Genomic DNA, 54,086 nt, shown 5'->3' on the forward strand with positions numbered 1-54,086 from the left:
GGCATTGCTCCCGCCGGGGCGCACCGAAGGGCCATCCATGGCCCTGCGGTGCTTGCAGGCCATCCATGGCCTGCACCCGGCTACGCAATACCTCCGCTCAGCCTCCTGAAGGGACGAACCGTGTCGTCTGGACTGGCTATGTACGAAAGGCAAAGGCAAAGGCAAAAGCGAAATCGGAAAGCCGAGCCCACACGTCGCTCTGCTTTTGCTCCTGCCTCCTGAAGGGACGAATCACGGTGTCTGGCCTGCCGATGAATTAAGAGCAAAAAGCAATGTTTCACGCCGACTGCCGCTGCGCCTCATTCAAGGCACTGCCCTTGCGCACCTGCTGCTCATGCCCCTGACGCAACCGCAATGCCACCAAGGCCGCCACCACCAGCAACACGGCGATGAACTTCAGGCCGTTGGTGGCAGTACCGGTACTCTGTTCGATCATGCCCATCACCGACGGCCCGAAGAAACCACCCAGCAGCCCGCAGGAGTTGACAAACCCCAGCCCGCCAGCCAACGCGGCGCCTTTGAGTCGCGACGCCGGGTACAGGAAGATGATCGACTGCACCACGAAGAACATCAGCGCCGAGAGACAGAAGCCCAGCAGGCTGATCACCGGCCCTGCCTGCGAGGCAATGGCCAGGCCAAGGGCCATGGTCAACAAGCCCGTCACCAGGATCCGTCGCGCCCGCAGGGCATTACTGGCAAAGCGTGGCAGCAAGACGGCACCGGCCGCCGCGGCCAGCCACGGCAAGGAAGTCAGGAAGCCGATCTGCACCACGCTCAGGTCACCGTACTTGCCGATGATGCCCGGCAAGAAAAAAATCACCGTGTAGATCGTGATCTGGTGACAGAAGTAGACGAAGATCGCCAGCAGGATCTGCGGGGTCAGGCATTGCTTGAGCGAGTGCCCGCTGTGCCCTGCACCCTCCTCGGCTTCGCTGGCCAGTTGCCGCTCGATCTGCTGTGCTTCGGCTGCGCTCAGCCAGGGCGCCTTGCTCGGCCGGTCCGGCAGTTTCTTCCATACCACGTAGGCGAAGAACACCGCCGGCAGGCCTTCGAGCATGAACATCCACTGCCAACCATGCCAGCCCAGCATGCCATCCATCTGCATCAACGCCGCCCCCAGCGGACCACCGATGATGTTGGCAAAGCACACGCCGAGCAGGAAGTAACCGGTGGCGCGGGCCCGTTGCTCACGGCCGAACCAGTAGGTGAGGTAGAGCATCACCCCGGGGAACAGACCGGCCTCGGCGATACCCAGCAGCAGGCGCAGCACGTAGAACGAGGTCTCGCCCTGGACGAAGGCCATGGCGGCCGAGATCAGGCCCCAGGTCACCATGATCCGGGCGATCCAGAAGCGTGCGCCGACCTTGTGCATGATCAGGTTGCTGGGCACTTCCGACAGCGCATAGGTGAGGAAGAACAAGCCGGCGCCCAGTCCATAGGCAGCGGCTGAGATACCCAGGTCGACATCCAGTTGATGCTTGGCCAGGGCGATGTTGGTGCGGTCGAGGAAGCTCAGTACATAGGCGGCGATCAGCAACGGCATGAGTTTGACGAACAGCAACCGGTTGAGGGTCGCCGCATCGCGGGGCACAGTCGGTTCTTCGGGCATTGTTGTAATTGTCATGGCACGAATCTCTATGTGGCATCAGCGGTGGGAGTCCCCCGGACGCCGGGTCCGGGGCGGGCGCACAAGCTAGAAATCGACTTCGTAGCGACCCTTGAGGTCGAGCATTTCCCGCGCCTCGTCGGGCGTGGCGACGCGTCCGCCCAGGGCTTCGATCACGGTGCGGATGCGCTTGACCTGGTCGGCGTTGGACGCGGCCAGTTTGCCCGGACCGTCCCACAGCGAATCCTCAAGGCCGACGCGCACGTTACTGCCCATGGACAGGCCCATGGTGCCCAGCGGGATCTGGTTGCGCCCGGCACCGAGGATGGACCACTCGTAGGCATCGCCGAACAGCCGGTCGGCGGTGCGGCGCATGTGCGCCAGGTCTTCGGGGTGGCCACCGATGCCGCCGCGCAGGCCGAACACCGACTGGATGAACAGCGGTGACTTGAGCAGGCCGCGCTGGAGGAAATGCGCCGCGGTGTAGAGGTGGCCGATGTCGTAGCACTCGATTTCGAAGCGGGTGCGGTTCTCGGCACAGGCGTTGAGGATGTAGGCGATGTCGCGGAAGGTGTTGCGGAAGATGCGGTCGTCGCTCTCGGCCAGGTAAGGCCGCTCCCAGTCGTGCTTGAACTCGGTGAAACGGTCGAGCATTTCGTATAGGCCGAAGTTCATCGAGCCCATGTTCAGCGATGCCAGTTCCGGCTTGAGCTGGGCCACCGGTTGCAGGCGCTCTTCCACGCCCATGGTTGGCGCGCCGCCGGTGGTGATGTTGATCACCACGTCGCTCTGGGCCTTGATCTGCGGCAGGAACTGGCGGAACAGCTCGACATCCTGGCTGGGCCGGCCGTCATACGGGTCACGGGCGTGCAGGTGGACGATGGCGGCCCCCGCCTCTGCCGCGCCGATGGCCGCGTCGGCGATTTGCTGCGGGGTGACCGGCAGGTGCGGCGACATGGACGGCGTGTGAATGGCGCCGGTGACGGCACAGGTGATGATGACCGGGCGTTGCTTGGACATGCGTATTCTCCGTTGTTGTTCTTGGCGAGAAAGCAGTGCAGTGCGGTTCAGAGGTATTCGACGTTGCCATCCACGCTGATGGCCTGGCCGGTGATGTTGCGGGCGGCGGGTGAGCAGAGGAACAACGCGGTGGCAGCAACGTCTTCGGCGCTGACCATGCGCTTGAGCGAAATCTTCTTCAGGTACTCCTCGCGCATCTGCGCTTCAGGCACACCCACTTGCGCGGCGCGGGCGCGAATCACCCCGTCCATGCGCGGGCCTTCGACGATGCCGGGGAGCAAGGCGTTGACGCGGATATCGCTTTCGCCCAGTTCAGAGGCCAGGGATTTCATCAGGCCGACGATGGCCCACTTGGTCGCCGCGTAAGGCGTGCGCCAGGCATACCCCAGGCGCCCGGCCACCGAAGCGATGTGCAGCAGGTGGGCCTGTGGCGAGTCCTTGAGCAGCGGCACGGCATGGTGGGCGAAGCGGTACTGGGCGGTGAGGTTGATGTCGATGGTGCGCTGCCAGTCCTCGTCGCTGATGGCGTCGATGCCGGCGGTGGGCCCGGCGATGCCGGCGTTGTTGACCAGCACATCGAGACCGCCGAACTGTTCGCGCTGGACCTTGAACACCGCCTCGATCTGCGCCGCATCCGCCACATCGGCACGGGTGGCGACAGCATCCGGGTAGCGATCACGAAACGCCGCGATCGCCGCTTCGCTGACATCGCAGACATGCACCCGCGCGCCCGCTTCGAGATAGGCCGCCGCCAGGACTTCGCCAATGCCGGCAGCGCCGCCGGAGATCAGGACGCGCAAGCCCGGGTAAGGTGTCAGCCGATTGAGAACGCTCATGCTTTTTTCACTCCAGTGACAGACGACCGCGCACGGTCGTTGGTGACGAGCAGGCGCGCCAGGGAATCGGCGGCCTGCATGATGTCGTCGGTGACCGCCGCCCGGGCTGCGGCCGCGTCCCTGGCCGCCAGCGCCGCAACGATGCGGTCGTGGGCTTGCATGGAGCGTTGCAGGTGGCTCTTGTCCGGGGCCACCAGGGCAAAGCACGGGCCCATGTGCAGCCAGAAATTCTCGACGGCGGCTACGGTCAGCTCGGCCCGGGCCACGGCGTAGATGCGCCGGTGAAAGGCAAAGTTGCCCCACAGGTAGGCCGGTACGTCGACAGCGTCGACGGCGGCCTGCATCTGCTCGCACAGGTCGGTGATCTCGGCAAGGTCGGCGGCGCTGAGCAAGGCCACCGCTTTTTCCGCCAGCTGGCCTTCGAGGGCCACCCGCGCATCGCGGATCTCGCGCAGGCGCTCCGGGGTCATGACCCGCACCCGCAGACGGGAGGTTTCGGTGACTTCAAAGGCGTTTTCGGCGCTCAGACGATGCAGGGCTTCGCGCACCGGCATGGGGCTGGAGCCCAGGGCTTCGGCCAGGCCGCGGATGGTGAGTTTTTGTCCTGGCTGGAAGCGGCCGCTCATCAGCGCTTCGCGAATCTGCCGGTAGACCTGGTCTTGCAGGGTATCGCGGGATACCTGGCGCAGGGTCGGCAACAAGATCGGACGATCTGTCATGGGGAATGGCCTGTGTTGTCGTTCTTGTGGTTGAAAATATGTGATCACAAATCAAATATGTCAAATAATTTTCGTCCACACCACTACACTTCAACCTACCCCTCGGCCATCCAGGCAGCCGCGATCATGGCCCCGATGCGCTTCGCCGCCCTGACCCTCCTGTTGCTGAACGGCGGCCCGTCGGCGCTTGCCTACGAATCGGACTTCCATTTCGGCCTGACCTACTGGCTGGCCGTGCAGGCCGGCTACGACCATCGGCAAAGCCACGACATCGCCCGCGGCGACGAACTCACCGACACCGGCCTGCTCGACGCCAAGCACGCGATCATCTGGCAGCTGTGCATCCGGCGTAAGGAAAACGCCAGCAAGCTCACCCGCTACCTGCACTTTCGCGCGCAACAGCCGCCACCGGCGCTGCCTGATGCGCGTCCGGTCGCTCATGCTGCCCATTTTGCCGAGGGGCAGATCAAGAGCGTGGTCGCCGAAACCGGCCACGGCACCGAGGAACACCTGCTCAAGTTCGGCCAGGCATTGCATGGCCGGCAGGACGCCTTCTCCCACCAGGGCGTATCGCAGACGCACTGGCCCTGCCCCGACCAATGGGTCTGGACCCATGCCGTGGATCGCGGCGGCGCCCTGTCGCACCATGCCGACCGCACCTATGCCTATCCCGAGCAGTGCCTCGATGCGGCCAGGTCCAGCTATGACTGGTTGCTTCGCTACCGTGAGACGATGAACCTGCCCACCTCCCCGAAAACGTTTTCAGCGCTTGAACCGCAGGTACGAGATTTCTGCAGGCGCCAGACGCGAACCGGCAAGCACCAGTGGCTCACCGCGCAGACGGTTCCCCAGGCACGGGCGATTGCCGGCAACACCAGCCTGTCCGATGGCGAGCAGAGCTTCTTCGGTAGTGCGCCCATCGACTTGCGCCCCTCTGCACCTCAATCCGATAGCGTCGCAAGTGCGGTTCCGGTCTACGAACGCCAGGTAACCGGTTCCAGCTTCGACGGCGAGGCCGACGCGCTGTTGCAGTCGGTGCTGGGCGACCTGGCGATCGAGTCGTCCGAACCCGCCAGGCAATGGGCCAATGCGTTCATGCAGGCCTGGCTGGCGACGCCGGCGGAGCACTTGCCACAGGCCATGGCACCTTTCTTTGGAGGACGCGTCCTGGCCTTCGAGGATCAACCCATCGACCGACTGCTACGCCTGCGTATGAACGACCGTGGTCTGGCGGACTCGAAAGACGTCCCACCGGGGAAATTCCTTGGCACCGCCCAAGGGTTCGTCACGGCCGAAGCGACTGCCTGGCAGTCCCTGCTGGTACCGCCCAGGGGACAGAAAATCCCGGCCCTGGTGGGCAATCTCGAGGATGGCAGCATCGGCCTGATCGCCGTACTCAGGCGTGCGCCCAATGCCGTGTTGATGCTCAAGGCCACACCTGCCGGCCAGGGCTATGCGAGCGATGAGCTGGAGGTACAAGTGTTCCACTAAGCGGCTACGGGGACCGTGCCATGACTGCGGTGATGCAGGCAAAGGCAATGCTGCGGCACTCGTCATCACAGGGAAAGTACAGCTGCACCCGGCCGCAGTGCCAGTCAACACTGCGCACCACCCCCGCCTGGGTGTCCATCACCCCATGCTCGGCCGGGAAGCAGCCGTACAAAACCACGGCGTCACCCGGCTGGTACAAACGCAGACGCTCTTTATTGTTCTCGTCCATGGCAACAAGGCTCCGGCCTGGGTATCGGCATCTTCGCCAACACCCGGCCACAGCGCTACTGACAAAAATGCCAGGTCACAGCCCCAGCGTCGCCGACACCAGCCAGGTCCGCGGCGTGGACAGGGTCAGCCCCGGGGCGCTGTCCGAGGAGGTGGCGGCCGAGGCCCAATAGGTGGTGTCAAGCAGGTTTTCCACGCTGGCGCGCAGGGTCACGTCGTGGTCAGCCACCTTGAAGGCGTAGCGCGCGCCCAGGTCGTAGCGCTCCCAGTTGTCGATACGCTGTTCGTTGGCCTGGTCCAGGTACTGGGCGCCGGTGTGGATGGCGCGGGCCGTCAGGGTTACGCCCGGCAGGCGCTCGACATCCCACTCCACGCCCAGGTTGGCATTGACCACCGGCGCCCCGGTCCCCCGGTTGCCGTCGAACAGCCCGTCGGTGGTACGGGTCTGCTCGCTGTCGAGCAGCATCACCCCACCGAGCAGGCGCAGGCCGTGCCGGGGCTCGCCGAACAGGTTCAGCTCCAGGCCCTGGTTGCGCAATTCGCCATCGGGCTTGAAGTTGTTCTGGTCATCGAAGATGTAGGCCGGCTGCTCGATACGGAACAGGCTCAAGGTCGCGGCGAAATCGCCCAGGTCGTATTTGGCGCCGACTTCACCCTGCTTGCTGCGGTACGGCGCAAACACCTCGTTGGCATTGTTGGCCGTGGTCGGTGCGGTTTCGCCCTGGCTCAGGCCTTCCATGTAGTTGGCGTACAGCGACAGGCGCTCGCTGGCCTTGAACACCAGGCCCATGGCCGGCGAAGTGGCCCGCTCGTCATAGCGCTGGGCATCGCGCACACCGTTGCTCCAGGTATCGACCTCGACACGCTGCAGGCGCGCCCCGAGGGTCAGCAGCACACGCTCGTCGAACAGGCTCAGGGTGTCGGCCAGGGCGACGCTGGTGAACAGGTTCTCCGTGTGGGTGCTGGTATCGAAGCGGTTGGGCCGCAATGGGTACGGCAAGGTAACCGGGTCATAGAGATTGCTGTTGCCCGCCGGGAAGCGCTCGCCGGCGTTGTCGAACTCCATGTAGAAGCGGTTCAGGCTCAGGTTGAGGGTGTGCCCGACCGGCCCGGTGTTGAACCAGGCGCGGCTGCCGAGGGTGAAGGTCTTCACCTCTTCGTCCCGACGAAACGCTCGCGGCAGCACGCTGAAATTGCCCGCATCGTTATTGACCTGCACCGCATGGCGAAGGAAGTCGTACTCGCCTTTGCGTGCGCCGGCTGCGGCATAGACCATCAGCGAGTCACTGACATCGAACTCGCCACGCAGGGCACCGTAGGTGTCGGTGGTGTCGGCGTAGGTCCAGGGCTGGGCGAAGTTGTGCTTGATGTCTTCGGCTTCGGGCATTTTCACCCCGCTGCGCACTTCGACCCGCTCGATCGGGGCATCGGCATGGCGCTCGGAGCGACCCAGGTCCAGGGACAGGCGCACACGCTCTTCGCGCAGGTCCAGTCCGATACTGGTGGCCTCGCGCTCCACCTGCTGGTGATCCCACTCGGTATCGCCCGACTGGCGCACGCTGTTCAGGCGCACGCCGAATCGCTGGTCTTCGCCAAAACGCCGGCCCAGGTCCACATGCCCGCCGAACTGCCCGGCCGAGGCAAAGCTGCCGGTGAACTCGGTCACAGGCTCGACCCCGGCACGCTTGGGCTCGATGTTGATATTGCCGCCGACGCTGCCACGAGGAACGATGCCGCCCAGCAAGGCACCCGGTCCCTTGAGGATGTCCACCCGTTCGACCATCTCCATGTCGATGGAGTACGTCGGCAACACGCCGTACAGGCCGCCGAAGGAAACGTCACTGTTGAACAGGCTGAAGCCACGAATGGAGAACTGTTCGAACCGCCCGCCCATGGGGTTGGTGGTGCGCACCGAAGGGTCGTTGGCCACCACATCGCCGAGGGTCCGTGCCTGCTGGTTCTTCACCGTGGTGCTGGTGTACGACGTGAGGTTAAAGGGTGTGTCCATGAAGTCCTGGCTGCCCAGCAGGCCTTGGTCACCACGGCGGGCCACCTGGCCACCGGCGTAGATCTGCGGTTCGCCACTGCCATCGGTGCTGGCGTTGATCGAGGTCAGCGGCAACTGGTGCGCCGCGCCGTCCACCACCGGTACCAGGGTGTAGCTGCCCTCGCCCACCGGCTGCAGTTGCAGACCGGAGCCTTGCAGCAACCGGGCAAAGCCTGCTTCCACGGCAAAGTCACCGTTCAAGCCGTCGCTCTGGCGCCCGGCCAGCAACTGCGGGTCCACCGACAGGCTGACCCCGGCCTGCCCGGCGAACCGGTTGAGCGCAGCGCTCAGGCTACCGGCCGGCACCTGGTAGCTACGGGACTCGGCCCAACTGCCGGGGCTGACACACAGCCCCAGCAGCAGCCCGGCATTGATCAGGGACACACGCGCATACTTCACCACAGCCATGGAACACTCTCTTTTTCGTTCACCTGCTGTGGATGACACGCGAGCGCGAAAAAGGGGACAGGCTTCATGCAGATTCTTTTCGCGCGACCAGGGTGGTCCAGTAGCGGGTGCGCGACTGCACCGCGACCGGCAGGCTGGCGGTGAGCAAGGCAAGGATGCGGTCGGTGTCGTCGAGCTGGAAGGTGCCGGTCACCCGCAGCGCCTCCAGCGCCGGCTCCCAGCGCAGGACGCCCGGGCGATAGCGCGAGATCTCGCGCAAGAACTGCCCCAGTGGCTGGTCGTCGACACTGAGCATGCCATCGCGCCAGTCCGGCGCACGGGGATCGAAACGACCCATGGCGCCGCTGCCATCGGTGTACAGGGTCAACTGGTCGCCGTATTGCAACGCCAGCGCCATGCCCTGGGCCGGTCTCACCTGCACCATGCCCTGCAGTACGCCGATGCGGCAACGGTCGGCGTCGCGACGCAGGCACACCTGCGCCTGCCCGACCGTGACCTGGCCCAGGCCGAAGTCCACGGTCAGCGGTTGCGCGCGGCTGACGCTGAGGGCGATTTCACCTTCGACCAGCGTCAGGCGATGCTGCTCCAGATCCAGGTCCACTGCGGTTGCCGTGTTCAACTGCAACACGCTGCCATCGGCCAGGCGCACGCCGCGCCGCTCGCCCACCGCGGTGCGCAGGTCGGCGCGCCACACGGCCAGCGGCAACTGCTGGCTCAACAGCCAGCCGCCCGGAACCAGTAGCGCCAGGGCCAGGCCACGCTTGAGCAGGGTGCGTCGACTGGCGGCTGGCCGGTCCAGGCAGGCCATGGCCAGGGTCGGTGGCACGGTCTGCAAACGCTGGCGCAAGCCTTCGGCACGCTGCCAGATCTGTTCGTGACGGGGATCGGCCGCACGCCAGCGCTCAAGCCGTTGCAGGTCGTCGGCACTGGCACGGCCCGAGTCGAGCAACGCCAGCCAGCTCGCGGCAGTACGCGCCAGCTGGCGCGCCTCAGGATGACTGGCACGGATCATGGTTCGACCAACAGGCAGTGTTCGTAGGCCTGGGCCATGTAGCGTTTGACCGTGCGTTCGCTGACCTGCAGGCGCCCGGCGATGTCCGCATACCCCAGGCCTTCGAGTTGCGACCAGAGAAACGCCCGCCGCACCTGGGGCGCCAGGCCGTCGAGCAACTCGTCCAGTGCCTGCAAGGTTTCCAGCAACAGCCAACGCTGCTCCGGTGAGGGCGCCAGGGCTTCAGGCAGGGCGGCCAGGGCGTCGAGGTAGGCCCGTTCAAGGCTGCGCCGCTTGTGGAAGTTGACCAGCAGGCGCTTGCCCACGGTCAGCAGGTAGGCACGCGGTTCACGCAGTTCCTCCAGCACCTGGGGGCTGGCCAGTACCCGCAGGAAGGTGTCCTGGCTGAGGTCGGCGGCATCCCAGCGATTGCCCAGGCGCCGCTGCAACCAGCTTTCCAGCCAACTGCGGTGGTCACGGTACAGGCCATGCAAGGTCTGCTCGGAAAGGGCCACCGCTTCGCTCATGTCAATGCACCTGCACGGGAAAGGAATCAAATGAGATTGATTCTAATTAATACCCGTGTACAAACCAAGTGCCTTGCACAGCGGCGATCCCTCGTCGCTGCGCAGAGGATGGCTATCGTGTGGCCTGGAAGCGTGGGCACTGCCCTTCCAGCCGGTAACGCATCGTGACCAGTTGCCCGGACGAATCCTCATAGGTCATCAACATCGGCGCCGCTTCGCAGCCGCGGGCCATGGGGGTCTGTTCGACAAGCCGGGCGACATCGACCGATGTGCCATAGCGGTAGTCCTGAACAGCAGGGACAGTCTTGCCGGTTCTTGCCGCATAGGCCTGCACTGCCTGCTCATGGGCAACCAGACGCGCATCCTTCACTTCCGGTGCCGAGGCCAGCGCGCTCTGGCCGGCCAGCAGCAACAGTGCTGCCACAACCAAACCTTGCTTGCGCTTCATTTCCGCGTACCTCACAGGTGATGGAACGAACTGCTGGGTCAAACAGCTTCGAGCTTACGCCTGCATCGGAAATGGAGCTACAAGGCAATATCCAGCACCTGACGCAGTTGTGCGCCACGGCTGTCGGACGCAGCGCTGACCAGCGCATAGTTGTAGTCCCCATGCGACCAGTAGCGCGCCTGCAACGGCCCCTCGGTGCGCTCGCCGCTGGGCATGCGTGCATAACGTTCACCCGGTGAGCGCAGGAACAGGCTGACCCGCTGGCCCCGGGCATCTTCAAACACCAGCAAGGCAGCCGGGCCCTGCTCGTTGCTCAGCAACCGCGCGCCCAGCGGGGTAAAACCGTAGGCCGACAGGTCCGGCAGCGTGCCGACATGCTTAAAATGCTCACCCAGCCAGGCCTGTAAGCGCGCCGGGTCGCGCGCGCTGAGGTCCAGGGCGCCGGCATCGGCGAACAGTTTGTGCGCCTGCACGGCATCGGCCATGGGCGGGTTGGCAGCCAGCAGGCGCGCTTCGCGCATTTGCCAGCCACCCAGCCCGCCGAGCCCCAAGGTCAGCAACAGCACGGCGGCGTTGGCCCAGCGCCGCTGCTGGCGTCGACGCAGCTCCCGGCGCACAGCGTCAGGGTCCAGCCGGGGGTTGGGCGTCTGCCCGGCAAAACCGGACAAGGCTGCACGCAGGTTCCGGGCATCGCGGCGCCAACCATCGACCCGCGCCGCCTGCTCGGGGTTGGCGGCCAGGTACAGCTCCACCGCCCGGCGGCGCGCAGGCTCCAGGCGCTCGTCAACATAGGCGTGAAGCTCTTCTTCGCTCGGGATCAACTGACTCATTTCAACCTCCGCAACGCCGCAGGCGCTGCATTGCCTTCGGCCAGCTCGCGTAGCGCCGTGCGCGCCCGCGACAAACGTGACATCACCGTGCCAATGGGTACTTTCAGGGCCTGGGCGGCCTCCTTGTAGCTCAAGCCTTCGACGCTGACCAGCAACAGCAAGGCGCGCTGTTCCACCGGCAAACGGGCAAAGGCCGCCAGGCCCGACTGGGCCAGGACAATGTCCTCGGTGGCGTTGCCGGCCTCCTCGCCCCGTCCGAACCAGGCCAGCCAGCGCGCATGGCGCCGCTCCCGGCGCTTGCCGTCGATAAACTGCCGGTAGAGGATCGAAAACAGCCAGGCGCGCAGGCTGTCCTGGCCGCGCTGCTGATCGCGCCGGCTCAAGGCGCGCTCGACCGTGGCCTGGACCAGGTCGTCGGCGCTGCTGGCCTCGCGGGTCAACCACAGGGCGAAGCGGCGCAGGCGCTCGAGCATCTCGCGTAATTGGTCGTCGTCTAGTTCGTTCATTGCCAGGGTCTTGGCCTGTAGGCGATCAGTGTACGAGGCAGACGCCCGAACGTTGAAAATATTCCACGCTGTGGGAATAAATCTGCGCGCCCTACGTCGTACCGGCTCATTCACTGACCCGGATCGCCGCCATGAGTTCTCCGTTGCACGGCCGCCCCCGCCTCCTGCGCCTGGCTGCCATCGGCCTGGGCCTGGGCGCCCTGGCCGCAGGCTTTGCCTATGCCGCCGGCTGGATAGGCGCTGAACGCCTGACGCCCAAGCGCCTCATCGACACCTTCGAAGCCCAGGCCGGACACTTTCCCGGCTACCGTAAGAATCACGCCAAGGGTCTGTGTGTCAGTGGCTATTTCCAGGGCAACGCGCAAGCCGCCCCATTGTCCCGCGCGCGGGTATTCAGCCAGCCGCGGGTGCCGGTGATCGGCCGCTTCGCCATCGGTGGCAGCAACCCCTACAGCGCCGACACCAGTGTGCCGACCCGCAGCCTGGCGCTGCAATTGAGCAGCGATGATGGCCAGGTCTGGCGCACCGGCATGAACACCCCGCCGGTACTGGCGGTAAGCACCCCTGACGCTTTCTACCAGCAGGTGCTGGCCATGACCCCGGACCCGGCCACCGGCAAGCCGGACCCGGCCCGGGTCCAGGCGTTCTTCGCCGCGCACCCGGAGAGTGCCGCCTTTCGCCAATGGGCCAAGGACTACAAGGCACCGAACAGCTTCGCCAACGCCAGCTACAACAGCATCAACGCCTTCGCCCTGGTCGATGCCCAGGGCAACCGCCACTACGTTCGCTGGAGCCTGCTGCCACAAACGCCGTTTGCCGCCCTGCAAGGCCAAGTGGATGACCGCGATTTTCTCCAGCACGACCTGCACCAGCGCCTGAGCCAGGGACCGTTGCGCTGGACCCTGCGCCTGACCCTGGCCGCAGCGGGGGACCCTGTCGATGACCCGGCGCAGCAATGGCCAGCCGAACGACACAGCATCGACGCCGGCACCCTGGTGATCGAACAGGTCGATGGCCCCGAACAAGGCGCCTGCCGCGACCTCAATTTCGACCCGCTGATCCTGCCCACCGGTATCGAGCCGTCGGCCGATCCGATCCTGGCTGCCCGTTCGGCGGCCTATTCCGAGTCATTCAACCGCCGCAGTCGCGAAGCCACCGCATCGGGAGCACACCCATGAGATCCGTACCTGTTGCCTTCCATCCCCTGGCGCGCCTGCTGCACTGGCTGATGGCGTTGCTGATCCTGGCCATGCTGTTCGTCGGTGTGAGCATGGTCGCCGACCTGTCGCCGCGCCACACCTTGCTGGTCAGCCTGCACAAGGTCATCGGCCTGGCCCTGTTGCTGTTGGTGCTGGTGCGCATCCTGCTGCGCCTGACCCTGCCCCATCCGCCGCTGCCCAGTGACCTGCCAGCCGTGCAGCGCCTGGCGGCCGGCGCCTCGCACTGGCTCCTGTATGCCCTGATGCTGGCCATGCCCCTGATCGGCTGGGGCATGCTCTCGGCAGGCGGCTACCCCCTGCCGCTGCAACTGCCCGCCCTCCTGCCCCACGACCTGCACCTCTATGCCCTGCTGCGCAAGGCCCATGGCGTGCTGGCCTACGTGCTGTTCGCCACCGTACTGATTCACCTTGGCGCGGCGCTGGTGCATGGCCTGGTACGGCGCGACGGGGTGCTGCGCAGCATGTGGCCCGGCCCGCTTGGAAACGATCAGGCAAACAGCAGCCATTGACCCTCGCCATCAACGCAGCGTCCTGTCGCCCGCTGTTTTCCGGCACAATGCCAGGCTCGCCTCAACTGCCTCGGATAGCCCATGAACAGCGCACAGGATCCTGCGAAACTTTCCGCAAACGTCGAAGCCGGCTTCGACCTGCGCCCGCTGGTGGTCGCCAATATGGCCTGCACCATGGCGATGATGGCCTTCGTTTCCCTGATCGGTCCGATCGCCCGCACCCTGGGCCTGGCCACCTGGCAGGCCGGGGCGGCGGTGACGGTGGCCGGAGTGATCTGGATGCTCCTGGCCCGCCCGTGGGGCCAGGCCAGTGACCGTCTTGGTCGACGTCGGGTGCTGTTGATCGGCACCGCCGGTTTTACCCTGGCCTACTGGGTCCTGTGCCTGTTCATCGATGTGGCCCTGCACCTGCTGCCCAGTGCGACCCTGGCTTTCGCTGGCCTGATGCTCGGACGCGGCCTGATCGGCGCGTTCTACGCGGCGTTGCCGGTGGGCGGCGCGGCACTGATTGCCGACAATGTCGCGCCAGAGCACCGCGCCCGAACCCTTGCCTCCCTGGGCGCGGCCAACGCGGTCGGCCTGGTGCTGGGCCCGGCCTTGGCCGCCTTGCTGGCGCGCTACAGCCTGAGCCTGCCGTTCTATGCTATGGCCGTGTTGCCGGCGCTGGCCTTTGTGGTGCTGCTGCTCAAGCTCAAGCGCCAGGAACTGCACCTCAAACAGCCGCCACGTCCGGTGCGACTGAGCGATCCGCGCCTGCGACGGCCCCTGCTGGTGGCGTTCGTGGCCATGCTCAGTGTTTCGGTGGCGCAGATCACTGTCGGCTTCTTCGCCTTGGACCGTCTGGGCATGGGCCCTGCGCAAGCGGCACAAACCGCTGGCATGGCCCTGACCCTGGTGGGTGTGGCGCTGATCCTGTCGCAGATGCTGGTGCGCAAACTGCAGTGGCCGCCATTGCGCATGATCCGCGTCGGCGCCAGCGTTTCGGCACTGGGCTTTGTCGCCTGTGCCTTTGCCGACAGCGCCGCACTGCTGGGAACCTGCTTTTTTATCGCCGCCGCCGGCATGGGCTGGGTATTCCCGGCTTTCTCGGCACTGGCGGCCAATGCCATGGACGCCAGCGAACAAGGCGCCACGGCGGGCTCCATCTGCGCGGCCCAGGGGCTGGGCGTGGTCATCGGACCGCTGGCCGGCACCCTGATCTACGCCGCCGATCCACGCTTGCCGTACCTGATCGTCGGCGCCTTGCTACTGCTGGTGGGGCTGTGGCCTCAGCCATCGCCTCCATCCGTACAGACGGGCCGCTAAAGGCTGAAATAATGTGCTTTAATGCTCCGCCCAAAATTATTGACACATAAGGCGGCTATGGACACGGGGACACGACTCAAACTGGTGCGTGAACGCAACAAACTCTCCCAGCGGGAGCTGGCCCGCCGTAGCGGCCTGACCAACTCGACGATCTCGCAGATCGAGCAGAACCGTGTCAGCCCTTCGGTCAGTTCCCTGAAAAAGCTGCTCGAAGGCATTCCCATGTCCCTGGCCGAGTTCTTCAGCTTCGACGAACCGCCGCGCGAGGAGCGTTTCGTATTCCGCTCCACCGAGCAACCTGACCTGGGCAACAGCGGCCTGCGCTTGCTGCTGGTCGGCGCCAGTGTTGAAGGCCGGCAGATGCGCATGCTGCGTGAACTCTACGCACCGGGTGCCGACTCGGGCGACGAGCCGATCGTGCACACCGAGGGTGAAGAGTGTGGGCTGGTGACCCGGGGCACCATCGAACTGCGGGTCGATGGCCAGGTGAGCATCCTCAACTCCGGGGATGGCTACTACTTCCCCACCACCCTGCCCCACAGTTTCAAGAACATTGGCCAGGACGAGGCAGAAATCATCAGCGCCAACACCCCGGCCAACTTCTGATCCTGTTCATTGCGGCTACGCAGCCCTTCGTAGCCGCTGCCGCCAGGCTGCGATCGGCCGTGAAACGGCCGCAAAACCTGACGACGTTGTTCTCGCTGTAAGCACGCGGTGTCTCGATGGCGACTGCTGCGCAGCCTCGTGCCTCGACAGCGGCAACACCACCCTCTGTAGCCGCTGCCGCCAGGCTGCGATCGGCCGTGAAACGGCCGCAAAACCTGACGACGTTGTTCTCGCTGTACGCACGCGGTGTCCCGATGGCGACTGCTGCGCAGCCGATCGCAGCCTCGTGCCTCGACAGCGGCTACACCGCCCTCTGTAGCCGCTGCCGCCAGGCTGCGATCGGCCGTGAAACGGCCGCAAAGCCTGTCGACGCCGCTCCCATGACGCCTACATCCAGCCCAGCCAGCGCCACCAGGTGGCGGCGAACACCAGCATCAGCACGTAGCCGATCAACGTCACCAGTACCCCGACCCGGGCAAACTGCCGCGCAGTGAAGGTCTCCGTCCCCAGGCACACCATGTTCTGCGGCGCATTGATCGGCAGGATGAAGCCATAGCTGACCACAAAGCCCAGCGCCATGGTCATGCCCAGCCGGCTGAAGTCCCCCGGCAAGGTCTGCAGCACCGCGATCAGGATCGGCAGCAACGCCGAAGTCAGCGCCGTGGCGCTGGCAAAGCCCAGGTGAATCAGGATCAAAAACGCCGCCAGGATCGCGAACACCCCCAGGGTCCCCAACTGGTCCAGCCCGGTGTGGGCCACCACCTGCGCCCCCAGCCACTGCCCGGCCTGGGTGGTGAGCAAAGTGGTGCCCAGGCTGATGCCGACACCGAAGACAATCACCGTGCCCCAGGGAATCCGCGCCTGCACGTCCTTCCAGGTCATCACGCCCAGGCGTGGCAACAGCAGGATCACCAGGCCTGCATAGGTGGTCGAGGTGGTGTCGAAGTGATGCAGCTTGCCCTCGGTCGCCCAGGCCAGCAGTAACAGCAGCGAAACCGCAAGCAGACGCTTCTGCGCCCCGCTCATGGGGCCAAGCTCGGCCAGGGTGCGGCTGACCGCTGCCTTGCCACCCGGGATGCTGTCGCTCTCCGGCGGCAGCAACTTGAGCACGATATAAATCAACACCAGCGACATGATCACCGCCCAGGGCGCACCGGCGATCAACCAGTCGATCCAGGACACCCGAGCGCCGAGCATCTTGTCCATGAAACCCACGGTCAGCAGGTTCTGCGCCGCCGCGGTCTGGATGCCGATGTTCCAGATACTGGTGCCCTGGGCGACGATGATCATGATCCCGGCGGCGATGTTGGAACGCTTGTCGACGCCAAACGCGGCAATCACCCCCATCATGATCGGCACCACACAGGCGCTGCGCGCCGTGGCACTGGGCACCACCAGGCTGAGCAGGATGGTCACCGCCACCGCCCCCACCAGGATGCGCCGGGTGCTGACGCCAACGCTGGACAAGGTCACCAGGGCGATGCGCCGGTCAAGGCCGGTATGGGTCATCGCCGCGGCAATGAACAAGGCACCGACCACCAGGGCCAGGGCACTGTTGGAGAACCCGGTCAGCGCCAGGCTGATGGCGGCCGACGAGCCATAGGTGACGGAAGGATCAGCCACGGTCGGCGCCGTGCCGAGCAAAAACGCCATGAGCGAAGTGATCATGATCGCACTGGCTTCGTACGACACCGCCTCGCTGATCCACACCACCACGGCAAAGGCCAGGATCGCCAGGACCCGCTGCCCCGCCACCGGCAGGTCGGCCGGCAACGGCAGCAACAGCACGCCGATCAGGGCGGCGATCCCCAGCAACAGGCCAACCGGAATCTTGATACCCGTGGATTGCGCACCCGGTGCGCTGGCCGACGAACTCATGGAAATCTCCCCGCAATGCATGAGTGACCATGATCGGTCACTTGCCACAGTGGCGAACTGATACGCATCAACACCGATAAAAGCCAGGATTGTCGGACAGAATGTAGTGCTAGAAAAAAATCACTACAAAACCTGTTGACGCCGTTCGTCGCCCCTTGCATGATGAGGCCGTCTCCCCGATCGGGGACACTGGCAAGGGTGTTCCAGGCAGCTCCAAGGATCCATGAGCTGTATGCGGATGGGTACTGCCCAAAAGGCAGCGTGTAAAAGCCCCCAGTTGTGACGCTGCTGTAGCAGCTTTCTTTCAACGCTACATGATGTGCGCCGAGTCTGAACTCAACTATTGATACTCCAGGGGGCTTTATGATGAATCTGAACAATCAACCGACTGTCGAAGAACTGGCCCGGCTGTTCGCCGCACGCAAGGACACCCTCGACAGCCACATTCTCTGGGTTTGCCAGGCCGGTGAAGTCCGCCTCGACAAACTGGGCACACTGACCGATGAAGCGCAGTTCGAGCAACACACCCCGAACATGCGCGCACGGTTGAAGATGTACCGCCGTGGCCAGGGCTACGTCGGCAAGAAGGCCGCTGCTGACACCCACTACGTCGGCCGCGTGCTGCAAACCCTGCAGAGCGAGTGGGCTGCACTGCAGGACAAGCCGGGGGTTGCGGTCATCGATCGCCTCTGCTGATAACCCATCGTGTAAACAAAAAGGCGAGCCCATGGGCTCGCCTTTTTGCTGTCCGGCTTCTACCGACCTGTAGGAGCGGGCTTGTCCCGCGATTGCGATTTGTCTGTTACACCGCATCGCGGGGCAAGCCCGCTCCTACAGATGACATTGCATTCTGAGAGTTGCGTAGGGCATTTCCGTTTCGATTTTTCCGGGTAGAAAGCTGTTTTTCGCATGCTAGGTTCCGGGCTTCACTTGCTCAGGGAATCAGTGCATGGCCTTCCGTATGAACATGAATGGCCGCGGCGCCGGGCTACATGGCGACCAGACCACCACCGGCGCTACCTGCCTCAGCAGTCAGAGCGCGCACACCCAGAACGGGGTCGGCCACTTGCGGTTGGGCGACGCCACCACGCCTTGTCCGCAGTGCGGTCAGGCCGGGAAAATTGTCGAAGGCTTCGCGGCCTGGCGCGTTGACGGGGTACCGATTGCCGTTGACGGTGCGCAGGTCAGTTGCGGTTGTCCTCCTGGTCGCAACCGGTTGATAGCGCCCGTGGGCGGTGGGGCTAGCGCTGCGCGAACCGCCAGCAGCGTTTCCGAACCGGCCCCTCAGGCGTTCAAATCACCTGCGTCGGCGCCTGCGTCCGGCGTCTCTTCCACGACTCGGCCCATGCCGGTCATGTCCGCCGCAGCGGGCACGCTGGAGCCTGGCTTCTATGTGGTGCCGCGCAGCATGTCCGGCCAGCAGGTACTGGTCCAACTCGGCGGCGAAACCCGTTACCTGGCGGCCCGGCTGCTCCGGCTTAACCCGACCTTTGCCCAGGGCTACAAGGCCGGCGAGCTGTTCGTCATTGGCGATCCGAATAACGGCACGGCGTGCACCCGGGAAGAGGCCGACCTGATGGCCGCCGCCGCCCAGGCTCGCGAAGTCCTGGCGCCACTCACCGAGGAAGAGGCCAACTTCATGGTCCGCTACCAGGGCGAGATTGCCGGTCTGCTCGGCGGGGCGAGCGAGTCGATGGGTGTCGGCCAGGCGATGCTCACGCAAGGGCTGCACCAGGTCAAAGGCACCTTGCACGCAATGGAGCAGCTGCATCAACGCTCGTTCATCACCCATGGTCATTTGAAAAGCCCGGAGTTTTTTGCCGAACGCCAGCAGTTGCTCCGACAACTGCATGGGCAGTTGAGAGGCTCCTTCCTCAATAAAGCGCTGAACCTTGGCAGTTACGAGGTGTTGCGTCGTGACCTGGGTATCTCGACCAAGAGTCTGGTGCATCACTGGAGTCGAGCCGGTGCGCCCGGGCAGATTCCCGGTTATGCCACGCACCTGGACCAGGTGGCGAAGACGGCGCAGTACCTCAAGTACGGGGGCTACGTCGGGGTTGCGCTCGGTGGTGGTGCATCGATGCTCAAGGTGCAGGAGGTGTGCCGTGCCGGGGAGACGGAGGAATGCAAGAAGATTCGGTTTACTGAGGCGGGGAGTTTTTCTGGCGGGCTTGGTGGTGGTACGGCCGGAGCCGTGTTAGGGACCTATGCATCGGTACTCTTATGTGGTGCCGTCGCAGTGGCTACTGGCGGAGTAGGTGGGGCTGTTTGCGGAATAGTCTTGGTCGGCAGTGGGTCGCTTGCGGGAAGTGTCGGCGGCGGCGCAGGTGGTGAATGGCTTGGAGAGCTTCTCTACGAGAAACTAAGTCCATGAGTGGGTTTTGGAGTTCCTGGTGGGCATTTGCTTTTATGCTTGCTCCCTTTGTGATCAGTCTGTCCGGTGTTGCGATGACCATCTACATCGCCCATAGCCGCAACTTCGAGGTCATGATAGCGAACCTTCAAAACAGCCTTTGGGTTACTCAGCAGGTCCCGATCTTTGGAACATCCAGCCTGAAATCGCGCTGCTATCTACTGGGCACAATCAGTGGCGCAATGCTCTATCCAAGGATCAGTGTGCGCCTAGGGGCATTCGATGAAGAGGATTTGCGTAACTTCCCGATCGACCTGCGACGCCGTTTGCTGGTAGCCGCCTGGCTGGTGATCATTGGATCGGCCTGGCTGTTCATCGGCTTAGGCTTGATCAAGTTATTTGCAGAATAGCTGATGCACGCTCATCCGGATCAAGTGACTTGGGCGGCGATATACCTCAAGTACAGCGAGGTAGCGCTCGGTGACGGTGCATCGATGCTCAAGGTACAGGAGGTGTGCCGTGCCGGGGAGACGGAGGAATGCAAGAAGATTCGATTTACTGAGGCGGGGAGTTTCGCAGGTGGCCTCAGCGGTGGAGCGGCTGGCGCCTACGCTGGAGGCTACGCAGCCTATTTATACTGTGGCATTGCAGCCGCTGCGACAGGTCTGATTGGGGGAGCCGTATGCGGTATTGTCCTGGTCGGAGGTGGTTCGCTTGCGGGTGGTTTAGGCGGTGGATCATTCGGGGAGATGCTAGGGGACTACATCTACGAGGCTCGAAGTGATTGATATCAGCACTTGGCCGCCGAGCATTGTGATCGCTTTCGGCTTGGCCCCTTTTGCAATCATGTTGGCTGGCATCGCAATGGGTGCTTATATTGCCTGCAGTCGAGATTTCAATAGCATGCTTGATGCGCTGCCAAACAGCCTTTGGCTCAAGCAACAAATACCGTTTTGGGGGACTACCAGCCTTAAAGCTCGCTGCTACCTCGTTAACACAGTCTGCGCAGCGATGCTGTTCCCGCAGCTCGGGATTCGTAGAGGATTGTTCAATGCAGACGAAATGCGCAATTTTCCAACACCTCTTAAACGTCGAATGATCGCATCTGTTTGGCTTACAACCATCGGGTTTGCCTGGATGTTCATTGACCTCGGGTTGTTCAAGCTATCTAGAGGTTGATAAGCCGTGCAACAAGACAGCCCGTTCAGCATTTCATTGCCTGCTGAACGGGCTACAATGCCCGCTTTCTTTCAAGAGCCCTGCCATGAACAGCCCCGCATTCGGCACCGGTGACGCCTCCTACCAGGCCGCCGGCGGCATCGACGGCCTGCGTCGTCTGGTCGATGATTTCTACCGGCTGATGGACCAGTCACCCGCTGCCCATTCAGTACGCCGGATGCACCCGGACAACCTGGACGCGTCGCGGGACAAGCTGGCGTGTTTCCTCAGCGGCTGGCTCGGTGGCCCGGCGTTGTTCAAGGAGCGCTATGGCCCGATCGCCATTCCGGCCTTCCATGCCCAATGGCCGATCGACGACTCCCACAGCGAAATCTGGTTGAGTTGCATGGAACAGGCTATCGCCCTGCAGGACTATTCAGCAGAATTCGCCGAGTACCTGCTGCGCCAGCTGCGCGTGCCAGCCCAGCGCATTGTCCAGGCCAGCCGCAACCGCCACGCTCAGGCCTGACGCCGCAACGGCGCCTGCTCCAGCGGCAGCAACCCGGTCAGCAACGCCCGGGCGCGGTCCACGCCCCAGGCCATGGCCCGGCTCATGGTTTCGCCCGGCCGGCTGTCGTAGTACTCCTCGACCATCGCCTTGCCATGACAGGTATAAATGCCGAGGAACAACTGCGTGGCACCGGTGCGTGACAGCCTGACCTGCACGTCGATGCTGGTGCCGTCGCTGAGCACCTCGTCATGGCTGCGGCTGTGCAATTGCGGGTCAGCCCACTTCCAGTAAGTCTCTTCCCTGATACGCATCGATTACCCCCTGTTGATAGCCGGACAAGTAAGACACAGCCGCGCGATTCAGGCTAACGCCGAATCTGCAACCCTTGAGCAAGGTCAATCAATGCATAAAAAAACCCGCCACAAGGGGCGGGGTGTTGAGAACCGGTTCACTTTTTCGCAGGAACCCTGGGCATGAATCGGCCCTTCTTGGTGCGCTGCAGGTGGCTGGGCTTGATCTGGTCCGAATCGTCCAGGGTCATATGGGCAAAGCCCAACTGGAAGGCTGCCTGACCACAACGTACCTGGCTGTTGATTGGAAATTCGTCGCCGTTGTCTTCGATGTAGGAAATGCTCATACCCCGTCTCCCTCCAACAACGAGCCGGTACCGGCAAACACATGATTGCCCGGAAAAATACCGACCCAAGTGCTCCTGAGACTAGCCGGTCATTTATGGACCGCACGGGCAAAAAGCCGAAAGGCCGACCAATGGCCGCGCCATTTTGTCGCACCCTCCCCCTCTCCCCGCCTTAGCGCAGCTTGACGGCGGTACCGGTGACGAACACCACGACCATCCCTCCCCGGGCCGAAGGCATGCTGATTTCATAGTCCAGGCCCACCACGGCATCGGCCCGCAGGTCACGGGCGCGGGCCTTGATCTCGTCGGTGGCCTGGATACGCGCTTCTTTGAGTGCGCTCTCCAGGGTTTGCGAGCGGCCACCGAAGAAATCACGGAAGCTTGTGAATACATCACGTACCACGTTGATGCCCTGGACCGATTCGGCGCTGACCACGTCCAGATAGGTTTCGATCTGTCGCCCTTCGACAGTGCCGGTGGTGGTGATGATCATGTTGCTCTCCTTCGCGCTTGCAAGCGGTGTACGGCCAAAGAAAGCGATGGTAGCAAAACCGGCACGGTCAACTGGCTTTGTCGAACAGACCCTGCGCACCTAGACTTCCAGCCACCGCCACTGGCGTCTTTGCAAGGTGCGCCCATGCCCACCGCCCCTGCTCCGCCGCGTGCGTCCTGGGGCGAACTGCTGCACGGACGCAACGCCCTGCACGCCATCGCCCTGGCTGGCGGCGTGGGCCTGTACGCGATCAATGTGCATATCGTCACGACCATCCTGCCGACGGTGATTGCCGATATCGGCGGGCTGGCGCTGTATGCCTGGAGCACCACGCTGTTCGTGGCAACGTCGATCATCGGCTCGACCCTGTCGGCGCGGCTGCTCGAACGCCTCGGCCCCCGGGCCACCTTCCTGTTGGCGCTGGCGGTGTTCGCCGTGGGCTCGATGCTCTGTGCCCTGGCGCCGAACATGCCACTGCTGCTGGGCGGGCGCAGTGTCCAGGGCCTGGGCGGCGGCACCCTGTTTGCCTTGAGCTACGCACTGATCCGCCTGCTGTTCGAGGAACGTCTGTGGCCCCGGGCCGTGGCCCTGATCTCCGGCATGTGGGGCATGGCCACCCTGTCTGGCCCGGCCATCGGCGGTGTGTTCGCCCAGGCGGGCCTGTGGCGCTGGGCATTCTGGGCCTTGCTGCCGGTGGTGGCGGCACTCGCCGTGGTCGTCGGCAGGCAGCTGGATCGTAACGTCGCAAAAACCGCCTGCCCCGGACCACCCCCTTATGGCCTGATCGCAGGCGTCGTGCTTTCGGTGCTGGCCCTCTCGGCTGCCAGCCTGGCCGAGCGGTTGGCGTGGAATCTGTTCGGCATCGGCTTGGGTCTTGCCATCGTCGTGCTGATCGCTCGCCGCGATCGGGGCCCCGAACGCCGTCTGTTGCCTGACGGCGCCTATTCGCTGCGCAATCGCCTGGGCGTGCTGTACACGATCATGTGCCTGTTGATTGCCGCCATGACCACCGAGATCTTCGTGCCTTACTTCCTTCAGCGGATCCATGGTCTGGGGCCGCTGGCCGCGGGCTACATGACGGCGGCCATGGCCGGCGGCTGGACCTTGGCTGCCCTGCTCGGTGCCGGTTGCACTGGCGTTGCGGCCGAGCGACTGATGCGCCTGGGGCCGGCAATCATTCTGCTGGCGCTGCCGACGCTGGCGCTGATGACACCTCGAACGCAGTGGCTGGATAACATCGCCGGCCTGGTCAGCTACTGCCTGGCCCTGACCGGGGTCGGCCTGGGCATTGGCCTGGGCTGGCCGCACCTGATGAGCCGGGTGCTGGGCGCCGCACGAGCGGGTGAAGAGACCCTGGCCTCGGCCTCGATCACCACGCTTCAACTCTACGCCACGGCACTGGCCGCCGCCCTGGCCGGGGTGGTCAGCAACAGTGCCGGGCTGGTCGACCCCGGCGGTGTGGACGGCGCACGGCATGCGGCGGCCTGGTTGTTCGGCCTGTTTACCCTGGCACCGCTTCTGGTCCTGTGGCTGGTCAGGCGCGTTCTTGATCGGCGACCCGGGCAACCAGCAGGCGCGGACCGAAGACATTGATCAACAGCCCGGCCATCACCAGCATCGCCCCCCACCCCTGCGTGGGCGTCAGGCGCTCACCCAGCAACAGCGCCGACGAGCTCAACCCCACCACCGGGACCAACAGCGAGAACGGCGCCACCTTGCCGGCCGGGTAGCGCGACAACAAATGGCTCCAGAGGCTGTAGCCCAGCAAGGTGGCGACAAAAGCCAGGTAGGCCAGCGCCAGGATCGAACTCCAGCCGATCCCCAGCAGTGCGCTTTCAATGCGCGCCGGTCCTTCCAGCCACCAGGACAGGGCGAAGAACGGCAGTGGCGGAATCAACCCGCCCCAGATCACCAGGGCCACCAGATCGACCTTGCCAAAACGCCGGGTGATGATGTTGCCCAGGGCCCACATGGCCCCGGCGCACAAGGTCAGGATCAAGGCCAGCAGTGGCACGCTGGCGCCATTCTCGCTACCGATCAGCGCCAGGCCACCGGCCGCTACCAGCAACCCCAGCACGCTGGCGGCGCGCAGGCGTTCGCCCAGGAACAGTGCAGCGAAAAACAGGGTGAAAAATGCCTGTGATTGCAGTACCAGTGACGCCAGGCCAGGCGGCATGCCGCTGCCCATGGCCTGGAACAGGAACGCGAACTGCCCCAGGGAAATGGTCGCGCCATAGGCGATCAACCAGCGCCACGGCAATTGCGGGCGCTTGACCAGGAAAACCGCCGGAAAGGCCACCAGGGCAAAGCGCAAGGCGCCCAGCAACATCGGCGGCAGGCCGTCCAGGCCGACCTTGATCACCACGAAATTCACGCCCCAGGCAACGATCACCACCAGCGCCAACAGCAAGTCCTTTAACGGCATAGCCCCCGACCTTCCTTGTAATATTTCGCAACAGCGTAGAAGTTTGAGGGGGGGATTGCATCTGTTCATTGCGACGCTGGGGGAACTGGAAGCGACAGGGTGGACCGTTCAGCGGCTTGAGCAATAACGGCATATTTTTATGCTGTAATTGGTTTTGTAGGCTACTTCACCTTCCGAGGGTACTGCCATGAAGACCAGACTGTTCGTTGCGCTGCTGCTGGCGGCGTTGTGTGCATTTCCTGTCCTGAGCCCTGCTGCGCAACCCGCGGCCCCTGCGGCAGAGTCCGCCGCCTTGACCACTCGCCTGGCCCTGCGCGACTTGTGGGTGGAGCATATTTTCTGGATCCGCAACTACGCCATCGCCAATCAGGCCGGTAATCGCCAGCAAGCCGATGTCGCAAGCCAAGAGGTGGTCAGCAATGCCACGGCGATCGCCAACAGCATCGCCCCACTCTATGGCCAGCCGGCTGCCGACCAGTTGCTCAAGCTGCTCGCCGGGCACTGGGGTGCGGTCAAACTGTACAGTGATGCCAGCGTCGCCAATTCGGCCAAGGACAAGCAGGCCGCCATAGCCGACCTGACCAGTAACGCCAAGGCCCTGGCCAAGTTCCTCGCCACGGCCAACCCTTACTTGCCTGAAGGCACCCTCAATACCCTGCTCGCCGCCCACGGTGGGCACCATATCGCCCAGATCGACGAACTGGGTAAAAAGGACTACAAGGCAGAAGCCACCACCTGGAAACACATGCGCGAGCATATCCTCGCGCTGGCCGACGCCCTGACGGCGGCGCTGGTCAAACAGTTCCCGGACAAGTTCTGAGCGAGGTCAACTGATGTTCGAAGGCCTGGGACGTACCCAACAGGATCTGCTCTCGGCCCTGCTGTACAGGGCCGCAGGCATGAGCATCGAGGAGCTGGCCAGCCAGCTGGCGGTCACCCGCACGGCCGTGCGCCAGCACCTGGCGGCGCTGGAGCGCGACGACCTGGTGGTGCGCGGCGGGCTGCGCGCCACCGGCCGGCGCCCCGAGCAGCTCTATCAGCTCAGTACCCGTGGCCGGGAACTGTTCCCGCGACACTATCACCTGCTGGCCAACCTGTTGATCAGCGAAGTGGCCGAGGTGATTGGCCATGAGGCCCTGGTCGCCCTGCTGCGCCGCCTGGGCGAGAAAATGGCCAGCGACCTGAGCGCCACTCGCCTCGACGAAGCGCAGATCGCTGCGCATATGAAGGAAGTCGGCTACGAAGCCGAAGTGTTTTTCCGCTCAGGTGATACTGCGCAGATCGTCGCCCACAACTGCGTGTTCCATCAGCTGGCCGAGGCTCACCCTGAAGTCTGTGAGCTCGACCTGGCGCTGATCGGCAGCCTGGGTGGGGGGAAGGTGCAGCATCTTGAATGCATGCTGCGCGGGGGGCAGGTGTGTCGCTTTCAACTGGCGCGCGACGCCTCATAGCTTGGCGATCGAGACCTCGGTGGATTTGACGAAGGCAATCACTTCGCTGCCTATGCGCAGTTCCAGCTCATGCACCGAGCGGGTCGTGATCACCGACGTGACGATGCCGGCGGAAGTCTGCACATCGATTTCCGACACCACCGGCCCTTCGATGATCTCCTTGACCGTGCCCTTGAACTGATTGCGTACGTTGATCGCCTTGATGGTCATGCTCTGCTTCCTCGTCCTGGGTGCACTGCCACGCAGTGCTTGAGATGCAGAGTGCCCCGCCACCAATAAAATTAAAAAGAATATATAATTACTTAATTATATCTTTATAGAATATAAAGCCTACAACTTTAGTCGAAAGGACTCCAAGGTTGCCAGGCAACACCCCCAAGGATTACGGGCCCGCAAGCCCCGGCGATAGATCCGCTCGATAACGCCATCGACCCTCTTGATTAGTCCTACTTTCCGTACGGAAATACACTACCGTTCATCCGCGCCATCCGAGTCCTGCGCCAGACAGGGCCTTGCACCAATCGTGATCACCCTCAGCCAACTGCGCTTGCGACGCCTTGTTGCCGGGCATGCCTATGTCCGCTGCTGTGTGCAGCCGCCAGAATAAGGAGATACCCATGGGACTCGGCAGACGCCAGTTCTTCAAGCTCTGCACCGCCGGTGTCGCCACGGCCACCTGTGCGACGCTGGGCTTCGCGCCGGGCATGGCCCAGGCCACCCAGTCGCGCCAGTACAAGCTGCTGCGCGCCAAGGAGACCCGCAATAACTGCACCTACTGCTCGGTGGGCTGCGGGATCCTCATGTACAGCCTGGGTGACGGTGCCAAGAACGCCAAGGCGCGGATCTTCCATATCGAAGGCGACCCGGACCATCCGGTCAGCCGCGGCTCACTGTGCCCCAAGGGCGCGGGCCTGGTCGACTACGTGCACAGCGAACAGCGCCTGTTGTATCCGGAGTACCGCGCGCCGGGCTCGGACACGTGGCAGCGCATCAGTTGGGAGCACGCCATCGAGCGCATCGCCCGGCTGATGAAGGACGACCGCGACGCCAACTTCATCGAGAAAAACGCCAAGGGCACCACCGTCAATCGCTGGCTGACCACCGGCATGCTCTGCTCCTCGGCCGCCAGCAGCGAAACCGGCTCGCTGGACCAGCGCTTCACCCGCGCCCTGGGGATCCTCGGCACCGACAGCCAGGCACGGGTCTGCCACGCGCCGACCGTGTCGGCCCTGGCCCCGACCTTCGGCCGTGGCGCCATGACCAACAACTGGGTCGACATCAAGAACGCCAACGTGGTGCTGATCATGGGCGGCAACCCGGCCGAAGCACACCCGGTGGGCTTCAAGTGGGTGATCGAGGCGAAGATCCGCAATGGCGCCAAGGTCATCGTCGTAGACCCGCGCTTCAACCGCAGCGCCGCGGTGGCCGACATCTACTCGCCGATCCGCGCCGGCTCCGACGTGACCTTCCTGATGGGCGTGGTCAACTACCTGATCAGCCATGACAAGGTCCAGCACGAGTACGTACGCCACTACACCAACGCCAGCCTGATCGTACGCGAGGACTACCACTTCGACGACGGCCTGTTCAGCGGCTATGACGCCGGCAAGCGCAGCTACGACCGCAGTTCCTGGACCTACGAGCTCGACGAAAAGGGCTACGCCAGACGCGACCTGAGCCTGCAGCACCCGCGCTGCGTGTGGAACCTGCTCAAGGCCCACGTCAGCCGCTACACCCCGGAGATGGTCACCCGCGTCTGCGGTACGCCCAAGGACGACTTCCTGCAGATCTGCGCCCTGCTCGGCGCCACCAGCGTCCCGGACAAGACCGCCACCTTCCTCTACGCCCTGGGCTGGACCCACCACACCAATGGCGCGCAGATGATCCGTGGCTCGGGCATGATCCAGCTGCTGCTGGGCAACATCGGCATGGCCGGTGGCGGGGTCAACGCCCTGCGCGGCCACTCCAACATCCAGGGCTATACCGACCTGGGCCTGCTGTCGCTGCGCCTGCCCGGCTACATGAACCTGCCGTCCGACGAGCAGAAGGACCTGGCCACCTACCTCAAGCAGACGACGCCGACTGCGCTGCTCGAAGACCAGGTCAACTACTACAAGCACACGCCGAAATTCTTCGTCAGCCTGATGAAGAGCCTCTGGGGCGACAAGGCCACCCGAGACAACGACTGGGGCTTCGACTGGCTGCCCAAGTGGGACGACAGCTACGACGTGCTCAACTTCAGCAACCGCATGTACGAAGGCAAGGTCAACGGCTACATCGCCCAGGGCTTCAACCCGATCGCCGCCTTCCCCGACAAGAACAAGGCCCAGGCGGCGCTTTCCAGGCTCAAGTTCCTGGTGATCATCGACCCGCTGGCCACCGAAACCTCGAGTTTCTGGCAGAACCACGGCGAACAGCACGATGTCGACACCGCCGCGATCCAGACCGAAGTGTTCCGCCTGCCCTCCTCCTGCTTTGCCGAGGAAGACGGCTCGATCGTCAACTCCGGGCGCTGGCTGCAATGGCACTGGGCCGGCGCCGCGCCGCCCGGCGAGGCCTGGCACGATGGCAAGATCCTCGGTCACCTGTTCATGAAGCTGCGCGAGCTGTACGCCACCGAAGGCGGTGCCAACCCGGCGCCGGTCCTCAACATGGCCTGGGACTACGCCGACCCCTTCGATCCCAAGCCTGAAGAAGTGGCCAAGGAGTCCAACGGTCGCGCCCTGGTCGACCTGCACGACGAGCAAGGCAACCTGATCCTGCGCAAGGGCCAGTTGCTCAACGACTTCTCGCAGCTGCGCGACGATGGCAGCACCCAGTGCTTCAACTGGATCTTCGCCGGTTCCTGGACCGAACAGGGCAACCAGATGGCCCGCCGCGACAACGCCGACAGCGGCCTGGGTTGTACCCCGGGCTGGGCCTGGGCCTGGCCGCAGAACCGGCGCATCCTCTACAACCGCGCCTCCGCCGACCCCCAGGGCCAGCCCTGGGATCCGAAACGCAAGCTGATCGGCTGGGACGGCACGCGCTGGAGCGGGATCGACGTACCCGACTTTGCCGTCAATGCCGCGCCGGGCGGCAAGGTCAACCCGTTCATCATGCTGCCTGAAGGCCTGGGCCGGCTGTTCTCGGTGGGTGCCATGAACGATGGCCCGTTCCCGGAGCACTACGAGCCGACCGAAAGCCCGCTGGCGCACAACCCGCTGCACCCGCAGGTGACCTACAGCCCCACTGCGCGCCTGTACGACCACGACCGCCAGCGCATGGGCAGCCGCGAGGCGTTCCCCTATGTGGCGACCACCTACTCGATCACCGAGCTGTTCCGCCACTGGACCAAGCATGCGCGCCTGAACGCCATCATCCAGCCCGAGCAGTTCATTGAGATCGGCGAGAAGCTGGCGGCCGACAAGGGCATCGTCCAGGGCGACACCGTCAAGGTCAGTACCAAGCGCGGCTACATCAAGGCCAAGGCCGTGGTGACCAAGCGCATCCGCCGCCTCAACGTCGATGGCCAGGCCGTCGACACCATCGGCATCCCCTGCCACTGGGGTTACGAGGGCGCCACCCGCAAGGGTTTCCTGGCCAACACCCTGACCCCGGGGGTGGGCGATTCCAATACCCAGACGCCGGAGTACAAGGCGTTTCTCGTGAACATTGAAAAGGTCTGAGGGGCGAAACCATGTCCATGCAATCCCAAGACATCGTCCGCCGCTCGGCGACCAGCGTGCTGACGCCGACGCCCCAGGCCCGCGATCACCAGGCCGAAGTGGCCAAGCTGATCGACGTCAGCATCTGCATCGGCTGCAAGGCCTGCCAGGTGGCGTGCAACGAGTGGAACGACCTGCGTGACGAGGTCGGCCACAACGTCGGCGTCTACGACAACCCGGCCGACCTCTCGGCCGACACCTGGACACTGATGCGCTTCGATGAAGTCGAGGACGAGAGCGGCAAGCTCGAATGGCTGATCCGCAAGGACGGCTGCATGCACTGCGCCGATCCCGGCTGCCTGAAAGCCTGCCCGCAGCCCGGAGCGATCATCCAGTACGCCAACGGCATCGTCGACTTCCAGTCCGAGCATTGCATCGGCTGCGGCTACTGCATCGCCGGCTGCCCGTTCGATGTGCCGCGCATCAGCCAGAAGGACAACAAGGCCTACAAATGCACCCTGTGCGTGGACCGTGTTGCAGTGGGCCAGGAGCCGGCCTGCGTCAAGACCTGCCCTACCGGCGCGATCAACTTCGGCAGCAAGCAGGACATGCTGCACCAGGCCAGTGAGCGGGTTACCGAACTGCAGGGCCGGGGCTTTGCCGGCGCCGGCATCTACGACCCGCAGGGCGTGGGCGGCACCCATGTGGTCTACGTGCTGCAGCATGCCGACAAACCGCAGCTGTACCACAAGCTGCCCACCGACCCGCGCATCAGCAGTGCCATCCATGGCTGGAAAGGCTGGCTCAAGCCGGTGGCCGCGGCGGCCTTCTTCGCGACCCTGGCCGGCACCCTGTTCCACTACATCGGCGTTGGCCCCAACGAAGTCGACGACCAGGACGAGAAACGCGACGAGGAGACCCACGCATGAACACCGACAAACTGATCCTGCGCACCCGCTTCATCGACCGCGCCTGCCACTGGTTCATGGTGATCTGCTTCTTCGCCGTGGCACTGTCGGGGCTGTCGTGGTTCTTCCCGTCGTTCAATGGCCTCAACGCCGTGTTCGGCACCCCACAGCTGGCGCGCATCCTTCATCCGTTCTTCGGGGTCGTGGTGTTCGTGCTGCTGATGTTCCTGTTCGTGCGTTTCGTGCGCTACAACCTGCCGGAGCGCGAGGATGTGCAATGGTTCAAGAACGTCAGGCAGGTGCTGGCCGGCAAGCATGACCCGGCGCTCAACATCGGCAAGTACAACGCCGGGCAGAAGGTGCTGTTCTGGGGCATCATGGGCCTGATCACCCTGTTGCTGATCAGCGGCGTGGTGATCTGGCGGCCCTGGTTCGCCCCACTGTTCAGCATCCCCACCCTGCGTATCGGCCTGCTGCTGCACGCGATCGCCGGCATCGCCCTGATCCTGCTGATCATCGGCCATGCCTACCTGGCGTTCTGGGTCAAAGGCTCGATTCGCGGCATGCTCACCGGCTACGTCAGCCGCGCCTGGGCGAAAACCCACCATGATCGCTGGTACCGGCAGATCAGCAAGCAGGACAAACCGGGGAGCCGGCCATGAGTATCCAGATGACCCCGGTCCAGACGCCCACGGGCGGGATCAACGAAATCATCCCGGTGCTGCTGCCGGCGCTCAAGGATCGCTACGCCAAGCGCGCTTTGCGCTTGAAGCAACTGGCCCAAGGGCATGCCATGGGCGACTACCTGGGCTTTTGTGCACGTATCGCCGAAGCCCAGCAACAGCTGCTGGATCAAATGCCATTGCCAGCAGAGCACGTGGCGGGGTTGAGTGAGCGCCTTGGCGGCGGGCAAGCACCGCTGGCGAGCACTGACTACCCGCGTCACCCCTACTGGCAACAGTTGCTGCAGGCGCTGATCGAGCGGCTTTATCCCGAGACCCATGCGGCGGTGCGCAGTACCCTGGAGTCCTTGCGCCGCTACACATCAGCGGAACTGGAGGGGCTGGCCGGCGCCTTGCTGGCGGGTGAGCATGAGCAAGTCGACAGCGGTCAGGCGCTGTTCCTCTGGGCAGCCTTGTCGCTGTACTACACCCAACTGGCCAGTGCCTTGCCGGCCGGCGCCAGGGCCCATCTGGGTGAGCAGCGCCAACACTGCCCGGTGTGCGCCAGCGCGCCGGTGGCAAGCGTAATCATGACCGGCGCCCAGGCTGGCCTGCGTTACCTGCAGTGCGGTCTGTGCGAGTGCCGCTGGCACATGGTCCGGCTCAAGTGCAGCAACTGCGAAGCCACCGGCGCGCTGGACTATTGGTCGCTGGACCGGCAGGACGCGGCGATCAAGGCCGAAAGCTGCAATGAATGTCACAGCTACCTGAAAGTGTTCTATCCGGAGCAAGATCGTGACCAGGACGTGCTGGCCGATGACCTTGCCAGCCTGGCGCTGGATGCCGAGGTGGAGCGCGAGGGGTATGGGCGCAGTGGGGTCAGCCCGTATCTGTTTCCGGGTTGAACCTGCGGATCGCAGGCTTCGCCAGCTCCCACAAGGGCACAGACACACCGAGGATATTTGTGGGAGCTGGCGAAGCCAGCGATGGGCTGCACAGCAGCCCCGGGCAATCACCCAAAATCAATAGGACTCAGTACCTGTTGTACTCCGACCTCGCAGCCGAAAGCATAAGTCCTGACGGGATACCGTCCTCATCGCGATTCATCACATCCGACTCTTCACGCTTTGCTCTTTTCACCAGCGGTAGCCAATCAGGCAACTGTCCGACACTACCGACAGGTTTGAACCGGGCGTGATCGAAGGCATATAACCCGGTCTCGTCAAAAGCAAATTTTACATTCAAATCATTACGTTGTGCGCTTGAGCGAATGTCATTGCCGAGGTTGTCCAGCAGCAACGGATCGGTTTCTGCGTTCTGCCAGTAACCGAGTACCATATGCGCTTGCTGCGTCGACGTCTGGGTTGCATAAACAACACGCAGGTTGCGTTCAGGAACGCCCAGCAAGCGCAAGGTGAAGTATTTCGCCAGGGCAAAATCCTCACAATCACCCCGCCCCTTTTCCAGGGTTTCCATGGGTGATGCCCAGTAGTCGGCTTGCTGCCATACATCGATGTCTTCGCCGTAACGAATCGTACGGTTGAAAAACTCGTTCACCCGCTGAAGTTTCTCGCGGTCAGAGAGTTCGGTCGAGTCGGCAATCAAGGCACGCCAGTCGCTCACGCGCTGAGCGCCTTCCTGGGAGGGCTGAATGTCGGCTGAAAGTGGCTTGGCGACGGCGCTTCCCCACAACATCCCCCAACCGAGCAACAAAACAGATACGTGTTTCAGTTGTCGTCCAAACGTTTTGGAATTAAGGATATTCAGTTTTATCAAGCAGTACCTCACTTAATAATAAATGGTTCCTACAAGGGGGACGCCTAAGACGGTTCGCACCTTAAGGTATGGCATACCAACACGCAAGGTACGTCCGTCGGACATTCGGGATAGGCCCCATCAGTCCGATGAGCTGTAACAAAACCTGCCCCTCCCGCATCTATAAAAAGCACACCTCAAGCCCCGCGTTCTGAGGAAACCACCATGAAACTGATAATGAAGATGTCAGTCGTGGTTGCAGCTGCGGCAGCAATGATGGCCATGACTGCGACACAGGCTGAAGACGGCAGTAATCGAGTACTCGACTATCACCAGCAAAATGCAGTGGCAAGGAGTCAAACCAGTCAGGATTCCAGCGAGCAATATGTACAAATGATCAAGGAACAGCCTACTGCCTCCGGCGTCAACACGATGCAAGAAGCGCTGCCACCCACCCAGAAATCAGACCCCCGGTTGACCTCTCCGATCATCAGAGACAGGGAAGAGTACCGGAGCGCCCATTGACCCCCGATGCAGACCGCCAGCATGCCCAGCCTATCGCACAGGGATGTGCCCTAGGATGCTCTCGAGAATCGCCTGACTGTCGACCCGGTGTTCCTGAACATGCAGCCGTTGCAGCACACGGGAGGTGAGTTCCAGCTGGCTGATATACCGGCTACAGTTCATGCATTGTCGCAAATGAATAAACACCCCATGACGATCGGTTAGATCCAAGGTCCCGTCAATGAACTCAGAAGCCAATTCTGAAATATCGCGACAATTCAGCATTTCCCGTCCTCTTGAAAATGACTGAGCATGAGTTGCATACGTTGCCGGGCGCGGTGCAACAGCACACGGACATTTCCCTCGGTCAGTCCCAGGGCATCGGCGATCTCCTTGTATTCAAGCCCTGCAAGTTCACGCATGATGACCACACTTCTCTGGGCACTGGGAAGTTCATAGAGGTGTTTACGTATGCAAGCGTGCAGTTCAACTTCCGCCAGTAGTTCCTCCGGGCTCTCATGGTGCCATTGCCTGGGAGGTGACGCCCAGGCACCCTCGTCATCAAAGCGCGAAAGGATCGGCGAACGGTGATCGCCATCCCATACGTCCAATGACCGCTCGCGACCTTGCTTACGTCTTATCGAAAGCGCTTCATTAATAGCAATTCTTGCCAACCAGGTCCGAAACTTTGAACGTCCCTCGAATGTTCCCACAGCAGCGACAGCTTTCAGCCAGGTCTCTTGGGCAACATCATTTGCAGCATCTGGTCCCACCAGGGGAATTGCAATAGTAATAAGGAACGCGTGATGAATCTTGATCAAACTCTCCAGTGCATGAGCATCACCATTGCGTAGCCGTTCGAGTAACGCTTGCTCATTGTCCATGACCCGGTCTCCCGACCTGCTCCGGCAGCAAGTACCAATACGGCTTCAGGCACTTATATAATAGAACCCTCATGCACTTGACACTTTGACACTTCACCCAATGAATACTTAACTACCACCAGGCCATACAAGAACGCCGGACGAACCAAAGGCCACGTCAAGGTTACTACCAAAAAATCAAAAAACAGACAACCCTCCGCGGCAAGCGGAATTGATAACATAACATTCCGGACCGACCTACTGTAACGCCTGTTTTACACTCACCGCCAACACACTCTGACTGGATCCACTTCATACACCCTAATTGGATCCTAGAACACATCGCGCGTTACGCAAGGACCGTTCGTATACTTGAAGTGCAGATCAAATGATTATCATTATATATTTAATTCAACCACTAATAACCAGAGTTAATATAAATCCAACCACTTAAACTTACGGACAAACATTAGTTTATTTCCTGATATGCACCCGCCAAAAAAGCACAGGGTCATCAGGACAAGATCGGTCCCCGGCATTACGCTATTCTGATCAGCGAGCACGACGTCGAGCCGGTGCAGGCGCGCAGGCCATTCGCCGGGCATGTTCAACCACCCTGACCGCATGGAGCGCAACACAATGCCGAGCCTGGACTTTCTGATCACCGCCCTGATCGTCGTGCTGATACCCGGCAGTGGCGTGATCCTGACCATTTCCACCGCCCTGGTGGCCGGCAAGCGTGCCTGTCTGTACACGGCGCTGGGTTGCACGGCGGGGATCGTTCCCCACCTGCTGGCCTCGATCCTCGGCCTGTCGGCGATCCTGCACACCAGTGCCCTGGCCTTCCAGGGCCTGAAGTTCGCCGGTGTCGCCTACCTGCTGTACCTGGCCTATGCCACCTGGCGCGACCGCTCGGCGTTCGCGGTGGACGACAGCACGCGGGTCGGCAGTGCCGGCAGCCTGATCCTGCGCGCCTGCCTGTTGAACATCCTCAACCCCAAGCTGACTCTGTTCTTCCTGGCCTTCCTGCCCCAGTTCATCAATGCCCAGGGCGGCTCGGTGACCGCACAGATGCTCAGCCTGAGCGCGGTGTTCATGCTCATGACCTTCGTGGTGTTCGTGTTGTACGGCCTGCTGGCCAACCTGTTCCGCCGCGCGGTGATCGACTCGCCGCGGGTACAGGACTGGTTGCGCCGCAGTTTTGCTGCATCTTTCGCCGGCCTGGGCCTGAACCTGGCGTTCGCCCAGCGCTGAGGAGCGCGTGCGATGAAAGGCTGTGAGGTACTGATCGTTGGCGCCGGCCCCACCGGGCTGGTACTGGCCTTGTGGCTGAGCAAACTGGGCGTCAGGGTTCGCATCATCGACCGCACCGCCGGCCCCGGCACCACCTCCCGGGCCCTGGCCGTACAGGCAAGGACCCTGGAGCTGTACCGCCAACTCGACCTGACCGCGGCGGTCATCGAGCGCGGCCACCAGGTGCCTGCCGCCAACCTCTGGGTCAAGGGAGAAGCGGCGGCGCGCCTGCCCTTCAGCGCCATCGGTGCCGACCTTACGCCCTACCCCTTCCTGCACATCTACCCCCAGGATGAACACGAGCAACTGCTGATCGATCGCCTGCAAAGCTTCGGTGTCGAGGTGGAACGGCAGACCGAGCTGCTGGGTTTCAACCAGGATGAACAAGGCATCAGTGCCCAGTTGCGCCATGCCGGTGGCCTGGAAGAGCGTTGCGATGCCGCCTACATCGCCGGTTGCGATGGCGCCCGCTCGACCGTGCGCAAGGCGCTGGATATCGGTTTTCCTGGCGGGACCTACCAGCAGGTGTTCTATGTCGCCGATGTCCAGGCCTCGGGGCCGGCGCTCAACGGCGAACTGCATGTGGACCTGGACGAGGCGGACTTTCTGGCCGTCTTCCCCCTGGCCGGCAGTGGCCGGGCCCGGCTGATCGGCACGGTGCGCGACGAACGCGCCGAACACCCCGACCAGTTGCGTTTCGAGGATGTCAGCCAGCGCGCCATGAGTCACCTCAAGGTGCAGGTGGAACAGGTCAACTGGTTTTCCACCTACCGCGTGCATCACCGGGTTGCCGAGCAGTTCGGCCGTCAGCGCGCCTTCCTGCTCGGCGACGCCGCCCATGTACACAGCCCGGCCGGTGGCCAGGGCATGAACACCGGCATCGGCGATGCCATCAACCTGGCCTGGAAACTCGCCAGCGTACTGCGCGGCCAAGCCCGTGACAGCCTGCTGCAGACCTATGGCATCGAGCGCAGCGCCTTTGCCCGGCGCCTGGTGGCGACCACCGACCAGGTATTCAACTTCATCACCGCCGACGGCCGCCTGGCCACCCTGCTGCGCACCCGCCTGGCGCCGCTGCTGATCCCGCGGGTGGCGGCGTTTCGTTCAGCCCGCGAGTTTCTCTTTCGTACGGTTTCGCAGATCACCCTCAACTACCGCGACATGCCCTTGAGCGTCGGCAGTGCGGGCCAGGTGCAAGGCGGCGATCGCCTGCCCTGGGTGGCCGAGGGCGGACGTGACAACTTCAGTGGTCTGAACCGGATGTGCTGGCAGGTGCAGGTCTACGGCGCGGTCAGTGCGGACCTGGTGAAGTGGTGTGGCGAGCGCGCCATCCCCGTGGACGTCTTCACCTGGAGCGACGCCCACGAAGCAGCCGGGCTGATGCGCGATGCGGTGTACCTGCTGCGCCCGGACAGCTACATCGCCCTGGCCTGGAGCAATGCCGGTGCGCAGGTGCTGCAACACTACTTCGACGAACGCGAGCTGCGCAGCCTGTAGGCGCGGCAGCGGGGCGGTGTAGCCGCTGCCGAGGAACGAGGCTGCGATCGGCTGCGCAGCAGTCGCAACCAGGGTGATGCGCAGGGTCAGGTTTTGCGGCCGCTGCGCGCCCGATCGCAGCCTGGCGGCAGCGGCTACAGCGGGTCATTGTCGATATTGGTGTAGCCGCTGCCGAGGAACGAGGCTGCGATCGGCTGCGCAGCAGCCGTAAACGGGGTGATGCGTGGGGTCAGGTTCTGCGGCCGCTACGCGCCCGATAGCAGCCTGGCGGCTTACGGCCGATCGGCAACAGGCAGCCGGGCAAAGCGGTACGTCGTCACCCCGCACAACACCAGCCCCACCAGCGCCAGCGAACCCCCGACCAGGCCGATGTCCTCCAGCCCCGCATGGGTACTCACCAGGCTGCCGATCAACGCCCCGGCACCGATCCCGATGTTATAGATCCCGGAAAACATCGCCATGGCCACATCGGTGGCATCCGAGGCCAGGATCAGCACCCTGGACTGCAACGCCAGGCTGAAGCACATGATCGCAATACCCCAGAACACGCTCAAGGTACCCAACAGGCGGAAGTCGCCCGACAACGGCAACAACAGCAGCAAACACGCCGCCAACATCGCAATGGCCGCAATCAGGAAGCCACTGGGGAAGCGCTCGCTGTAGCGGCTGAACAACACCGAACCGAACACGCCGGCGCCACCGAACAGCAACAGCAACACGGTGGTGCGCTCACCGCCAATCTGCGCGACGTTCAAGGCAAAAGGCTCGATGTAGCTGTAGGCGGTGAACTGTGCGGCGATTACCAGGGCCACCAGCACATACACGACCACCAACGCCGGACGCTTGAACAACACCGGCACGCTGCGCAGCGAGCCGGAGTTCTGGCTGGGCAGCAACGGCAGCGACTTGACCAGACAGATCAAGGTCGCCAGGGCTACCCCGGCAATCGCCAGGAAGGTCGTGCGCCAGCCCAGCGCCTCGCCCACCACCCGGCCCAGGGGAATGCCCATGACCATCGCCAAGGTAGTCCCGGTGGCCAGCAACCCGAGCGCCTTGGCTTGCTGCCCCGGCGGTGCCACCCGCACCGCCAGCGACGCGGTGATGGCCCAGAACACCGCATGGGCCAGGGCGATGCCGATACGGCTGAGCAACAGCATGCCGAAGCTTTGCGCCACGCCCGACAACAGGTGGCTCAGGATGAACAGCACAAAGACGATGATCAGCAGCCGGCGCCGCTCGATGTTGCGGGTGAGCAGCATCATCGGCAGCGAGGCCAGGGCCACCACCCAGGCATAGATGGTCAGCATCAGCCCGACCTGGGCGGTGGACATCTGGAAGCTGGCGCCGATGTCACTGAGCAGCGCCACCGGCACGAACTCGGTGGTGTTGAAGATGAAGGCCGCCAGGGCCAGGGCGATCACACTGAGCCAGCTGCCGGCTCGCGCTTGAACGGGGGTATTCATGGGTAGCGTGTTGCTCCGGATCGATTGCAGTCGCCGGGCGCAATCCGGCGCCCAGCCTGAAGCACCCACGCCCGTCGGGCCGGGTGGAAGCGTGTACGCTGAGGAGTTGGTTATAAGTATGCGGGGTAGCGCTTGCTGGCAAGGATAGTACGTCAGGGTCGGGCCTGTCACAACCACACCACGGCCACGGCAGTTTTGCCGGACACTGCTACACTGAAGGCGCTGAAGGGAGGAACCTGTCATGTCCGACAAAGAGATCACCACGCTGCTGACCCTGATCGACCACCGGCAAACCACGCTGGCCAGCGCCTGCAAGGAAATTGCCGACTGGATCGACCGCCAGGGTGACCTGCCAGCTGCCGGCAAGATCCGCGCCAGCCTCAAGGCCGTGGAAGCCGACGAAGCACTGGTCAAGAAGACCCTGACCTCGCTCAGGATCGACCGCCCCCTGCCGCGTTTCCGCTGATCGCACGCGGCAGGCATCGGCGCCCTTGCCAGGATCCCGGGTTCGAACCAGCCAGGCGCAATCGCTGCTGGTCGAATGTCCGCAGGATCCGGCGCGCCCATGAACATCCTCTACGATGAACGCCTCGACGGCCCCTTGCCGGCCGTCGACAAGCAAGCCCTGCTGCAGGCACTGCGCACGCAACTGCCGGACCTGGACATCCTCGTCAGCGAAGAAGACCTCAAGCCCTACGAATGCGACGGCCTGTCGGCCTACCGCACCACGCCCCTGCTGGTGGTGCTGCCCCGGTGTATCGAACAGGTCCAGGCCATCCTCACCCTCTGCCATCAACGTCAGGTGCCGGTGGTCACCCGCGGTGCTGGCACCGGCCTTTCCGGCGGCGCCTTGCCCCTGGCCCAGGGCGTGTTGCTGGTGATGGCGCGCTTCAACCGGATTCTGGAGATCGACCCGGTCGCACGCACCGCCCGGGTGCAGCCTGGGGTGCGCAACCTGGCCATCTCCCAGGCGGCAGCCCCTTATGGCTTGTACTACGCCCCCGATCCCTCTTCGCAGATCGCCTGCTCCATCGGCGGCAATGTCGCGGAAAACGCCGGTGGCGTGCACTGCCTCAAGTACGGTCTGACCGTGCACAACCTGCTGAAGGTGCAGATCCTTACCGTCGAGGGGCAGTGCCTGACCCTGGGCGCCGACAGCCTCGACGCCCCGGGTTTCGACCTGCTGGCGCTGTTCACCGGTTCCGAAGGCATGCTCGGGGTGATCACCGAAGTCACGGTCAGGTTGCTGCCGCGCCCGCCGCTGGCCAAGGTGCTGCTGGCCAGTTTCGATGCGGTGGAACAGGCCGGCGCTGCCGTGGCCGCGATCATCAGGGCCGGGATCATCCCCGCCGGCCTTGAAATGATGGACAACCTGGCCATCCGCGCCGCCGAAGACTTCATCCATGCCGGCTACCCGGTCGACGCCCAGGCGATACTGCTGTGCGAACTCGATGGCGTCGAGGCCGATGTCCACGACGACTGCGAACGGGTCCGCGAGGTGCTGCAACAGGCCGGCGCCAGCGACGTGCGCCAGGCCCGGGACGAAGCCGAACGGGTCAGGTTCTGGGCCGGTCGCAAGAATGCCTTTCCCGCCGTCGGGCGCATCTCGGCGGACTACTACTGCATGGATGGCACCATTCCCCGCCGTGAGCTGCCCCTTGTGCTGCGCGCCATCGCCGAGCTGTCGCGCAAATACCGGTTACGGGTCGCCAACGTCTTCCATGCCGGCGACGGCAACATGCACCCGCTGATCCTCTTCGATGCCAACCAACCCGGTGAACTGGAACGTGCCGAGGCCTTCGGCGGTGAAATCCTCGAGCTGTGCGTGCAGGTCGGCGGCAGCATCACCGGCGAGCACGGGGTCGGGCGGGAGAAGATCAATCAGATGTGCGCCCAGTTCAACAGCGACGAGCTGACCCTGTTCCACGCGGTCAAGGCCGCCTTCGATCCTCTGGGCCTGCTCAACCCCGGCAAGAACATCCCGACCTTGCACCGCTGCGCCGAATTCGGCGCCATGCACGTGCACGCCGGCCAGTTGCCCTTTCCCGACCTGGAGCGTTTCTGATGGTGTACGCAGACCAGGATGCCAGCGCCGACCTGCTGGAACAGGTCAACCAGGCGTGCGCCCGGGGCACCGCGCTGCAGATTCGCGGCGGCGCCAGCAAGGCCTGGCTGGGTCGCCCGCAACAGGGGGAAGTCCTCGACACCCGTAGCCACTGCGGCATCGTCAACCATGATCCCTCGGAACTGGTGATCACCGCCCGTGCTGGCACCCCCCTGCGCGATATCATCGTTGCCCTGGACGACGCCGGGCAGATGCTGCCGTGCGAGCCGCCGCACGGCGACGATGGCGCAACCCTCGGCGGCCTGGTCGCAGCCGGCTTGTCCGGGCCGCGACGGCCCTGGGCCGGCTCGGTGCGCGACTTCGTCCTCGGCACCCGGGTGATCACAGGCCTTGGCAAGCACCTGCGTTTTGGCGGCGAGGTGATGAAAAACGTTGCTGGCTACGACCTGTCGCGACTGATGGTCGGCAGCTTCGGGTGCCTTGGGCTGATCAGCGAGGTATCGCTCAAGGTGCTGCCCAAGCCACGCTGTCAGGCCCATGTCGCCCTGGCGCTGGACAGCGGCCAGGCCTTGCAGCAACTGGCGTACTGGCGCCAGCAGGCGCTGCCGATCAGTGCCGCCTGTCACGACGGTGAACAACTGCGCCTGCGTCTTGAAGGCGGTGAAGGTTCGGTACTGGCCTTTCGCGACCGCCTGGGCGGCGAGGATTTCGCCGCCGGCTGGTGGCAGGACCTTAACCATCGGCGCCTGGCGTTCTTCCACGACCGGCGTCCACTCTGGCGCCTGTCCGTACCCGACAACAGCCCCCTGCTCGACCTGCCCGGCGCGCAACTGCTGGACTGGGCAGGTGCGCAGCGCTGGCTCAAATCCGATGCCAGCCCCGAGCAGATCCGCACCAGCGCCAGCCGTCTCGGCGGACATGCCACCTGCTACAGCCCGGGTTGCACCGACAGCCCCTTCCAGCCGTTGCCGCCGCTGCTGCTGCGCTACCACCAGCAACTCAAACAGCGCCTCGACCCGCAAGGGATCTTCAACCCCGGCCGGATGTACGCGGAGTTCTGAGCCATGCAAACCCTCCTCAGCGATGCCGCCAAACACCTGCCCCGCGCCGAGGAAGCCGAACGTATCCTGCGCACCTGTGTGCACTGCGGGTTCTGCAACGCCACCTGCCCGACCTACCAGTTGCTCGGCGACGAACTGGACGGCCCGCGCGGACGCATCTATCTGATCAAGCAGGTGCTCGAAGGCCATCCCCCCACGGCCAGCACCCAACTGCACCTGGACCGCTGCCTGTCCTGTCGCAACTGCGAAACCACCTGCCCGTCCGGCGTCGACTACCACAACCTGCTGGACATCGGCCGCGCCGTGGTCGACCAGGCCGTACCCCGCCCGCCCCTGCAACGGGCCCTGCGCAGAGGCCTGCGCCAGCTCGCGGCGCAGCCGGCGGCCTTCAGCCGGCTGGTCTGGCTGGGCCGTACGGTCGAGCCGCTGCTGCCTGCCCCGCTCAAGGCCGAACTGCCCCACTCGACCAGGACCGCCGGGCCACGCCCGCCGCTGCGTCATGCGCGGCGGGTGCTGATGCTCGAAGGCTGCGTGCAACCGGGACTGTCGCCCAACACCAATGCCGCGGCTGCCCGGGTCCTCGATCGCCTGGGCATCAGCGTTACCCCGGCTGCCGAGGCCGGTTGCTGTGGCGCGGTCGACTATCACCTTGATGCCCAGCAGGCCGGGCTCAGGCGTGCCCGCCACAACATCGACGCCTGGTGGCCGGCCATCGAGGCCGGGGCCGAAGCGATCGTCATCACCGCCAGCGGCTGCGGGGCCTTTATCCAGGATTACGGCAAACTGTTGCAGCACGATCCGGCCTACGGCCCCAGGGCCCGGCGTGTCAGCGAACTGGCCAGGGACCTGGTGCAAGTGATTGCCGCCGCGCCCCTGGAACAACTGAGCTGTCATAGCGACCAACTGCTGGCCGTGCACTGCCCCTGCACCCTGCAACACGCCCTCAAGCTTGGCGGTGCAGTCGAGTCGGTGCTCAGGCGCCTGGGCTTCTCCCTCAGCGCCGTGCCCGACGGTCACCTGTGCTGCGGATCGGCCGGCACGTACTCCCTGACCCAGCCGGCGCTGGCCCGGCAGTTGCGTGACAATCGCCTCGATGCCCTGGAAAGCGGCCATCCCGACCTGATCGTCACCGCCAACATCGGCTGCCAGGTCCATCTCGATGGCGCCGGGCGAACGCCGGTCAGGCATTGGATCGAAGTGGTCGACGACGCATTCGCGCACTCGCCAACCCTGGCATAAGCTCAATCTGGATCCGCAGGTATATACCCCCTGTACCCACATCTACGAGGACTCGTCATGCGTAACCTTCTGCTTGTCGCCCTGCTGGTTGCCAGCCCCCTGGCACTGGCCAAGACCGAATGCACCAAGGCCGACAAGGCCACGTGGCAAGACCAGAACGCCTTCCAGGAAGACCTGAAAAAACAGGGCTACGACATCAAGAAGTTCAAGATAACCGATGGCAACTGCTACGAGATCTATGGCTGGGACAAGGACAAGCGCAAGGTCGAGATCTACTTCGACCCGGTCACCGGCAAGAAGGTGAAAGAAGAAGTGGAAGACAAAGGGGGAGCCTACTGAGTTGAGCGGCGACACCCTGCGTCTCTGGGACCCGCTGGTGCGGTTCTGCCATTGGTCGCTGGTGGTGGCCTTTGTCGGCGGCTATTTCCTCACCGAGGAAGGTGACGGCTGGCACCGCTGGCTGGGCTACTACGCGGTCGCCATCGTCCTGGTGCGCGTCCTCTGGGGTTTTATCGGCACGCCGGCGGCGCGCTGGGCAGACTTCTGGCCGACGCCGGCGCGGCTGAAACAGCACGTGCGGGCACTGGTCAAGGGCGAAAGCTACCACCGCCTGGGCCACTCCCCCATCGGTGCGCTGGTGATGGTGTTGATGCTGCTGTTGATGTTCGGCCTGGGCCTGACGGGATTTCTGCTGGAGGAAGTGGACTACTTCTGGGGCGAAGACCTGCCGCGCGATATCCACGAGTACATGGCCAACACCTTGTTGGCGCTGGTAGGCGTGCATATCGGCGCAGCGGTCATCGAGAGCCTGCGCCTGAAGGAGAACCTGCCGATGTCGATGATCACCGGCAGGCGCCGCAAGCGCTAGGCCGTTGCGCCTGTAGCCGCTGCCGAGGAACGAGGCTGCGATCGACTGCGCAGCAGTCGCAATCCGGTCACCTCGTAGTACCTGATGCACGGAGGTGGCCAGGTTTGCGGCCGTTTCACGGCCGATCGCAGCCTGGCGGCAGCGGCTACACAACAGACCGATCAGAAGCGGAAGTTGGTGCTCAGTTCCAGGGTACGTGGCGCGCCCGGGGTGATCAGGTCGACCGAACCGTGGGCCGAGGCGTAGTAGTCGCGATCGAAGACGTTACGCAGGCGCAGTGCCGCATCCCACTTCGGCTGGTTGTACAGCAGCGCCGCATCCACGGTGGTGTAGGACGGCATCACCACCACGTTGTCCAGGGCGGTGTAACGCTCATCCACGTAGTTGGCGCCCATGCCCACCCGCCAGGTTTCGGTCAGGGAGCGAACCAGCCACAGGTTGGCGCTGGTGCGCGGGGTCAGGGTCGGCGTCTGGCCTTCGTTCGCTACACCGTTGGTGAAGCTGTTGGACTTGGTGATTTCCGCATCCAGGAAGGCGAAGCCACCGTACACCTGCCATTTGTCCGTCAACTGGCCACTGACCGTCGCCTCGAAACCGTCTGTGCGCTGCTCGCCCGCCAACACCAGGTTGGCCGGGTTGGCCGGGTCGGTGGTCTTCATGTTGGTGCGCTCCAGGCGGAACAACGCCGCGGTCACCGACAGGCGATTGTCGAGCAGGTCCCACTTGGCGCCGACTTCATAGTTGGTGGTTTCTTCCGGCTCCAGCCCCTGGTTGCCGGTGCTCAGGGCGAACACTTCGGACGATGGCTGGTAGGAACGGCTCACCGACACGTAGTAGGACTGGACCTGGTCAGGCTGGAACACCAGGCCGACTCGCGGGCTCCAGGTGGTGTCGGTGCGCGACAGGTCCTTGCCGGTCAGATCGTCGGCATACTCCTGGTCGAACACGTCGTAGCGTACCCCCACCAGCGCCTTCCACATCGGCGCCAGTTCGATCAGGTCCTGCACGTAGAAGCCGGCGATGTCCTGGGTGGTGGTGCCTTTGGCGGTCTGGCGGTTGGCCTGGAAGGGCACATCGACCAGGGCGTCGCGGAACACCGGCACCTGGGCCACATTGTTCTGGCTGAACACTGACTGGTCCTTGACCTGACGACCCAGCTCGACGCCGTACAGCAGGTTGTGGTTCATCCCGGCCAGTTGCGCCTGGTGCTTGAGTTCGGTCTGGTTGAACCAGCCGTCTTCGGTACGCTGCACATTGCCCCGGTTCAGCTTGACCAGCAACTCGCCGTTGGGGGCGGTGACGAAACGCGTCGGGCTGGAGTCGGCCAGGGTGTTGTTGCGGTCCAGGTCGTAGTGGTAGTAGCGGCTGTTGTTGCTCAGGGTGAAATCATCATTGAGACGATAGTCAACGCCTGCGGTGAAGGAGAACACCTCACTACGGGCGTAGTCATCGTCCGGATCCCCAGCGCCGAAACGCTTGTCGCGGTCGACATCCACCGGGCGGTCACCCAGGGCCGGAATACCGAAATCGATCAGGCGCTTGTCGTACAGGTAGGTGGCGCCGACGGTCAGGTCCAGATCGTCGGACAGCTTGAAATAGGCAGTCGGGGAAATGGCCTTGCGGTCGATGTAGCCGTCGTCGCGGAAGGTGTCGCTGTCTTCCAGGGCGCCGGTGATACGGAACGCCTTGTCGCCCTGCTGCTCGTCGGCCCAGCCGGCATCGAACTGGGTGCGGCGCTTGCCTTCACTGTCGAAGGTCACGCCCACTTCATGCACCGGGGCAAAGTTGGGCTTCTTGCTGACGTTGTTGATCAGACCGCCGGAAGAGCCGCGCCCGTAGAGCACCGCCGCCGGCCCCTTGATCACCTCGACCCGTTCGACGTTGGACAGGTCGCGGTAGTACAGCGCGTCGTCGCGCATACCGTCGACATACATATCGCCAATGGCGCTGAAACCACGAATGGTGACCTGGTCGCGCTGGCCGTCACCGTTGGACAGACCGATACCCGGCACGTTCTTGAGCACGTCTTCCATGGACTGTGCGCCCTGGTCCTTGATAACGCTCTGCGGCACCACGTTGACCGTCTGCGGAATGTCGCGCAGCGGTGCATCGATCTTCAGCGCACTCTTGCTTTCGGTGGCTTTGTAGCTTTGTTCTTCGTAGCTGCTGTTGACCGCGGTTGCCGGGATGGCCAGGGTTTCGGCCTGCAGTACCGGAGCGACCAGCACGCTGAGTACAGAAAGAGAGGCCGGGTGAATGCGCGAAAGTGCCACCGTTCGTTCCTTTTTGTAAAGATTGTAAAGAAGAACGTAAATGGTAACGATTTGTAAATGCGAAGTGAATACTATTACTGCAAAGTATTTTTACATTTTGCGCAAAAAAGCCAGGCTGCGGTCCTTGACTGCAGCCTGGCTTTTTGGGTGTGTTAGCGTGTTGGGGAGAGTTTGATCAGGGCGAGGCCGATTGCAAGCCAGATCGCGCCAATGATTACCAGCACAGCAGAAGCCACCATACGGCACCTGAGAGATCTCGGGAAATCACGTACCTCTTCAGCATCAATCAGCCCTCTCTTAATACCAAATGGCGGATAGAGCATCGCGGCGCAGATAGTATTGACCAAGTAATAGCGCGACTTCAGGCGTTCCGTTCCCCAAAAGAGTATCTGCTGATTAAGCCAGTTGCTTTTGGGGAGGCTTGAAAGCATGAGGTCAAAATCGCGGCTGCAGGCGATGTAAATGCTCATTGCCACGCCTGATAGACCGATCACGAAGGGGGCTAGACCGAAGGCAATCGCAACACTCGGTGGCCAAGTGTTGATATCAATCATTTCGTGCCTCGTAGAGGATATCCCCTAACCACTCTCCAAATGATCCACCGCCGATGCCTCCTGCAATCGACCCGCCTCCAACCAAAACAATCCCGCACACGGCCCCACCAACTCCCCCTGTAGCCACTGTAACGGCCCCACAGGATAGGTAGGCTACAAAGCTTCCGATACCGGCACCCACCGCCCCACCACCTAACCCGCCAGAAAAACTCCCCGCCTCAGTAAACCGAATCTTCTTGCATTCCTCTGTCTCGCCGGCACGGCACACCTCCTGCACCTTGAGCATCGATGCACCGCCACCGAGCGCTACCCCGACGTAGCCCCCGTACTTGAGATATTTCGCTGTCTTCGCCACCTGGTCCAGGTGCGTGGCATAACCGGGAATCTGCCCGGGCGCACCGGCTCGACTCCAGTGATGCACCAGACTCTTGGTCGAAATACCCAGGTCACGACGCAACACCTCGTAACTGCCAAGGTTCAGCACTTTATTGAGGAAGGAACCTCTCAACTGCCCATGCAGTTGCCGGAGCAACTGCTGGCGTTCGGCGAAGAACTCCGGACTTTTCAAATGGCCATGGGTGATGAACGAGCGTTGATGCAGCTGCTCCACTGCATGCAAGGTGCCTTTGGCCTGGTGCAGCCCTTGCTTGAGCATCGCCTGGCCAACGCCCATCGACTCGCTCGCTCCGCTGAGCAATCCGGCGATCTCGCCTTGGTAACGGGCCATGAAGTTGGCTTCTTCCTCGGTGAGCGACGCCAGCACCTCGCGGACCTGGGCGGCGGCGGCCATCAGGTCGGCTTCCTCCCGGGTGCAGGCCGTACCGTTATTCGGGTCGCCAATAACGAACAGCTCACCGGCCTTGTAGCCCTGGGCAAAGGTCGGATTGAGCCGGTGCAGCCGGGCCGACAGGTAACGGGTTTCGCCGCCGAGCTGGGCCAGTACCTGCTGGCCGGACATGCTGCGCGGCACCACATAGAAGCCAGGCTCCAGCGTGCCCGCTGCGGCGGACATGACCGGCATGGGCCGAGTCGTGGAAGAGACGCCGGACGCAGGCGCCGACGCAGGTGATTTGAACGTCTGAGGCGTCGGCTCGGAAACGCTGCTGGTGGTTCGTGCAGCGCTAGCCCCACCGCCTACGGGCGCTATCAACCGGTTGCGACCAGGTGGACAACCGCAACTGACCTGCGCACCGTCAACGGCAATCGGTACCCCGTCAATGCGCCAGGCCGCGAAGCCTTCGACAATTTTCCCGGCCTGACCGCACTGCGGACAAGGCGTGGTGGCGTCGCCCAACCGCAAGTGGCCGACCCCGTTCTGGGTGTGCGCGCTCTGACTGCTGAGGCAGGTAGCGCCGGTGGTGGTCTGGTCGCCATGCAGCCCGGCGCCGCGGCCATTCATGTTCATACGCAAGGCCATGCACTGATTCCCTGAGCAAATGAAGCCCGGAACCTAGCACGCCATTTACAGGCAAAAACGCAGCAAAAGCCGAAGAGGAAACACCCTACAAGACTATCGGGTGTCGCCGTCAGATTCGGCAGAGCTTTGTAGGAAAACCCCTGGACTGCGAACAGGTTGGCATAACGTGACAGGCCAACCCCAGACGCAAAAAAGGCGAGCCTCTAGCTCGCCTTTTCGTACGCTGCACACAAGCCATCAATGCATATGTTCGTGACCACCGTGCATGGCTTCAGCGTTCAGGGCACGTACCGGTGCCTTGATTTCGATGTTCTGCTTCTGGCCCTTGGCATCCTCGATCACCAGGGTCAGTGGCACCTGCTCACCTTCCTTGATCTGCCCGTTCAGTTGCATGAGCATCACGTGGTAGCCGTTGGGGTCGAGGCTGACCGCCTTGCCGGCTGGCAGATCGACGCTGTGCACCTGCTTCATGCCCATGACGTCGTTGTCCATGGTCATCTGGTGCACCTGGACGATCTTCGCCACCGGCGACTGCACGTCCACCAGCTTGCTGTCGCTGCTGGCGGTCAGGGTCATGAAGGCCCCGGTGGATTGCTGGTGCGGCACGGTGGCGCGCACCCAGGCATCCTTGACCGTGGTTTCGGCCAGGGCCGAGAAGCTCAGGCCGATCAGGGCCAGGGCGGCCAGGCCGCGTTTGAACGAGTGGACTGGGTGACGCATCAACACACCTCCATGACCGTGAGCAGATCTTCGGTGCACTCTTTGGCGGTCAGTGAATGGGACAGTCCCAGGCGCAACTGGCCACGGGAGTCGAAGACGTAACTGGTCGAGGTGTGCGAAATCGTATAGGTATCGCCACTGGGGACCTTTTCAAAGAACACGCCAAATTCCTTGGCGGCAGCGGCAGTTTCCTCAAGGGTGCCGGAGAGCGCCACGAACGAAGGATCGAAGGCCTTGACGTAGGCATCGAGCACTTCGGGGGTGTCGCGTTCCGGATCCAGGCTGATGAACACCACCTGCAGGAAGCCGCCATCGCGGCCCATCAGCTTCTTGATCTGCGCCGCGCGCGCCAGGGTGGTCGGACACACGGCCGGGCACTGGGTGAAACCGAAGAACACCATCGGCATCGAGCCCCAGAAGCTCGACAAGGTCCGGGGATTGCCCTGGGTATCCTTGAGTTTGAACGAGCGACCGAGAATCTGGTTGCTCATGTCCTTGCCGTACTTGAAGTCGAGCGCACCACCGGAGCGGGGGTCGCAACCTGCCAGAACCCCGAGGCTCAGCAGGCTGATCCCGGCCATGACCTGGCGCCGGGTCAGTAAATCAGTCATGTAACCATCCTTTTGGGAGGGTGTTGCGCCTCGCACGCGAGGCCTGTCGTGAAAGCGCGACATTTTGTCATGGGCTTTTGCCAGGGTGCCAGCACCTATCGCCCCCGTACGTCTGCAGCCCTTGGTTTCCGGGGTGCGGCCCCTTGTCGCAGGATGTGACAAGAACCTGATTCAGACAGCCTGAAGCGGAATTTTCTGATTGCCAGGGACCACGGCGCAGAGAGGTTTCGCCTACCGCTATATATTTTTGTATATTGCGATATCCATGGCGAGGCGCGGTTGGCAAACATGCTGTATCTGGACACGGTAGACGTCGCGAACGAAGCACCCTGTGCAGCGCACAGGGTCACGGAGAAAAAGCCCAACGAACCCGGGCGGCGCAACCGCGCCCTGATCCTGCGTGTCGCCGCCCGGACCTTCGCCCGCAAGGGCTTCGCCGCCACCACCCTGAGCGAGGTGGCCGAGCTCAGCGGCGTGCCCAAGGCCAACGTCAACTACTACTTCCACTCCAAGCAGAACCTGTACCAGCAGGTGCTCGACAGCGTCACCCAGCGCTACCTGGATGCCTTCGCCCTGCTGCGTGCCGATCACGATCCGCTGGATGCTCTGGAGCGCCTGATCCGCGCCAAGCTGCGGATCATCCGCAGCCAGCCCTGGGCGGCGAAGGTCTTTGTCGCCGAAATGCTCCATGGCGCGCGGCAACTGCCCGCTGACCACACCGGGCGGCTGCAGGGAGAAATCCAGCGGGCCGTTGCCTGCCTGCAGGCATGGATCGATAGCGGCCAGTTGGCGGCAGTGGATGCCCGGTACCTGCTGGTGACGGTATGGGCGACCACCCAGGCCTATGCCAATTTCGGTGCGCGATTGACGGCGGATGCGTACAAGGACAAAGCCAGCGGGGCCGAACTGGACGAAGCGGTGGCCAGCGTCAGCCGGCTGGTGCTGCGCGGGGTGCTGGTGGGCACCCAGTAGCCGCAGCCGCCAGTTTGCGGCTACGGGGAATTGGCGTTCAATGGCCATCGCCGGCGCTGCCGGCTCCCACAAGGTTTCGGTGTAAACCGCCCCCTGTGTGGGAGCTGGCGAAGCCTGCGATCGACTGCGCAGCAGTCCGCAATGCCTCTACGAGCGCTTCGCAGCCTGGCGGCAGCGGCTACAAGTAGCAATCTCAGCAGCCCTATCGCAGACATTCACAAACCCACTACCGGGTATTTCAACATTTAATTTGTGCATGGCAGGACCTTGTCGATATGGTGTCAGTGCCTCCCCAAGCGGCGCCGGCCGGCGCTGCCAGGCACGGGGACACAACAACAAGTCGAGACTGTCCATGTCGAAATCCTCCTACTACGCCCCTCACGGTGGGCACCCGGCTCAAACCGAGCTGCTGACAGACCGTGCCATGTTCACCGAAGCCTATGCCGTGATCCCCAAGGGCGTGATGCGTGACATCGTCACCAGCCACCTGCCGTTCTGGGACAAAATGCGCATGTGGGTCATCGCCCGCCCGCTGACCGGCTTCTCGGAAACCTTCTCGCAATACATCGTCGAACTGGCGCCAGAAGGCGGCAGCGAGCGCCCTGAACTGGACAAGAACGCCGAAGCGGTACTGTTCGTCGTCGAAGGCGAAGTCGACATCACCCTGCAAGGCAAGCCCTACACCCTGAAAGAAGGCGGCTACGCCTTCATTCCGCCGGCTGCCGACTGGAGCCTGCGCAACAACAGCGGCAAGAACGTCACCTTCCACTGGATCCGCAAGCACTACCAGGTCGTCGAAGGCCTGGCCCTGCCGGAAGCCTTCGTCACCAACGAGAAGGACATCGAGCCGATCCCGATGCCGGGCACCGACGGCGCCTGGGTCACCACCCGCTTCGTCGACATGGCCGACATGCGCCACGACATGCACGTCAACATCGTGACCTTCCAGCCGGGCGGCGTGATTCCGTTCGCTGAAACCCACGTCATGGAACACGGCCTGTACGTCCTGGAAGGTAAAGCGGTGTACCGCCTGAACCAGGACTGGGTCGAGGTCGAGGCCGGTGACTTCATGTGGCTGCGCGCCTTCTGCCCGCAGGCTTGCTACTCCGGCGGCCCGGGTCCGTTCCGCTACCTGCTGTACAAGGATGTGAACCGCCACATGAACCTGGTCCTCAACCCTCAGCGTTAAGCCCAGGCTCGTTGCACAGAAAGCCCGCCGTCACTGGCGGGCTTTTTCGTTTTGTCGGCCCTGGCCTATGCTTGATTCGACCGCTCGCCCGCCCGTGCTGGAGCCTGCCTCGATGAAACCCGCAACCCGCTGCGCCGCCCTGCTGGCCTTGCTGCTGTGCAGCGCCGTGCAGGCCGATGACTGGCACCTGGCCAAGGACGAAGACGGCATCCAGGTGTACCTGGACCAGGCACCCGGCTCGAAGTACCAGCGCTTTCGCGGCGTGACGCAGATAAAGGCCAGCGTCAGCACCTTGAGCGACCTGCAGGAGAACCTGCGGGTCGCCTGCAAGTGGCTGTATGGTTGCGCCACCATGCGCTTGCTGGACGTCGAGGGCGACAGCACCTGGGTCTACCTGACCACCGACCTGCCCTGGCCGGCCAGCCCCCGCGACATGGTGATCCGGGTGCAGACCGAACGCACCGACGACGGCGGCCTGGTCCGTCGCCTCAGCGCCGTGGCCGGCAAGGTCAAGCGTGCGCCCGGGCTGATCCGCGTCAGCCAGCTCAAGGGGCTGTGGACCCTGGTCCCCAAGGGCGATCAGCTCACCGAGGTCACCTACCAGCTGCAGGCCGAGCCGGCCGGTGACATACCCTCGTGGCTGGCCAACCAGTTCGTCATCGATGCGCCGATGGTGTCGCTGCGTACCCTGCGGGCGGTGGCGGAGCGCCAGGGCGTGCGTGAGGAAGACGACGCCCCTGCCCCCTGACGCCCCGGCACCCGATCACACCTCATGGGCCTCCAGCAGCCCGGCCAGCACCCCGGCCAGTTCCTTGACCATAGGGTCCGCCGTCGGCCGATGGACAATGACGATCTCGTAACTGTCGATCACCGGCAGGCCATTCTCTTCGCCCAGCACCCGGTGATCACGGGTCGCCGCCCGCGGCGGCAGCAGGCTGATGCCCATGCCATCGGCCACCGCCGCCTGGATGCCGCTCAAGCTGGAGCTGGTGAAACTGATACGCCAGCGTCGCCCCATGCTTTCGATAGCGTTGATCATGTCGTCGCGGTACAGGCCCCGTGGTGGAAAAGTCACCAACGGGATCGGATCAAGCTCGATGGACGGGCTCTGGGCGCTGTCGATCCATTGCAGCTCTTCCGGCCAGCAGGCCACCCCTTCGCGACTGTTGCGCCGTTGTTTGAGCAGCACCAGGTCGAGTTCGCCGTTGTCGTAGCTCTGGCTCAGATCACGGCACAAGCCGCTGGTGACCTCCAGTTTGACCTGCTGGTACTTGCGATTGAAGGCCGACAAGGCGTTGGTGGTGCGCCCGCCGACAAAGTCCTCCGGCACGCCCAGGCGCACCGTGATGCCGACGGTGGCGCCGGCCAGGGCTTCGAGCATCTGGTCATTGAGGGCCAGCATGTGCCGGGCGTAACCGAGCAGGGTCTGGCCGGCATCGGTGGGCAGCACGTCACGGTTGCCCCGCACCAGCAGCCGGTGCCCGACCATCTCTTCGAGGCGCCGCACCTTCTGGCTGACCGTCGACTGGGTCGAATGCAGGCGTGCGGCGGCGGTGGTGAAACTGCCGCAGTCGGCCACCACCACGATAGCCCGCAGCAGGTCCAGGTCGAACAAGGATCTATTCGGTTTTACACTGATGTTCATGTGGATATTTAACTTCTAAATGAGGCAACCGATTTCTATCATGCACCCATCCACAGGACAACACACGGAGACCGTCGCATGCGCCTGGAACATCTCAATGTCTTTTTCGCCTGTCTGCTGGCCATGCTGACGTCGATCACGGCCAACGCCGAAGGCGGCGTACTGGAAAGCCAGTTGCGCGAGGCCGCCGAAAACGGCAATGCCGCCCGGGTGCGCAGCCTGCTCGACCAGGGCGCAAACCGCGAATCGCGTGACAGCTCGGGGCGTACCCCGCTGCTGCTGGCCACCCATCGCAACCAGGTCGAAGCAGCCCGGGTGCTGATCGAAGCCGGTGCCGACGTCAACGCCAAGGACAACATCGACGACAGCCCCTACCTTTATGCCGGTGCCCGCGGTTTCAACCAGATCCTGCGCCTGACCCTGGCCTTTGGCGCCGACCTCAAGAGCACCAACCGCTACGGCGGTACCGCGTTGATCCCGGCGGCCGAACGCGGTCATGTGGAAAACGTGCGGACCCTGATCGACGCTGGCGTCGATGTGAACCACCTGAACCGCCTGCACTGGACCGCACTGATGGAAGCCATCGTGCTCAGCGATGGCGGGCCACGGCATGTCGAGATCGTCGAGTTGCTGATCAAGGCCGGTGCCGATGTGAACATCGCCGACAAGGACGGCGT

57 protein-coding genes and 1 pseudogene (1 of these 58 running past the window's edge) are annotated in these 54,086 nt (G+C 63.5%); 30 read left to right on the top strand and 28 right to left on the bottom strand.

The genetic code is table 11. The annotated features are described in order from the left end of the window. Positions 1-277: 277 nt before the first annotated feature. The 4 genes from ACIQUS_RS24385 to ACIQUS_RS24400 form a co-directional block, all read right to left on the bottom strand. Positions 278-1,624: an MFS transporter gene (locus ACIQUS_RS24385; RefSeq protein WP_403052755.1), complete on the bottom strand. Its 1,347-nt coding sequence runs from the start codon at positions 1,622-1,624 to the stop codon at positions 278-280. A gap of 69 nt (positions 1,625-1,693) precedes the next feature. Then, positions 1,694-2,626, bottom strand: coding sequence for a 3-keto-5-aminohexanoate cleavage protein (locus ACIQUS_RS24390; RefSeq protein WP_403052758.1), 933 nt, complete (start codon positions 2,624-2,626; stop codon positions 1,694-1,696). A 47-nt stretch (positions 2,627-2,673) separates the two neighbouring features. Beyond that, entirely contained in the window at positions 2,674-3,462 is a 789-nt protein-coding gene (locus ACIQUS_RS24395; RefSeq protein ID WP_403052761.1) for an SDR family oxidoreductase, read from the bottom strand. Then, a complete protein-coding gene (locus ACIQUS_RS24400; protein WP_403052764.1) occupies positions 3,459-4,181 on the bottom strand; it encodes a GntR family transcriptional regulator in 723 nt (240 codons plus the stop codon). Before ACIQUS_RS24400 ends, ACIQUS_RS24395 begins: the two co-directional genes overlap by 4 nt. Positions 4,182-4,238: 57 nt before the next feature. Between ACIQUS_RS24400 and ACIQUS_RS24405 the strand changes: the two genes are divergently transcribed. After that, a complete protein-coding gene (locus ACIQUS_RS24405; protein ID WP_403052767.1) occupies positions 4,239-5,672 on the top strand; it encodes a hypothetical protein in 1,434 nt (477 codons plus the stop codon). A 4-nt stretch (positions 5,673-5,676) separates the two neighbouring features. Here ACIQUS_RS24405 and ACIQUS_RS24410 read toward each other — a convergent pair whose 3' ends face one another. The 7 genes from ACIQUS_RS24410 to ACIQUS_RS24440 all read right to left on the bottom strand — a co-directional run bounded on the left by ACIQUS_RS24410 (position 5,677) and on the right by ACIQUS_RS24440 (position 11,657). Continuing rightward, positions 5,677-5,901 (bottom strand): hypothetical protein, encoded by a 225-nt coding sequence (locus ACIQUS_RS24410; RefSeq protein ID WP_403052770.1) that lies wholly within the window; start codon positions 5,899-5,901, stop codon positions 5,677-5,679. A 75-nt stretch (positions 5,902-5,976) separates the two neighbouring features. Next, positions 5,977-8,355: a TonB-dependent siderophore receptor gene (locus ACIQUS_RS24415; protein WP_403052773.1), complete on the bottom strand. Its 2,379-nt coding sequence runs from the start codon at positions 8,353-8,355 to the stop codon at positions 5,977-5,979. 64 nt (positions 8,356-8,419) lie between these two features. Continuing rightward, positions 8,420-9,367 (bottom strand): FecR domain-containing protein, encoded by a 948-nt coding sequence (locus ACIQUS_RS24420; RefSeq protein WP_403052776.1) that lies wholly within the window; start codon positions 9,365-9,367, stop codon positions 8,420-8,422. Beyond that, on the bottom strand, positions 9,364-9,873 hold the full coding sequence (locus ACIQUS_RS24425; protein WP_403052779.1) for a sigma-70 family RNA polymerase sigma factor: 510 nt from the start codon (positions 9,871-9,873) through the stop codon (positions 9,364-9,366). Before ACIQUS_RS24425 ends, ACIQUS_RS24420 begins: the two co-directional genes overlap by 4 nt. 112 nt (positions 9,874-9,985) lie before the next feature. Further along, on the bottom strand, positions 9,986-10,321 hold the full coding sequence (locus tag ACIQUS_RS24430; RefSeq protein WP_403052782.1) for a DUF2790 domain-containing protein: 336 nt from the start codon (positions 10,319-10,321) through the stop codon (positions 9,986-9,988). Between the two features lie 77 nt (positions 10,322-10,398). Beyond that, on the bottom strand, positions 10,399-11,151 hold the full coding sequence (locus ACIQUS_RS24435) for an anti-sigma factor family protein (protein ID WP_403052785.1): 753 nt from the start codon (positions 11,149-11,151) through the stop codon (positions 10,399-10,401). Continuing rightward, entirely contained in the window at positions 11,148-11,657 is a 510-nt protein-coding gene (locus tag ACIQUS_RS24440) for a sigma-70 family RNA polymerase sigma factor (RefSeq protein ID WP_403052788.1), read from the bottom strand. Before ACIQUS_RS24440 ends, ACIQUS_RS24435 begins: the two co-directional genes overlap by 4 nt. Positions 11,658-11,788: 131 nt before the next feature. Here ACIQUS_RS24440 and ACIQUS_RS24445 point away from each other — a divergent pair, with 131 nt between their 5' ends. The 4 genes from ACIQUS_RS24445 to ACIQUS_RS24460 all read left to right on the top strand — a co-directional run bounded on the left by ACIQUS_RS24445 (position 11,789) and on the right by ACIQUS_RS24460 (position 15,297). Further along, positions 11,789-12,835 carry a catalase family peroxidase gene (locus tag ACIQUS_RS24445; protein ID WP_403052791.1) on the top strand — a complete coding sequence of 349 codons (1,047 nt, stop codon included), beginning with the start codon at positions 11,789-11,791 and terminating at the stop codon, positions 12,833-12,835. Then, complete coding sequence (locus ACIQUS_RS24450) at positions 12,832-13,386, top strand: cytochrome b (protein ID WP_403052794.1); 555 nt, start codon at positions 12,832-12,834, stop codon at positions 13,384-13,386. Before ACIQUS_RS24445 ends, ACIQUS_RS24450 begins: the two co-directional genes overlap by 4 nt. 81 nt (positions 13,387-13,467) lie before the next feature. Next, positions 13,468-14,691 (top strand): MFS transporter, encoded by a 1,224-nt coding sequence (locus ACIQUS_RS24455; protein ID WP_403052797.1) that lies wholly within the window; start codon positions 13,468-13,470, stop codon positions 14,689-14,691. A gap of 57 nt (positions 14,692-14,748) precedes the next feature. Beyond that, a complete protein-coding gene (locus ACIQUS_RS24460; RefSeq protein ID WP_403052800.1) occupies positions 14,749-15,297 on the top strand; it encodes a cupin domain-containing protein in 549 nt (182 codons plus the stop codon). Positions 15,298-15,684: 387 nt separating this feature from the next. Here the strand turns inward: ACIQUS_RS24460 and ACIQUS_RS24465 are convergent, their stop codons facing one another. Continuing rightward, positions 15,685-17,175, bottom strand: a complete 1,491-nt coding sequence (locus ACIQUS_RS24465; RefSeq protein WP_403052803.1) for a DASS family sodium-coupled anion symporter — start codon at positions 17,173-17,175, stop codon at positions 15,685-15,687. Positions 17,176-17,538: 363 nt separating this feature from the next. On the opposite strand from ACIQUS_RS24465, the gene ACIQUS_RS24470 reads away from it, so the two are divergent. The 5 genes from ACIQUS_RS24470 to ACIQUS_RS24490 all read left to right on the top strand — a co-directional run bounded on the left by ACIQUS_RS24470 (position 17,539) and on the right by ACIQUS_RS24490 (position 21,215). Beyond that, the gene (locus ACIQUS_RS24470; RefSeq protein WP_403052806.1) at positions 17,539-17,871 is read left to right on the top strand and encodes a hypothetical protein; all 333 of its coding nucleotides are present in this window, start codon (positions 17,539-17,541) and stop codon (positions 17,869-17,871) included. 253 nt (positions 17,872-18,124) lie between these two features. Next, positions 18,125-19,549: a PAAR domain-containing protein gene (locus ACIQUS_RS24475; protein WP_403052809.1), complete on the top strand. Its 1,425-nt coding sequence runs from the start codon at positions 18,125-18,127 to the stop codon at positions 19,547-19,549. Continuing rightward, entirely contained in the window at positions 19,546-19,938 is a 393-nt protein-coding gene (locus ACIQUS_RS24480) for a hypothetical protein (protein ID WP_403052812.1), read from the top strand. Before ACIQUS_RS24475 ends, ACIQUS_RS24480 begins: the two co-directional genes overlap by 4 nt. Positions 19,939-20,308: 370 nt before the next feature. Further along, on the top strand, positions 20,309-20,707 hold the full coding sequence (locus ACIQUS_RS24485) for a hypothetical protein (RefSeq protein WP_403052815.1): 399 nt from the start codon (positions 20,309-20,311) through the stop codon (positions 20,705-20,707). An 85-nt stretch (positions 20,708-20,792) separates the two neighbouring features. Then, positions 20,793-21,215, top strand: coding sequence for a group II truncated hemoglobin (locus ACIQUS_RS24490; RefSeq protein WP_403052818.1), 423 nt, complete (start codon positions 20,793-20,795; stop codon positions 21,213-21,215). Here ACIQUS_RS24490 and ACIQUS_RS24495 read toward each other — a convergent pair. The 3 genes from ACIQUS_RS24495 to ACIQUS_RS24505 all read right to left on the bottom strand — a co-directional run bounded on the left by ACIQUS_RS24495 (position 21,206) and on the right by ACIQUS_RS24505 (position 22,327). Then, positions 21,206-21,508, bottom strand: a complete 303-nt coding sequence (locus tag ACIQUS_RS24495; RefSeq protein ID WP_403052821.1) for a hypothetical protein — start codon at positions 21,506-21,508, stop codon at positions 21,206-21,208. The two genes, ACIQUS_RS24490 and ACIQUS_RS24495, sit on opposite strands and share 10 nt — an antisense overlap. A gap of 137 nt (positions 21,509-21,645) precedes the next feature. Further along, positions 21,646-21,834 carry a hypothetical protein gene (locus ACIQUS_RS24500; protein ID WP_403052824.1) on the bottom strand — a complete coding sequence of 63 codons (189 nt, stop codon included), beginning with the start codon at positions 21,832-21,834 and terminating at the stop codon, positions 21,646-21,648. Between the two features lie 172 nt (positions 21,835-22,006). Beyond that, complete coding sequence (locus ACIQUS_RS24505; RefSeq protein ID WP_285864799.1) at positions 22,007-22,327, bottom strand: YbjQ family protein; 321 nt, start codon at positions 22,325-22,327, stop codon at positions 22,007-22,009. A gap of 144 nt (positions 22,328-22,471) precedes the next feature. On the opposite strand from ACIQUS_RS24505, the gene ACIQUS_RS24510 reads away from it, so the two are divergent. Then, a complete protein-coding gene (locus ACIQUS_RS24510; protein WP_403052827.1) occupies positions 22,472-23,920 on the top strand; it encodes an MFS transporter in 1,449 nt (482 codons plus the stop codon). Here ACIQUS_RS24510 and ACIQUS_RS24515 read toward each other — a convergent pair. Next, positions 23,862-24,752 carry an EamA family transporter gene (locus ACIQUS_RS24515; protein ID WP_403052830.1) on the bottom strand — a complete coding sequence of 297 codons (891 nt, stop codon included), beginning with the start codon at positions 24,750-24,752 and terminating at the stop codon, positions 23,862-23,864. The two genes, ACIQUS_RS24510 and ACIQUS_RS24515, sit on opposite strands and share 59 nt — an antisense overlap. A 187-nt stretch (positions 24,753-24,939) precedes the next feature. Between ACIQUS_RS24515 and ACIQUS_RS24520 the strand changes: the two genes are divergently transcribed. Next, positions 24,940-25,572: a hypothetical protein gene (locus ACIQUS_RS24520; RefSeq protein WP_403052833.1), complete on the top strand. Its 633-nt coding sequence runs from the start codon at positions 24,940-24,942 to the stop codon at positions 25,570-25,572. 13 nt (positions 25,573-25,585) lie between these two features. Further along, entirely contained in the window at positions 25,586-26,203 is a 618-nt protein-coding gene (locus ACIQUS_RS24525; RefSeq protein WP_403052836.1) for a helix-turn-helix transcriptional regulator, read from the top strand. On the opposite strand, the gene ACIQUS_RS24530 is transcribed toward ACIQUS_RS24525, so the two are convergent. Continuing rightward, the gene (locus ACIQUS_RS24530; protein ID WP_130265202.1) at positions 26,198-26,413 is read right to left on the bottom strand and encodes a molybdopterin-binding protein; all 216 of its coding nucleotides are present in this window, start codon (positions 26,411-26,413) and stop codon (positions 26,198-26,200) included. The genes ACIQUS_RS24525 and ACIQUS_RS24530 overlap by 6 nt on opposite strands. A 407-nt stretch (positions 26,414-26,820) precedes the next feature. Between ACIQUS_RS24530 and fdnG the strand changes: the two genes are divergently transcribed. The 4 genes from fdnG to fdhE are packed head-to-tail and all read left to right on the top strand — an operon-like array spanning position 26,821 to position 32,325. Then, positions 26,821-29,871 (top strand): formate dehydrogenase-N subunit alpha, encoded by a 3,051-nt coding sequence (gene fdnG / locus ACIQUS_RS24535; RefSeq protein ID WP_403052841.1) that lies wholly within the window; start codon positions 26,821-26,823, stop codon positions 29,869-29,871. Between the two features lie 17 nt (positions 29,872-29,888). After that, positions 29,889-30,779 (top strand): formate dehydrogenase subunit beta, encoded by an 891-nt coding sequence (fdxH, locus tag ACIQUS_RS24540; protein WP_403052939.1) that lies wholly within the window; start codon positions 29,889-29,891, stop codon positions 30,777-30,779. Next, positions 30,776-31,420 (top strand): formate dehydrogenase subunit gamma, encoded by a 645-nt coding sequence (locus tag ACIQUS_RS24545; protein WP_403052844.1) that lies wholly within the window; start codon positions 30,776-30,778, stop codon positions 31,418-31,420. Before fdxH ends, ACIQUS_RS24545 begins: the two co-directional genes overlap by 4 nt. After that, entirely contained in the window at positions 31,417-32,325 is a 909-nt protein-coding gene (gene fdhE, locus ACIQUS_RS24550) for a formate dehydrogenase accessory protein FdhE (RefSeq protein ID WP_403052847.1), read from the top strand. The genes ACIQUS_RS24545 and fdhE overlap by 4 nt, the downstream gene beginning before the upstream one ends. Positions 32,326-32,452: 127 nt before the next feature. On the opposite strand, the gene ACIQUS_RS24555 is transcribed toward fdhE, so the two are convergent. Further along, a complete protein-coding gene (locus ACIQUS_RS24555) occupies positions 32,453-33,196 on the bottom strand; it encodes a transglutaminase-like cysteine peptidase (protein ID WP_403052850.1) in 744 nt (247 codons plus the stop codon). 204 nt (positions 33,197-33,400) lie between these two features. Here ACIQUS_RS24555 and ACIQUS_RS24560 point away from each other — a divergent pair, with 204 nt between their 5' ends. Next, positions 33,401-33,700 (top strand): hypothetical protein, encoded by a 300-nt coding sequence (locus ACIQUS_RS24560; RefSeq protein ID WP_403052853.1) that lies wholly within the window; start codon positions 33,401-33,403, stop codon positions 33,698-33,700. Positions 33,701-33,730: 30 nt separating this feature from the next. Here the strand turns inward: ACIQUS_RS24560 and ACIQUS_RS24565 are convergent, their stop codons facing one another. Beyond that, positions 33,731-33,964 carry a zf-HC2 domain-containing protein gene (locus tag ACIQUS_RS24565; RefSeq protein WP_403052856.1) on the bottom strand — a complete coding sequence of 78 codons (234 nt, stop codon included), beginning with the start codon at positions 33,962-33,964 and terminating at the stop codon, positions 33,731-33,733. Next, positions 33,958-34,563, bottom strand: coding sequence for an RNA polymerase sigma factor (locus tag ACIQUS_RS24570; RefSeq protein WP_403052859.1), 606 nt, complete (start codon positions 34,561-34,563; stop codon positions 33,958-33,960). The genes ACIQUS_RS24565 and ACIQUS_RS24570 overlap by 7 nt, the downstream gene beginning before the upstream one ends. 618 nt (positions 34,564-35,181) lie before the next feature. Between ACIQUS_RS24570 and ACIQUS_RS24575 the strand changes: the two genes are divergently transcribed. After that, positions 35,182-35,796 carry a LysE family translocator gene (locus tag ACIQUS_RS24575; RefSeq protein WP_403052942.1) on the top strand — a complete coding sequence of 205 codons (615 nt, stop codon included), beginning with the start codon at positions 35,182-35,184 and terminating at the stop codon, positions 35,794-35,796. A 12-nt stretch (positions 35,797-35,808) separates the two neighbouring features. Continuing rightward, entirely contained in the window at positions 35,809-37,332 is a 1,524-nt protein-coding gene (locus ACIQUS_RS24580; protein ID WP_403052862.1) for an FAD-dependent monooxygenase, read from the top strand. 272 nt (positions 37,333-37,604) lie between these two features. Here ACIQUS_RS24580 and ACIQUS_RS24585 read toward each other — a convergent pair whose 3' ends face one another. Continuing rightward, positions 37,605-38,795, bottom strand: a complete 1,191-nt coding sequence (locus tag ACIQUS_RS24585) for a sugar transporter (protein ID WP_403052865.1) — start codon at positions 38,793-38,795, stop codon at positions 37,605-37,607. A 241-nt stretch (positions 38,796-39,036) separates the two neighbouring features. On the opposite strand from ACIQUS_RS24585, the gene ACIQUS_RS24590 reads away from it, so the two are divergent. The 6 genes from ACIQUS_RS24590 to ACIQUS_RS24615 all read left to right on the top strand — a co-directional run bounded on the left by ACIQUS_RS24590 (position 39,037) and on the right by ACIQUS_RS24615 (position 44,028). Then, positions 39,037-39,261, top strand: coding sequence for a hypothetical protein (locus tag ACIQUS_RS24590; RefSeq protein WP_285864785.1), 225 nt, complete (start codon positions 39,037-39,039; stop codon positions 39,259-39,261). Positions 39,262-39,360: 99 nt separating this feature from the next. Further along, a complete protein-coding gene (gene glcD, locus ACIQUS_RS24595) occupies positions 39,361-40,860 on the top strand; it encodes a glycolate oxidase subunit GlcD (protein ID WP_403052870.1) in 1,500 nt (499 codons plus the stop codon). Further along, positions 40,860-41,921 (top strand): glycolate oxidase subunit GlcE, encoded by a 1,062-nt coding sequence (gene glcE / locus ACIQUS_RS24600; protein WP_403052873.1) that lies wholly within the window; start codon positions 40,860-40,862, stop codon positions 41,919-41,921. The genes glcD and glcE overlap by 1 nt, the downstream gene beginning before the upstream one ends. A gap of 3 nt (positions 41,922-41,924) precedes the next feature. Next, positions 41,925-43,160 carry a glycolate oxidase subunit GlcF gene (gene glcF, locus ACIQUS_RS24605; RefSeq protein ID WP_403052876.1) on the top strand — a complete coding sequence of 412 codons (1,236 nt, stop codon included), beginning with the start codon at positions 41,925-41,927 and terminating at the stop codon, positions 43,158-43,160. Positions 43,161-43,217: 57 nt separating this feature from the next. Then, complete coding sequence (locus tag ACIQUS_RS24610) at positions 43,218-43,499, top strand: PepSY domain-containing protein (protein WP_403052879.1); 282 nt, start codon at positions 43,218-43,220, stop codon at positions 43,497-43,499. A 1-nt stretch (position 43,500) separates the two neighbouring features. After that, complete coding sequence (locus tag ACIQUS_RS24615; RefSeq protein ID WP_403052882.1) at positions 43,501-44,028, top strand: cytochrome b/b6 domain-containing protein; 528 nt, start codon at positions 43,501-43,503, stop codon at positions 44,026-44,028. Between the two features lie 161 nt (positions 44,029-44,189). Here the strand turns inward: ACIQUS_RS24615 and ACIQUS_RS24620 are convergent, their stop codons facing one another. The 6 genes and pseudogenes from ACIQUS_RS24620 to ACIQUS_RS24645 all read right to left on the bottom strand — a co-directional run bounded on the left by ACIQUS_RS24620 (position 44,190) and on the right by ACIQUS_RS24645 (position 49,603). After that, entirely contained in the window at positions 44,190-46,301 is a 2,112-nt protein-coding gene (locus ACIQUS_RS24620) for a TonB-dependent receptor (protein ID WP_403052885.1), read from the bottom strand. A gap of 152 nt (positions 46,302-46,453) precedes the next feature. Beyond that, positions 46,454-46,855 carry a hypothetical protein gene (locus ACIQUS_RS24625; RefSeq protein WP_403052888.1) on the bottom strand — a complete coding sequence of 134 codons (402 nt, stop codon included), beginning with the start codon at positions 46,853-46,855 and terminating at the stop codon, positions 46,454-46,456. After that, positions 46,848-47,876 (bottom strand): hypothetical protein, encoded by a 1,029-nt coding sequence (locus ACIQUS_RS24630; protein ID WP_403052945.1) that lies wholly within the window; start codon positions 47,874-47,876, stop codon positions 46,848-46,850. The genes ACIQUS_RS24625 and ACIQUS_RS24630 overlap by 8 nt, the downstream gene beginning before the upstream one ends. Positions 47,877-48,080: 204 nt before the next feature. Beyond that, a pseudogene (locus ACIQUS_RS24635) lies at positions 48,081-48,272 on the bottom strand (PAAR domain-containing protein); the annotation flags it as partial. 237 nt (positions 48,273-48,509) lie between these two features. After that, positions 48,510-48,992: a copper chaperone PCu(A)C gene (locus ACIQUS_RS24640; protein ID WP_403052891.1), complete on the bottom strand. Its 483-nt coding sequence runs from the start codon at positions 48,990-48,992 to the stop codon at positions 48,510-48,512. Then, positions 48,992-49,603, bottom strand: a complete 612-nt coding sequence (locus ACIQUS_RS24645) for an SCO family protein (protein ID WP_285864775.1) — start codon at positions 49,601-49,603, stop codon at positions 48,992-48,994. The genes ACIQUS_RS24640 and ACIQUS_RS24645 overlap by 1 nt, the downstream gene beginning before the upstream one ends. Positions 49,604-49,891: 288 nt before the next feature. On the opposite strand from ACIQUS_RS24645, the gene ACIQUS_RS24650 reads away from it, so the two are divergent. From ACIQUS_RS24650 to ACIQUS_RS24660, 3 genes are all read left to right on the top strand, one after another. Continuing rightward, on the top strand, positions 49,892-50,575 hold the full coding sequence (locus tag ACIQUS_RS24650; protein WP_403052894.1) for a TetR family transcriptional regulator C-terminal domain-containing protein: 684 nt from the start codon (positions 49,892-49,894) through the stop codon (positions 50,573-50,575). A gap of 352 nt (positions 50,576-50,927) precedes the next feature. Then, positions 50,928-51,764 carry a bifunctional allantoicase/(S)-ureidoglycine aminohydrolase gene (locus ACIQUS_RS24655; protein WP_332549155.1) on the top strand — a complete coding sequence of 279 codons (837 nt, stop codon included), beginning with the start codon at positions 50,928-50,930 and terminating at the stop codon, positions 51,762-51,764. A 112-nt stretch (positions 51,765-51,876) separates the two neighbouring features. Further along, positions 51,877-52,512, top strand: a complete 636-nt coding sequence (locus ACIQUS_RS24660; protein ID WP_403052898.1) for an START domain-containing protein — start codon at positions 51,877-51,879, stop codon at positions 52,510-52,512. 15 nt (positions 52,513-52,527) lie between these two features. On the opposite strand, the gene ACIQUS_RS24665 is transcribed toward ACIQUS_RS24660, so the two are convergent. After that, the gene (locus ACIQUS_RS24665; protein WP_403052900.1) at positions 52,528-53,409 is read right to left on the bottom strand and encodes a LysR substrate-binding domain-containing protein; all 882 of its coding nucleotides are present in this window, start codon (positions 53,407-53,409) and stop codon (positions 52,528-52,530) included. 123 nt (positions 53,410-53,532) lie between these two features. Between ACIQUS_RS24665 and ACIQUS_RS24670 the strand changes: the two genes are divergently transcribed. After that, positions 53,533-54,086: the 5' portion of an ankyrin repeat domain-containing protein gene (locus ACIQUS_RS24670; RefSeq protein ID WP_403052948.1), read on the top strand. The gene runs 79 nt beyond the window's last position; 554 of the gene's 633 nt are visible here — the first part of the coding sequence; it begins with the start codon at positions 53,533-53,535; its stop codon lies off the right edge, out of view.

This window comes from Pseudomonas sp. NPDC090755 (genome assembly GCF_044769005.1).
Classification (GTDB): domain Bacteria; phylum Pseudomonadota; class Gammaproteobacteria; order Pseudomonadales; family Pseudomonadaceae; genus Aquipseudomonas.

Coding starts and splice junctions, on each gene's coding strand:
- ACIQUS_RS24385 (WP_403052755.1), bottom strand. CDS start 1,624: ATGACAATTACAACAATGCCCGAAGAACCGACTGTGCCCCGCGATGCG.
- ACIQUS_RS24390 (WP_403052758.1), bottom strand. CDS start 2,626: ATGTCCAAGCAACGCCCGGTCATCATCACCTGTGCCGTCACCGGCGCC.
- ACIQUS_RS24395 (WP_403052761.1), bottom strand. CDS start 3,462: ATGAGCGTTCTCAATCGGCTGACACCTTACCCGGGCTTGCGCGTCCTG.
- ACIQUS_RS24400 (WP_403052764.1), bottom strand. CDS start 4,181: ATGACAGATCGTCCGATCTTGTTGCCGACCCTGCGCCAGGTATCCCGC.
- ACIQUS_RS24405 (WP_403052767.1), top strand. CDS start 4,239: ATGTCAAATAATTTTCGTCCACACCACTACACTTCAACCTACCCCTCG.
- ACIQUS_RS24410 (WP_403052770.1), bottom strand. CDS start 5,901: ATGGACGAGAACAATAAAGAGCGTCTGCGTTTGTACCAGCCGGGTGAC.
- ACIQUS_RS24415 (WP_403052773.1), bottom strand. CDS start 8,355: ATGGCTGTGGTGAAGTATGCGCGTGTGTCCCTGATCAATGCCGGGCTG.
- ACIQUS_RS24420 (WP_403052776.1), bottom strand. CDS start 9,367: ATGATCCGTGCCAGTCATCCTGAGGCGCGCCAGCTGGCGCGTACTGCC.
- ACIQUS_RS24425 (WP_403052779.1), bottom strand. CDS start 9,873: ATGAGCGAAGCGGTGGCCCTTTCCGAGCAGACCTTGCATGGCCTGTAC.
- ACIQUS_RS24430 (WP_403052782.1), bottom strand. CDS start 10,321: ATGAAGCGCAAGCAAGGTTTGGTTGTGGCAGCACTGTTGCTGCTGGCC.
- ACIQUS_RS24435 (WP_403052785.1), bottom strand. CDS start 11,151: ATGAGTCAGTTGATCCCGAGCGAAGAAGAGCTTCACGCCTATGTTGAC.
- ACIQUS_RS24440 (WP_403052788.1), bottom strand. CDS start 11,657: ATGAACGAACTAGACGACGACCAATTACGCGAGATGCTCGAGCGCCTG.
- ACIQUS_RS24445 (WP_403052791.1), top strand. CDS start 11,789: ATGAGTTCTCCGTTGCACGGCCGCCCCCGCCTCCTGCGCCTGGCTGCC.
- ACIQUS_RS24450 (WP_403052794.1), top strand. CDS start 12,832: ATGAGATCCGTACCTGTTGCCTTCCATCCCCTGGCGCGCCTGCTGCAC.
- ACIQUS_RS24455 (WP_403052797.1), top strand. CDS start 13,468: ATGAACAGCGCACAGGATCCTGCGAAACTTTCCGCAAACGTCGAAGCC.
- ACIQUS_RS24460 (WP_403052800.1), top strand. CDS start 14,749: ATGGACACGGGGACACGACTCAAACTGGTGCGTGAACGCAACAAACTC.
- ACIQUS_RS24465 (WP_403052803.1), bottom strand. CDS start 17,175: ATGAGTTCGTCGGCCAGCGCACCGGGTGCGCAATCCACGGGTATCAAG.
- ACIQUS_RS24470 (WP_403052806.1), top strand. CDS start 17,539: ATGATGAATCTGAACAATCAACCGACTGTCGAAGAACTGGCCCGGCTG.
- ACIQUS_RS24475 (WP_403052809.1), top strand. CDS start 18,125: ATGGCCTTCCGTATGAACATGAATGGCCGCGGCGCCGGGCTACATGGC.
- ACIQUS_RS24480 (WP_403052812.1), top strand. CDS start 19,546: ATGAGTGGGTTTTGGAGTTCCTGGTGGGCATTTGCTTTTATGCTTGCT.
- ACIQUS_RS24490 (WP_403052818.1), top strand. CDS start 20,793: ATGAACAGCCCCGCATTCGGCACCGGTGACGCCTCCTACCAGGCCGCC.
- ACIQUS_RS24495 (WP_403052821.1), bottom strand. CDS start 21,508: ATGCGTATCAGGGAAGAGACTTACTGGAAGTGGGCTGACCCGCAATTG.
- ACIQUS_RS24500 (WP_403052824.1), bottom strand. CDS start 21,834: ATGAGCATTTCCTACATCGAAGACAACGGCGACGAATTTCCAATCAAC.
- ACIQUS_RS24505 (WP_285864799.1), bottom strand. CDS start 22,327: ATGATCATCACCACCACCGGCACTGTCGAAGGGCGACAGATCGAAACC.
- ACIQUS_RS24510 (WP_403052827.1), top strand. CDS start 22,472: ATGCCCACCGCCCCTGCTCCGCCGCGTGCGTCCTGGGGCGAACTGCTG.
- ACIQUS_RS24515 (WP_403052830.1), bottom strand. CDS start 24,752: ATGCCGTTAAAGGACTTGCTGTTGGCGCTGGTGGTGATCGTTGCCTGG.
- ACIQUS_RS24520 (WP_403052833.1), top strand. CDS start 24,940: ATGAAGACCAGACTGTTCGTTGCGCTGCTGCTGGCGGCGTTGTGTGCA.
- ACIQUS_RS24525 (WP_403052836.1), top strand. CDS start 25,586: ATGTTCGAAGGCCTGGGACGTACCCAACAGGATCTGCTCTCGGCCCTG.
- ACIQUS_RS24530 (WP_130265202.1), bottom strand. CDS start 26,413: ATGACCATCAAGGCGATCAACGTACGCAATCAGTTCAAGGGCACGGTC.
- fdnG (WP_403052841.1), top strand. CDS start 26,821: ATGGGACTCGGCAGACGCCAGTTCTTCAAGCTCTGCACCGCCGGTGTC.
- fdxH (WP_403052939.1), top strand. CDS start 29,889: ATGCAATCCCAAGACATCGTCCGCCGCTCGGCGACCAGCGTGCTGACG.
- ACIQUS_RS24545 (WP_403052844.1), top strand. CDS start 30,776: ATGAACACCGACAAACTGATCCTGCGCACCCGCTTCATCGACCGCGCC.
- fdhE (WP_403052847.1), top strand. CDS start 31,417: ATGAGTATCCAGATGACCCCGGTCCAGACGCCCACGGGCGGGATCAAC.
- ACIQUS_RS24560 (WP_403052853.1), top strand. CDS start 33,401: ATGAAACTGATAATGAAGATGTCAGTCGTGGTTGCAGCTGCGGCAGCA.
- ACIQUS_RS24565 (WP_403052856.1), bottom strand. CDS start 33,964: ATGCTGAATTGTCGCGATATTTCAGAATTGGCTTCTGAGTTCATTGAC.
- ACIQUS_RS24570 (WP_403052859.1), bottom strand. CDS start 34,563: ATGGACAATGAGCAAGCGTTACTCGAACGGCTACGCAATGGTGATGCT.
- ACIQUS_RS24575 (WP_403052942.1), top strand. CDS start 35,182: ATGCCGAGCCTGGACTTTCTGATCACCGCCCTGATCGTCGTGCTGATA.
- ACIQUS_RS24580 (WP_403052862.1), top strand. CDS start 35,809: ATGAAAGGCTGTGAGGTACTGATCGTTGGCGCCGGCCCCACCGGGCTG.
- ACIQUS_RS24585 (WP_403052865.1), bottom strand. CDS start 38,795: ATGAATACCCCCGTTCAAGCGCGAGCCGGCAGCTGGCTCAGTGTGATC.
- ACIQUS_RS24590 (WP_285864785.1), top strand. CDS start 39,037: ATGTCCGACAAAGAGATCACCACGCTGCTGACCCTGATCGACCACCGG.
- glcD (WP_403052870.1), top strand. CDS start 39,361: ATGAACATCCTCTACGATGAACGCCTCGACGGCCCCTTGCCGGCCGTC.
- glcE (WP_403052873.1), top strand. CDS start 40,860: ATGGTGTACGCAGACCAGGATGCCAGCGCCGACCTGCTGGAACAGGTC.
- glcF (WP_403052876.1), top strand. CDS start 41,925: ATGCAAACCCTCCTCAGCGATGCCGCCAAACACCTGCCCCGCGCCGAG.
- ACIQUS_RS24610 (WP_403052879.1), top strand. CDS start 43,218: ATGCGTAACCTTCTGCTTGTCGCCCTGCTGGTTGCCAGCCCCCTGGCA.
- ACIQUS_RS24625 (WP_403052888.1), bottom strand. CDS start 46,855: ATGATTGATATCAACACTTGGCCACCGAGTGTTGCGATTGCCTTCGGT.
- ACIQUS_RS24630 (WP_403052945.1), bottom strand. CDS start 47,876: ATGCCGGTCATGTCCGCCGCAGCGGGCACGCTGGAGCCTGGCTTCTAT.
- ACIQUS_RS24640 (WP_403052891.1), bottom strand. CDS start 48,992: ATGCGTCACCCAGTCCACTCGTTCAAACGCGGCCTGGCCGCCCTGGCC.
- ACIQUS_RS24645 (WP_285864775.1), bottom strand. CDS start 49,603: ATGACTGATTTACTGACCCGGCGCCAGGTCATGGCCGGGATCAGCCTG.
- ACIQUS_RS24650 (WP_403052894.1), top strand. CDS start 49,892: ATGCTGTATCTGGACACGGTAGACGTCGCGAACGAAGCACCCTGTGCA.
- ACIQUS_RS24655 (WP_332549155.1), top strand. CDS start 50,928: ATGTCGAAATCCTCCTACTACGCCCCTCACGGTGGGCACCCGGCTCAA.
- ACIQUS_RS24660 (WP_403052898.1), top strand. CDS start 51,877: ATGAAACCCGCAACCCGCTGCGCCGCCCTGCTGGCCTTGCTGCTGTGC.
- ACIQUS_RS24665 (WP_403052900.1), bottom strand. CDS start 53,409: ATGAACATCAGTGTAAAACCGAATAGATCCTTGTTCGACCTGGACCTG.